The following is a 57,671-nucleotide window of genomic DNA, read 5'->3' as shown; positions in this document are numbered from 1 at the left end:
CCGCCGGCCGGGGCCAGGCCGTGCTCCTGCAGGACCGCGGCCATTCCGGAGGCCCGGTCGCGCGCGGCGCGGTAGGTCTCCTCACCGGTGATGTGGCCGATGCGGCGGCGGCCGAGCGAGACGAGGTGCTCGGCGGCCAGGCGCGCCCCGCCCTCGTCGTCGGCGAGGATCGACAGGTCGTCGGGGGAGTCGGACTCGGCGTAGACGTAGGCGACGGGCACGGGGATGTCGGCGCTCAGTGAGGGGCGGACGTCGTTGCGGTCGCCGAGGACGATCAGCGCGTCGACCTGGCGGGCCACCAGGGTGCTGATGTAGTGCCGGCGCCGGATGGCGTCGCCGCGCGCGTCGCACAGCAGGACCGACATCTGCTCGTCGCCCAGTGCGTTCTCCACCCCCAGCAGGATGGGGATCGCGAAGCGCCCGCCCAGCTCGTCGGTGATCAGGCCGACCATCCGAGTGGTGCCGGAGGTGAGGCCGCGCGCGAGGGCGTTGTGCTGGAAGTCCAGCTCCTCGGCCGCCTTGAGGACGCGGCGGCGGGTGGCGGCGGCGACCTCGCCCCGCGCGTTGAGCGCCTTGGACGCGGTGGCCAGCGAGACGCCGGCGAGCTCGGCGACGTCGCCGAGCGTGGGCGAGGCGGAGCGTTTTCTGCTCACCGAAAACCTTTCGAAATTACCTGGATTCCCGGCGGAGCCCGGAGGCCTGGTGTCATTGCGCAGGTGCCGTGGTCGGGTTGGTCCATCCATTCTACCGCGTGCGCCGGCTCCGTTGACATTCGTGGAGTCCGCTGCCTACGATCCCGAAAGCGCTTTCGGAATGTGGTCGCCATCACATCACCGGCGCGCGTTCGAGCGGGATACACGACGAGGAGCGGAGCGGGTGGTCACCGTGCACGACCCCGGCACAGGACGAACGCGCCGGCGCGCGGCCGCGGCGGCGAGCGCCGCCGCAGCCGCTGTGCTGGCCCTGGCGGGCTGCGGCGGCGCAGAAGGCGGCGGCGGGGCCACCGGCCAGACACTGACGATGTGGACCCGCGCGGCCACCGAGGTGCAGACCCAGCGGTTCATCGACGAGTACAACAAGCTCGGCCGCAACACCGTCGAGCTGCGCGTCATCCCCAACGACACCTACCTTCAGCAGATCGCGACCGCGGCCGGCGGCGGCAACCTGCCCGACATCCTCGGCGCCGACGTGGTCTACGCGCAGCAGTTCATCGACCAGGGGTTCTTCGCCGACATCACCGACCGGGTCGAGGGGCTGGAGTACGCCGACCGGCTCGCCCCCGCCCACGTCGACGTCGCGACCTCCGGCGACGCGGTCTACGGGGTCCCGCACACCCTCGACCTCTCCGTCCTGTTCTACAACCGGGTCCTCTACGAGGAAGCGGGCCTGGACCCCGACGAGCCGCCGGAGTCGCTCGAGGAGCTCGCCGAGCACGCCGCGAGGATCCAGGAGCTCGGCGGCGGGGTCAGCGGCTCCTACTTCGAGGGCCGGTGCCCCGGCTGCATCCTGTTCACCCTCTGGCCCAGTGTCTGGGCCGAGGGCGGCGACGTGCTCAACGACGACGGCACGGCCGCCCGGCTCGACAGTGCCGAGATGGAGGAGGTCTTCGGCGTGTACCGGGGGATGGTCGAGGACGGCCTCATCCCGGAGAGCGCCAAGCAGGAGAACGGCTCGACGTGGATCTCGGCGTTCGAGGACGGCGACATCGGCGTCACCCCGATGCCCTCGACCTTCCTCAGCCGCTTCGAGGAGGGGCCCGACCTCGACATCGGCGTCGCGCCGATCCCCGGCGTCGACGGCGGCGAGTCGACCTTCGTCGGCGGCGACATCGTGGGCCTGTCCAGCACCACCGAGAAGACCGAGGCGGCCTGGGACTTCGTCTCCTGGACGCTGCGCAAGGACACCCAGCTGTCGGTGCTGGGCGGGCACAGCGACGTCATGGCGCGCGTCGACCTCTCCGACGAGGAGGCCGTGGCCGGTGACGAGCGGCTCGCGGTGTTCGACTCCCTGGTCCCCAAGGGCCGCACGCCCAAGTCCGTCGCCTTCGGCCCCACGTTCAACGACCCGCAGGGCCCCTGGCTGACGCTGGCGCGCGGCGCCGTCTACGGGCCGGACCTGCGCGCGGCGCTGGAGACCAACGACCCGAAGGTCGACGAGTCGCTCGGCGGCGGCGCATAGGCCGTGCCCGACAAGGAGCCCCCGATGACCCCCACCGCCCGGAGCCGCGGGCGCTCGCCCGTCCAGGCGCGCACCCGGGAGACCGCCACCGGACTGGTCCTGTCCGCCCCGCTCGCCCTCGTCGTCACCGTGCTGTTCGCAGTACCCCTGGTGCTGGCCCTGTGGATGTCGCTCAACGACTGGCCGCTGCTGGGCGAGCCCGCGTTCACGGGCGGCGACAACTACGCCGCCGCCGTCGACGAGGACCTCTTCACCGGCGCCGTGTGGTTCACCCTGAAGTACACGGCCTTCACCACCGCCATCCTCATCCCCGTCTCCCTGGCGATGGCCCTGCTCGTGCAGCGGCCGCGCCGGCTGACCGGGTTCGTACGCACCGCGTTCTTCCAGCCCGCCGTGGTCGGCCTGGCGGCCGCCAGCCTGCTCTGGTACGTCATCTACAGCAACGAGGTCAGCCCGTTGGGCTCGCTGCTGCGGACCGTCGGAATCGGCGACGGCAGCATCGACTGGCTGGGCACCCCCGGCAGCGCGCTGTGGTCGACGATCCTGATGATCACCTGGCGCTTCGCCGGCTTCTACATGCTCATCCTGCTGACAGGCCTCCAGGCGATCCCCGACGAGGTCTACGAGGCCGCCCGCGTCGACGGCGCCGGGTGGTGGCGCACCCTGCGCAGCGTCACGCTGCCGCTGCTGCGCCCCACCCTCGCGCTGGCACTGGTGCTGTGCGTCACCGGCTCGGTGCTCGCGTTCGAGCAGTTCATGCTGCTCACCAGCGGCGGGCCGAGCAACTCCACCGTCACCGTCGTGATGGCGGTCTACCGCGAGGCGTTCACGCTGCTCGACCTGGGAGTCGCGGCCGCCATGTCGGTGCTGGTCACCGCCGTGCTGGTGGCGGGGAACGTGATCCAGCTGTCCGTGCTGCGCAAGGGGGACGACTGACATGCAGAGTGTGCACCCGCCCCAGGCCCCGACGGCGAGCGGGCCCGCCCCGCCGCGGCAGGGAACCGCGCGTGGGAGGCCGCGGCGCCCGCGCCGGCGCCTCGTCCTGCGGATCCGGACCTCGGCGCAGCAGACGACGATGCTGGCGCTGGCCGTCCTGTTCCTCGCCCCGCTGCTGTGGACCGCATGGGCGTCGGTCTACGGCCCGCAGGCGAGCGGCGGCACCGCCGGGTTCGGCACCGGAAACTACGAGCGGCTGGCCGCCTACGGCTCCGGCCTGGGCCGCTACTCCCTCAACAGTCTCGCCGTCTCGCTGATGACGGTCGCCGGCACCCTGGCGGCCGGCACGCTCGGCGGCTACGCCATGGCACGGTTCCGCTTCCCCGGCCGCGACCTGCTCTTCCTGTTCACCCTGGCGATTCTGATGGTGCCCTACCCGACCATCCTGGTGCCGCTCTACGTGCTGCTGGGCTGGCTGAACCTGCAGAACTCGCTCATCGGGCTCGCCCTGGTCCTGGTGATGTTCCAGCTGCCGTTCGCCCTGTTCATGATGCGCAACGCCGTCGAGGGGGTGCCGCGCCAGCTGGACGAGGCGGCCCGGATCGACGGGTGCGGGCCGCTGCGCACCCTGGTCAGGGTGGTGGTGCCGATGGTCACGCCCGCGATGATCACCGTCGGCCTGTTCGCGTTCCTCGCGTCCTGGAACGAGTTCATCGCCCCCCTGATCCTGCTGTCCGAGGATGCGAAGTTCACGCTGCCCACGGCCCTGGCCGCGATGCGGTCCGGCAACCACGGCGCCATCGACTTCGGCGCGCTGCAGGCCGGGACCCTCGTCTCGGCCGTCCCCTGCATGCTCCTGTTCCTGCTCCTGCAGCGGCACTACGTCCGCGGCTTCACCTCCGGCGCGCTCAAGGGGTGACCGCGGCCCCGACGCCGCGTACCGCACGCCGACCGCTCACCGCGAAGGATCTCATGACCGAATCGACAGACAGCCTCGCCGACACCGACACCGCACCGGCGCTGCCGGACGCCGCCGGCGCCCGGCCGGTCGCACCGACCCGCGGGGCGCTGCGCCCCCTGGGGCTGGGGGAGGTGCGCATCACCGGCGGGTTCTGGCACCGGCGCCAGCAGGTCAACGGCGGGCCGACGATCGAGCACTGCCGCACCTGGATGGGCCGCCTGGGCTGGACCTCCGACTTCACCGACCCCGCCCGCCGGGGCGCCCGCGACGGGCGCGGCCTCCAGTTCGCCGACTCCGAGGTCTACAAGCTGCTGGAAGCCATGTCCTGGGAGTCCGGACGCTCGGTCGGCGGCGCGCGCCGGTGGCGGGACGCCGTCGCCGAGCTGTCCGAGGGCGTCGCCGCCGTCCAGAGCCCCGACGGCTACGTGCACACCGGCTTCGGCGGACCCGGTCGGCCCCGCTACAGCGACCTCGGCTTCGGCCACGAGCTCTACTGCGCCGGCCACCTTCTCCAGGCCGGCGTTGCCGCCGCCCGCACCGGCGCGGACAGCGGGCTCCTGGAGACCGCCCGGCGCGCCGCCGACCACGTGTGCGAGGCGTTCGGACCCGGCGGCATCCACGGCGTGTGCGGCCACCCCGAGATCGAGCCGGCCCTGGTCGAGCTCGCCCGCCTGACCCGCGAACAGCGCTATCTCGACCAGGCCGTCCGCTTCCTCGACCGCCGCGGCCACCGCACGCTGCCCGAGCACGCGGTGGACCGGGCCTACTTCCAGGACGACGTGCCGATCCGCGGTGCGCGCGTTCTGCGCGGCCACGCCGTGCGCGCCCTCTACCTCTCCTGCGGAGCGGTGGACGCGGCCGTGGAGACGGGTGACGAGGAACTGCTGGAGGCCGTGGCGGCCCAGTACGACCGCACCCTCGACCGGCGCACCTACATCACCGGCGGCATGGGCTCCCACTACGCCGGCGAGGCCTTCGGCGACGACTTCGTGCTGCCCGCCGACCGCGCCTACTCCGAGACCTGCGCCGGCGTGGCCTCGGCGATGCTGGCCTGGCGCCTGCTGCTGGCGACCGGCGAACCCCGCTACGCCGACGCCCTGGAGCGCGTCCTCTACAATGTCGTCGCCGCGTCCGTCGCCGACGACGGGCGGTCCTTCTTCTACGCCAACACCCTGCACCAGCGCGTGCCCACCGAGCCGGCGGCCGCCGACCGGGCGACGCGGCGCTTCGGCGGCGGCCCCCGCGCCCCGTGGTTCGAGGTCTCCTGCTGCCTGCCCAATGCCGCCCGGCTGCTGGCCTCCCTCGGCGCCTACCTGGCCACCGCCGACCACGGCGGCCTCCAGCTGCACCAGTACGCCGACGCCGAGGTGCGCACCCGCCTGGGCGACGGCCGCCCCGTCGGAGTGGCGGTGAGCACCCGCTACCCCGACACCGGCACCGTGGCGGTGCGCGTCACCGAGGCCCCCGGCGGCCCGTGGTCGCTCACGCTGCGCGTGCCGCACTGGGCCGAGGGCGCGGTGCTGGCCGAGCCCGGCGGCCCCCGGCGGCCCGTCGCCCCCGGGACAGCCGTCGTGCACCGGGCGTTCGAGGAGGGCGACGAGGTGCGCCTGGAACTGCCCGTCCACCCGAGGTGGACGTTCCCCGACCCGCGCATCGACGCGGTGCGCGGCTGCGCCGCCGCCGAACGGGGGCCCGTCGTCCTCTGCGCCGAGTCCCCCGATCAGGGCGGCGGCGACCTGGAGGATGTGCGCGTGGACACCGGCGCCGAGCTGAAGTACGCCGGCGACGGCGCCGAGGTGGACGGCCGCTTCGAGCCGCCCCTCGACAACGGCCGCCCCTACACGTCCCGAGAGCCCGCGAGAGAGGAGGCCGACACCCGCACCGTCCGCCTCGTGCCCTACCACCGCTGGGCCCGCCGCGGCCCGTCGACCATGCGCGTCTGGCTTCCCCGGCTGGACTGAGCCCGGCCCGGGCGGCGGCCCCCGAGCCCGGCGGCCGTGCGGCCGGGCCGCCGGGGCGCCCGTGCCGCTCCACCCGATCCGCAAGCCCCGGCCGCCTCGCCGGGGCCCTGCAGAAAGGTCCCCCCGATGAAGCGAACGGCACTGCGCTGCACTGCCGCGACCGCGGTACTCACCGTGGCCGCGGCGGGACTCGCCGCCACACCCGCCCACTCCGCCGCGACCCTCGTCGTCGACGCCTCCCGGGCCCTGGGTCCCGTGACCCACGCGGCATCCGGCGGGCTCTACGCGCTCGCCGAGAACGAGCGGCCGGACGACTCCATGCTCCACCCGATCCGGATGCGCAACGTCACCCAGCCCGCACCCGGCAGCCTGCACGAGCCCAACGGGCAGCCGCCCGGCGGCGACTCCCTGCTCGTGGCGCCCCAGGCCGACCGCGCCGGCGCCGGTGTCGTCATCCGGATGCCCGACATCTATCCCGACTTCCCCTACCAGTGGGTGAGCTGGGACGACTGGCTGAACAAGGTCGACACCCAGGTGCGCGACCGCCTCGACGCCTCGACGGTCAGCAACATCGAGGGCTACGAGCTGTGGAACGAGCCCGGCTGGACCTGGGACACCGAGGCCGCCGGGCCCTTCAACGAAGGGTGGGTGCGCACGTTCGAGCGGGTCCGCTCCCAGGATCCGGTGACCCCGGTCATCGGCCCCAGCATCTCCAGCTACCGGGAGGACTTCATGCGGTCCTTCCTCACCCACGCCCGCGACAACGGCGCACTGCCCGACGTGGTGTGCTGGCACGAACTGCAGTCCACTCCCGAGGCGATCGAGCGCAACATCGCCGACTACCGCGCACTCGAACGGGAGCTCGGCATCAGCCCGCGCCCGATCGCGATCAACGAGTACGGCTCGCCCGAGCAGGTGGACCAGCCCGGCCCGGTCGCCAGCTACATCGCCAAGTTCGAGCGCGGCGGCGTGGACTCGGCCAACCGCGCCTTCTGGTACGAGTACGGCACCGTCAACGGGCTGGTGACCGATAACGACCGGCCCACCGGAACGTGGTGGCTGTACAAGTGGTACGGCGACATGACCGGGCGGATGGTGGCCGCGGACCCGCCGGCCTCCACCGGCATCGACGGGTTCGCCGCCTACGATGAGGAGCGCCGCGTGTTCAGCGCGGTCTTCGGTGACCAGGCGGGCGACAACACGGTGCGGGTCACCGGCCTGGAGGGTCTGGGCGATCGGGTCCGCGTGCGCGTCGAGTCGACTCCGGCCTCCGGGCGCTTCACCCACGTTCCCGATCCCGCCTCCGTGCTGGAGGAGACCCGCGCCGTCGAGAACGGCGGGGTCGAGGTCCAGGTGCCCGGGATGACCGCGACCAGCGCCTACCGGCTGGTCGTGGAGCCCGTCGCCGGTGTCGACCACCCGCTGCGCTACGAGGCCGAGAACGCGTCGGTCTTCCGCGCCCAGCGTCTGGAGTCGGCCGGCGCGTCCAACGGCGGCTACGTCGGACGCATCGACAACAGCGGGGACTTTCGCACCGACAGCTACGTCGACTTCACCGTCGAGGTCCCGGAGTCGCGCGAGTACACCATGACGATCGGCTACGCCAACGGCACGGGCGCGGCCGCGACCCACGGGCTGGCCTACAACGGCGGCGCGTGGCGCACCGTCGAGTACCCGGCGACCGGCGGCTGGGGCGAGTTCGGCGACACCGTGACGACCACCGTCGAGCTGCACGCCGGCTACAACACCATCCGCCTGGCCAAGGGCGCCCCGCACTTCGCGGGCGCCACCGGCTACGCCGAGCTGGACTACATCGAGCTCGACTGAGCCGACGGAGCCCGCCCTCCCGTGCGCCGCGCCGGGGCCGCGGGCTCCGCGCGCGGGAGGTACGGGTCCGCGAGGGCGCCGCCGGCGGGGTGCCGTGGGCACGGCCGCCGGCGGCGCGCCGGCCGTTCAGCGGGGGAAGACGGTGCCGTCGAACAGCTTGCGGGCGGTGCGGATGACGGCCGAGCGCCCCACTCTCGGCGGTGAGCAGGTGTGGTCGAGCTCGACCTCGACGGCGAGGACGCCGGAGGGGTGCTCGATCTCCACGGGCGCGCCGGGCGGCGGTGGCGCGAACAGGTCGGCACCCACGGAGCCGTCGAGCATCAGCGCGGTCACCGCGCTGATACCCCCCAGCACGCCGATCGAGGGGTGCGGCCGCACCGGGATGAACGTCCGGGTGCACACGGCGCCGCCGTCGCGCGGGGCGGCCACCAGAGTGGTCTTGGGCACCGGGCTCTCGGCGACGTCGCCCAGGCCCATCAGCTCTGCGGCGCGCATGCGCAGCGACTGGACGCGCTCGGCCAGCGCGGTGTCGGCGGCCAGGTCGGCCACGGGCTCGAAGCCGCGGACACCGAGGTCCTCGGCGCGTACGACCACGACCGGCATGCCGTTGTCGACGCAGGTGACGGCGATCCCGTCGATCTCGTCGCGGATCCGGCCGGTGGGCAGCAGCGCGCCGCACACCGAACCCTCCGTTCCTGCGAAGTCCAGCGAGACCGCGGCGGCGGTACCGGGAACGCCGGAGACAGCGGTGGTGCCGGAGTAGGCGGGGCGGCCGCCGGGAGTGGCAAACGACGCCACCGAGGTACTGCCGGTGTTGACCAGGCGCACTCGCACGCTGGTGCGCTCGGGGCCGGCGGCCGCCAGGCCGCGCTCGACGGCGAACTGGCCGACCCCGGCGAGGAGGTTTCCGCAGGTCTGGCGGTCGGAGACGGTCGGCTCGTCCACGCCGAGCTGCAGGAACAGGTAGTCGACGTCGCGGTCGGGCCCGGCGGCGGGCGAGACGATCGCGACCTTGCTGGTGACCGACTGGGCGCCGCCGATGCCGTCGATCTGGCTCGGGTCGGGCGTGCCCATGATCCGCAGGAGGAGGTCGTCGCGGAGCCGCGGGTCGGCCGGCAGGTCCTCGGCCAGGAAGTAGGCGCCCTTGGACGTGCCGCCGCGCATCAGCATGCAGCGGATCCCGGAGTCGGCGGCCTCCGCGGCGCTCACGGCCGCACCGCCCCGCCGGTCGCCGGGTCCGGTCTTCCGAGGGCGGCCGGGTAGTCCGCTGGCGGCATCGCTTCCCCCTCGTCGCGTTCGTGCTTGGCGTATACGTGGCGGATTCAGCATGCCGACAGTCCACAACATTGTCAACAATTTCGTAGACGGGAATGGGGTGGATGTGCCGGGAGCCGCAGTGCGCTCCAGGGCGGCCGCCCCACGCCGCCACGCGGGCCCGACGCGCGCTCGCGCCGGAGGCGGCCGGTGTCGTCGTTCCGGTGGGTGGTCGCGACCGTGCTGTGGCCCGGGCCGCCCACCGCACCCTCGCGCGCGAGGTGGAGGGCGGACGATGGGCGCCGTGTCCCACATCATCGGCTCGGACGCCGCCGTTGGCCATGGGAGGGCCGCGGCGGCGACGCCCCCGCGGCCCGGTGCAAGGCGTGGAAGGAGTCCGGCGCTCCGGTTCGAGCTGCTCGGCTCCGGTCTGGACGGCGGCCCCGGCGTCCAGGGGTTCCGCCTCGGGCTCGCCGAGCGGGCAGGAGGGGGGATCAGGGCCGGCTCGTCGTCCTCCTCGGGTCCGCGCGGCGGCGCAGCGGGGCGGGGACGGCTCGCAGCGGCTCCGCTCCTGCGAGTGGGGCCGCCGCCCCGGCGGGCGAAGCGGCTCCCGGCGCGGGAGCCGCGACACCCCGGGCGTTCGTCAGACCGCCTTCCCGGAGCGCTGGCGCGGGGCCGGGGGCGGGGCTGTGCTGGCGCGCTCCACAAGGCGGGTGGGCACCAGCGTGGTGCCGGGCTCGGCGGACTCGGTGCGCAGCTGGCGCAGGACGCCCTGCACGAGCCGGCGGCCGACCTCGGCGAAGTCCTGGTGGACGGTGGTCAGCGGCGGCAGGAACGAGCCGGCCTCGGGGATGTCGTCGAACCCGACCACGCTCACCTCCTCCGGTACCGCCCGGCCCTTCTCGTGCAGCGCGCTCAGCAGGCCCAGGGCCATCTGGTCGTTGGCGGCGAAGACGGCGGTACAGTCGGGCTCCTCGGCCAGGCGCAGCCCCGCGCGGTAGCCGGAGTCGGCCGACCAGTCGCCGCGGATCATCGGCGGGACCGGGCGGCCCGCGTCGGTGAGGGCCGCCCGCCAGGTGTCGGCGCGGCGCTGGGCGGCGAAGGACTCCTCGGGGCCGGCCAGGTGCCAGACCGTGCGGTGCCCCAGGTCGAGCAGGTGGCGCACGGCGGTGCCGGCGCCGCCGGCCTGGTCGGTGTCGACGACGCTGTAGCGGTCGCCGGCGTTGGAGTCGGCCACCGCCACCTGCACCCCCGGCGGCAGCGCCACCGTCGCGGCGTCGAGCAGGTGCACCTCCATGATCACGATGAAGGCGTCGACGGCGAGCTCGCCCAGCCGCGTGAAGGCGCCGCGCACCTCGTCGTGGGTGGGCGCGGCCACCGGCAGCAGGGTGATCGCATACCCCTCCTCCGCGGCGGAGGAGGCGATGGCCTCCAGGGTGCGCACGTTGCCGGTTGTCGACAGCGTGAACAGGACGACGCCGATCGTGCGGAACTCGCCGCGCTTCAGAGCGCGGGCCGCGCTGTTGGGCCGGTAGCCCAGTTCGCGCATCGCCTCCAAAACCTGCTCGCGCGTGTCCGGCACGACCCCCGCGTGCCCGTTGGAGACCCGTGAGACGGTCTGGGAGGAGACCCCCGCCAGCCGCGCCACGTCGGCCATGGAGACCCGCTTCACACGGTGCGGCGCCTGTTCGGCGGCCGGCCCTTCGTCCATCTGCGGCTCCTCGCCCCCTTGACCTGGTCCCACGGGGCAGTGTAGACATCTCGAATCATGATGTTTACGTAAACATACCGCACCTCCTCATGCCCCGCTGGGGGATGTTTACGTAAACACCCCCCCATTCGCCGAACGCGAGCGAGGATGATCGATATGACGACGTCGGCCGCGCCCGCGCCGGTGGCCGCGAGGCCGTCCCCGCGGCGGTCGAGACCCCGGCGCTCCTGGACCGGCTGGGCCTTCATCGGACCGTTCATGGCCGTGTTCGCCCTGGTCTTCCTGGCCCCTATCGCGTACTCCGTCTACCTCAGCCTGTTCCAGGACCGGCTGATCGGCGGCAACACGTTCGTGGGCCTCGACAACTACGTGCGGGCGCTGACGGACGCGCAGTTCTGGTCGGGCCTGGGCCGGGTGTCGCTGTTCCTCGTGGTCCAGGTGCCCGTCATGCTCTTCCTCGCGCTGCTGGCCGCTCTGGCCGTCGACAGCGGGCGCCTCTACGGCCGCGACTTCTTCCGCATCTCCATCTTCCTGCCCTATGCGGTGCCCGCGGTCGTGGCCTCCCTCATGTGGGGGTTCATGTACGGCACGCGCTTCGGCCTGGTCGGCAACGTCAACGACGCGCTGGGCGTCTCGCTGCCCGACCCGCTCTCGCCGGACCTGGTGCTCGCCTCCATCGGCAACATCGTCACCTGGGAGTTCGTCGGCTACAACATGCTGATCTTCTACTCGGCGCTGCGCGTGGTGCCCATCTCCCTCTACGAGGCGGCGGAGATCGACGGCGCGGGGCAGCTGCGCACCATCACCGCGATCAAGCTGCCCGCCATCCGCGGAGCCATGGTCATCGCGACGATCTTCTCCATCATCGGCAGCTTCCAGCTCTTCAATGAGCCCAGCATCCTGCAGAAGCTGGCCCCCAACGCGATCACCAGCGACTTCACGCCCAACCTGTTCACCTACTCCCTGGCGTTCGCCGGCCAGCAGCACAACTACGCGGCGACGGTCGCCATCGTCATGGGGCTGATCACGATGGTCGTCGCCTACACCGTGCAGCTGCGCGGAATGCGAAAGGGAGCGTGAGCATGAGCACCTCGGCCCCCGCCTCCACGCCCTCCTCCCGCCCCGGCGCCACGAGCACGCGCACCGCCGGCGCACGGGTGCGCGCACCCAGACGCGCCGGGCGGCGCGCCGGGAGCGGCACCGCGCCGCGCCGCAGCGTCGTCCTGACGCTGCTCACCGGGCTCGTCCTGGTCTACTCGCTGCTCCCGCTGATCTGGCTGGCGATCAACGCGACCAAGACCCAGGCCGACCTGTTCGGCTCCTTCGGCCTCTGGTTCAGCGGCGACTTCGCCCTGTTCACCAACATCGCCGACACGCTGACCTACGACGGCGGCATCTTCGGCCGCTGGCTGCTCAACACCGTGCTCTACGTCGTGCTCGGCGCCGGCGGCGCCACCCTGCTGGCCGTGCTCGGCGGCTACGCCCTGGCCAAGTTCGACTTCCCCGGCAAGCGCGCGGTCTTCGCGGTCGTCATCGGCGCCGTCGCGGTGCCCGGCACCGCGCTGGCCGTGCCGACCTTCCTGATGTTCAGCGAGGTGGGACTGACCAACACCCCGTGGTCGGTGATCATCCCCTCGCTCATCTCGCCGTTCGGCCTCTACCTGATGTGGGTCTTCGCCGTGGACGCGATCCCGGACGAACTCCTGGAGGCCGCGCGCATCGACGGGTCGGGCGAGCTGCGCACCTTCGTCCGCATCGCCCTGCCCCTGCTCGGGCCGGGCACCGTCACCGTCGCGCTGTTCACCATGGTCGCGACCTGGAACAACTACTTTCTGCCGCTGATCATGCTGAAGAACCCCGACTGGTACCCGCTGACGCTGGGCCTGGACGCCTGGAACGACCAGGCGTCCACGGCCGGCGGCGAAGCCGTGTTCGACCTCGTCATCACCGGCTCGCTGCTCAGCATCGTCCCGCTGATCATCGCGTTCCTGCTGCTGCAGCGCTTCTGGCAGTCGGGCCTGGCCGCCGGAAGCGTCAAGGGCTGAACCGGCGCCCTACCGCACACCCGTCCCCCGTCCCACACCCGACACCGGACCGAACCCGAACACCTCCCCCCGGAAAGAAGTGAGACACCATGACTCCAGCTTTGCGCACCCCGATGCGCGGACTCGGCATGGCCGCCGCCCTCCTGCTCGGCGTCACCGCCTGCGGCTCCGGCGGCGGGTCCTCCGCCGGCGACGTCCAGTCCGCCCTTGAGGAGGGCGGCAAAATCACCGTGTGGGCTTGGGAGCCCACGCTCAAGTCCGTCGTCAAGGGCTTCGAGAAGGAGCACCCGAACGTCGACGTCGAGCTCGTCAACGCCGGAACCGGCCCCGACCAGTACTCCGCCCTGCAGAACGCCATCAAGGCCGGCTCGGGCGTGCCCGACCTCGCCCAGATCGAGTACTTCGCGCTGAGCCAGTTCGCCGTCGGCGAGTCGGTGGCCGACCTGTCGTCCATGGGCGCCGCCGACCTCGACGGCACGTTCTCCAAGGGCCCGTGGAGCTCGGTGAACCTTGAGGGCGGCGTCTACGGGATGCCCATGGACTCCGGCCCGATGGCGCTGTTCTACAACAAGGACGTCTTCGACGAGCACGGCATCGAGGTGCCCTCCACCTGGGAGGAGTACGTCGAGGCCGGCCGCAGACTGCACAAGGCCGACTCCGACGCCTACATCACCAGCGACACCGGCGAGGCCGGCCTCGCCACCAGCCTCATCTGGCAGGCGGGCGGGCAGCCGTTCGCCGTCGACGGCACCGACGTGACCGTCGACTTCACCGACGAGGGCTCCACGACCTACGCCGAGACCTGGCAGCAGCTCCTCGACGACGACCTCGTCGCCCCCGTCAACTCCTGGACCGACGAGTGGTTCCAGGGCATGGCCGACGGCACCATCGCCAGCGTCGTCGCGGGCGCCTGGATGCCCGCCAACCTGGAGTCCAGCGTCGCCGACGGCGCCGGTTCCTGGCGCGTGGCCCCGCTGCCGCAGTGGGAGGAGGGCGCGAGCGCCAGCGCGGAGAACGGCGGCAGCTCGCTGGCCGTGCCCGAGGCCGGCCGGAACAAGGAGCTGGCCTACGCCTTCGCCGAGTACGCGACGACCGGCGACGGTGTGGCCACACGGCTCGCCGAGGGCGCCTTCCCCGCCACGACCGCCGACCTGGAGTCCGAGGAGTTCCTCTCCCGCGAGTTCGAGTACTTCGGCGGCCAGCAGGCCAACAAGGTCTTCGCCGAGTCGGCCGGGAACGTGGTCGAGGGCTGGTCCTACCTGCCCTACCAGGTCTACGCCAACGAGGTGTTCAACGACACCGTCGGCAAGGCCTACGTCTCCGACACCACGCTGAAGGAAGGGCTCGCCGCCTGGCAGACGCAGATCGTCGAGTACGGAAAACAGCAGGGCTTCACCGTCAACAAGTGACCGCCCCGCACGCGACGCACGAAAGGAAACCCGGGAACACGATGGCTGCTGCCCGACCCCACCGCTGGCTGCGCTGGCCCGAGAGCACCGCCGGGCGCGGCTCGGGCCGGAGACTGGCCTACGGCGCCGACTACAACCCCGAGCAGTGGCCGCGCGCGGTCTGGGACGAGGACGTCCGGCTGATGCGCGAAGCGGGCGTGAACATCGTCTCGCTGGGCGTCTTCTCCTGGGCCCGCATCCAGCCCGGGCCCGACGAGTGGGACTTCGCGTGGCTGGACGAGGCCATGGACCTGCTGCACGCGAACGGCATCGCCGTGGACCTCGCCACGGCGACCGCTTCCCCGCCGCCGTGGCTGACCACCCTGCACCCCGAGATCCTGCCGGTCACGGCCGCCGGCGAGACCGTCTGGCCGGGGGCGCGCCAGCACTGGCGTCCCACCTCGCCGGTGTTCCGCACCCACGCGCTGCGGCTGGCCGAGACCGTGGCCCGCCGCTACGCCGACCACCCCGCCCTGACCGCCTGGCACATCTCCAACGAGCTGGGCTGCCACAACGTCTACGACTACTCCGACGACGCCGCGGCGGCGTTCCGCACCTGGCTGCGCGACCGCTACGGCACCGTCGAGCGGCTCAACACCGCCTGGGGCACCGCGTTCTGGTCGCAGCGCTACACCGCCTTCGACCAGGTCCTGCCGCCCCGGCTGGCCGCATCCCACCCCAACCCCACTCAGCAGCTGGACTTCAAGCGCTTCTCCTCCGACGCGCTCAAGGAGTACCTGCGGGCCGAACGCGAGGTGCTGGAGTCGGTGACCCCCGACGTCCCGATCACCACCAACTTCATGGTGATGGGGGAGACCCGGGGGATGCACTACGCGGACTGGGCGGGCGAGGTCGACTTCGTCTCCAACGACCACTACGTCCGCCCCGGAGCCCAGGCCCTGGACGAGCTGTCGTTCTCGGCCAACCTCACCGGCAACATCGCCGGCGGGCGCCCGTGGTTCCTGATGGAGCACTCCACCAGCGCCGTCAACTGGCAGCCGGTCAACCGCGCCAAGGCGCCCGGCGAGCTGGCGCGCGACTCGCTGCTGCACGTGGCCCACGGCGCGGACGCGGTGTGCTTCTTCCAGTGGCGCCAGTCCGCCGCGGGAGCCGAGAAGTACCACTCGGCGATGGTGCCCCACGCCGGCCCCGAGAGCGCGGTCTTCCGCGCGGTGGCCGACCTGGGGCGGCGGCTCGACGGGCTCGCGCCGCTGGCCGGGTCGCGCCGCAAGCCCGCACCGGTGGCGATCCTGTTCGACTGGGAGTCGTGGTGGGCCAGCGAGCAGGACTCGCACCCCTCCTCGCTGCTGCGCTACCGCCAGGAGGCGCTGGACTGGTACTCGGCGATGCTCGCGCGCGGCGTGCGCGCCGACGTGGTACCGCTGGGCACCCCGCTGGAGGACTACCAAGTGGTGGTCGCGCCCATCCTGCACATGGTGGGCGAGGACCAGGCCAAGGAGCTCGTCCGCTACACCGAGGGCGGCGGGCACCTGGTCACCACCTACTTCTCCGGCGTCGTCGACGAGAACGACCACGCCTGGCTCGGCGGCTACCCCGGCCCGCTGCGCGAGCTGCTGGGCCTGCGCATCGAGGAGTTCGCGCCGCTGCTGCCCGACGAGCGGGTCCGCCTCGACGACGGCTTGGCAGGCACCCTGTGGAGCGACGACATCACCGTCACCGACCCGCAGGTCGAGGTGCTCGCCTCCTACGCCGACGGCCCGCGTGCGGGACAGGCCGCTATCACCCGCCGCAGCGCCGGCGCGGGCTCGGCCGCCTACGTGTCCACGCGGCTCGGCGCTCAGGGCCTGACCGGCGTCGCGGCCCGCCTGCTCGCCCAGGCCGGTGTCGCCGGCGAGCTGCCGCCGCGGCTGCGCGGGCGCGTCGAGCTGGCGGTGCGCGCCGACGACGCGGCGGAGTACTGGTTCCTCGTCAACCGCACCGCCGAGCCGGTGGACCTGGCCGACCTCGGCGGGGACCCCCTCGACCCCGCCGGCGCGCCGGACGGCGGCGCCCGCCTCCTCCCGCCGCGCGGCGCGGCGGTGCTGCGCCGCCCGGCCGCCTGAGTCGGCGCACCGCGCCGCACCGCCGTCCCCGTCCGTCCCGCCCACCGCCCCGCCGGGGCGGTGGGCGGGACGGTGGGGCGGGCTCAGTGCTCGTGGTCGTGCCCCTCGTGCCCCGGCGGGACCTCCGGGGAGGAAGTGCCGGACGGGTCCGCCGGGGACGGCTCGGCGGAGGAGCCGGCCGAGGATTCGGCCGACGGATCGCCGGACCCGTCGCCGCCGTGGTCGTGGCCCCCGTGGCCGGACTGCGAACCGCCGGATCCGCCGTGGCCCCCGGACCCGCCGTGGCCGTGCTCGTCGGACTCGGCGACGGCGGCCGCGGTGGCGAAGGTGGCGGCCAGCACCGCCGCGGCGGCGACGCCCATGGCCGCCGCACCCGGCTCCGGCCTGGCGGTGCGCCACAGCAGGGCCGCCGCGACCGCCAGGATGAGAACGGCTTCCAGGCCGGCGTTCACCAGGCCGGTGGTCCCCACCGCCTCGGGGGTGCCGGCGTGCGGGCCGAACGGCATGCCGGCGACGCGGCTGAAGCCCCACAGTGCTAGGGCGCCCGCGTTGGCCGCGGCTCCGGCGCCGAGCAGCAGCGGATCGCTCCAGCGGAGCACGGCCACGCCCCACAGCACCTGGAATACGCCCAGCAGAACGAAGAAGACGCCCGATGCGGGCCATTCCGAGGCGTGCACAGGTGCCATGACGACGTGGATCTGGGCGGCGGCGATGGAGGCCGCCGCGGCGATGTAGCGCGCGGTGTGGCTGGCGCGCCGCTTTCGGGCGCGGCGAGACTGGTTCATGGTGGACGAGCTCCCGATCGTTCGTGCGATAGCGGGCCCGTAGGCCCGAAGGACCCGGGCGCGGCCGTGCCGCGCCGGTGATGCCGTGCCGACAGCGGCGCCGGTCCGCAGGGGACGGGCGCCGGGCGGCGGCGGGCATCTAGACCCGCAGAACCGAGAGTTCGGCCAGGCGCAGCCGGGTGCGCCGAAGGCGCCTGCGGCGGCGCCGCCGTCCGCGGACCGCGATCGCCCGCGGCGCTGAGGGCGCCGGGACGCGCGGGCCGACCGAGAGGAAGGCCGGCCACAGGACCATGGCGAACACGCCGGCCGCCGGAGCGACGCCCATGCAGTCGGCGTGCGCGTGCGCCCCGGCGTCCTCAGTCGGCTCGGTGAAGCCGCAATCGGACTCGGAGCCAGAGCCGGGGATGGAGGCGGGGCGGGGGGCGGACTCGCCCTGGGAGGATGCGGCGTGCTGGTGGTGATGTCGGTGCGGGTCGGCGGGCGTCCCGTGACCGGCGTGGTCGGCGTGGTCGGCGCGGCTTCCGCCGACGCCGTGCCTGGCCGACACCGTCAGGTAGTGGACCCCGTGGCCGGTATCGGCATCAGCGCGGGCCGCGGCCGGGGAGGGCCCCGCCGCGGAGTGGGGATGTCCGTGCGTCAGTGCGCCGCCGACCCCGTGGACGGCCGCGACGGGCAGGAGCACCAGGACCAGCACGAGAAGCGGCCGCACTGCGGCGGCCGCCTTCGGGGCGCTGGAACTGAGCGGCATCTATCCTCGGAGCCTCGGGGGGATGCGCGGGACCGTCGACCGCCTCGGTGCCGATCGAGGGGGCGGCCAGGAACTCTACCCGGTCGCGCAGCGCCTGCCTAGATCAGTACAGATCCCTACGAATCCGACATTCTCCCCGTACGCTCCCCGCACGTGCGCTTCCGGCGCCGGAGCTCTCTCCCGAAGGCTTGGGACCCGGCTCGGCGGAACGGGGCGGGTGCCGGGAGCCGCGGATGGGGCCGGAGTCGCGTAGAGCGGGCTCAGCCGCTCGGCGGGGCGCCGGCGAGGCGGTCGAGGAACTCGCCGAGCAGCGCGCGTTCGCCGGCGGTGAACAGGCCCTCCGCCTCGTCGAGCACGGCCTTCAGCCCGGCCGCGCGCTGGGCGTGGTCGGGCGGTCCGGGCGGCGCCGCGCCGGTGATGGCGCCGATCGCCGCTTCGCGCAGCCGCCGCGACAGGGCGGGGTCCCGCTTTTCGGGCGGGGCGCTGATGAGGTGGAGGACGGCTCCGCTGCCGGCGGCGTGGATGGTCTCCGCCCCGGCCTCGACGCTGACCGCCAGCCTGCCCGCCTCGGCGACGCGCCCCACGAGCATGTGCAGCCGCTGCGACGCCCGCTCGGCGGCGGGCGAGCGGCGGCCGGGGTCCGGCTGCCCGTACATCAGCAGGTAGTGGGCCGGGTGGCCCAGACCGAACTCGACGTGCCCGTCCCAGCCCGTGCGCAGGTCCTCGACCGGGTCGTCGGTCAGCTCCTGGTCGTACTTGCGCAGCAGGTAGGTGTCGAACCCGTCGGCGGCCACGGCGTCGAGGAGGCCGGCCATGTCGGTGAAGAGCCGGTAGATGGTGGGCGGCTGGACCCCGGCCGCCGCGCTCACGGCCCGCGTGGTCACCGCGTCGCGCCCCTGCGACTGCAGCAGCTCGGCCGCCGCGTCGAGGATCCGCCGGCGCACCTCGTCCCGTTCGTTCACCGATCGATGGTATCAGCGGATTGGTATCCCTGATCTGCGAAAGTCGGTGGTCTGGGCCTCTTGGCGCTGGTCAGGGGCGGTCGGCCGCCGGGAGGACCGCCGACCGGACGGCGGGGGGCGAGCGCGCCCGCGCCGTCGCGTCAGTCGGCCGCGGTCCGGCCGGCGGTGACCACGACGGTGGTGTAGGGCATCGTGAAGGCGCCGCCGAAGGCGTCGACGGCCGCGCCGACCCCTTCCAGCACACGCTCCAGGTCCTCGGGCGCCAGCCGGGTGTGGCCGCCGGTGGTGGGCACCTGGTCGAGCCACTCCTCGCGGGTGTAGGTGCGCTCCCAGTCGAACCGCCACCGCTCCGGTGCGCCGAACGCGCCGGAATCCCGGATCCCGTCGGCCGCGCGATCGCACATCGCCTCGTACGGCTGGGCGCCGGTCGCCGCCCACTGGGCGCGGGCGAGAAAGTCGGGCATGACCCGGCGGTAGACGGCGTCGAACGCCTCGGCCAGCGCCTGCGGCGGCCGGGCGGCGTTCCAGAACACGGCCAGGCGCCCGCCCGGCCGCAGTATCCCGGCCGCCTTCGCGGCGCCCGCGTCGGGGTCGACCCAGTGCCAGGCCTGGCCCGAGACGACGGCGTCGAACGACCGGCCCGCGGCATCCCAGGACTCGAACTCGGCGACCTCGACCTCGGTGCCGTGCCGCCGCGCCCATTCGGCCATGCGGGCGTCGGGCTCGACACCGAGCACGCGGCAGCCGGCCTCCTGGAACGGGCGGGCCGAGACGCCGGTGCCGCAGCCGGCGTCGAGGACATCGGGGCCGGAAAGCGTGGCGGTGATCGCCCGGACCAGGGCTTCGGGGTAGCGCGGGCGGGCGCGGTCGTAGCGTTCGGGATCCGTGCCGAACGACTCCGCGACCTCGCGCGCCCGGTGGGGCTCCTGGGGCTCCGGCGGCTCGGGGGGAGTGGGTTCCGGCCTTATAATGGGCATGTGCCCACACTAGTGGGCGCGTGCCCACCTGGCAATCGGGTGGGGCGGGGACCAGTGGGGAGGGATGCACCGGTGCCGACCGGGACGGCCATCCGCGACGTGCGCGATCAACTGTTCGGCGCCGCGGAGCGGGTCCTGCTGCGGGACGGGCCGAACGCGCTGACCAGCCGCGCCGTCACGGACGAGGCGGGCTGTGCGAAGGGCGTCCTGCACCGGCACTTCGCCGACTTCGACGCGTTCCTCGCCGAGCTCGTGCGGGACCGGGTTGCCCGGCTCGACGGCCAGGCCGCCGCGCTGCGCGGAGCCGCGGGTACCGGCACCGTCGTCGACAACCTCGCCGGTGCGCTGGCGGAGCTGTTCGATTCGGTGGCCGTGGCGGTCGTCAGCCTGGTGATCTCCCGCGACGGCCTGCGGGCCCGGCTCCGCGAGACCACGCCGACGGGCGTCCCCCTGCTGGTCGAGACCGCGGCCATGCTCGCCGACTACCTCGCGGCGGAGCGCCGACTGGGGCGCATCGCCGCGGAGACCGACGTCGAGGCGCTGGCGCCGGCGCTGCTCGGCTCCGGGCACCTGCTCTTCGCCGACCGCGCGAGCGGGCCCCCGGACACCGCTGCCGTCCGCAAGGCCGTGGCGGCCGCCGTCGCCGGCTGCCTGCCGTAGGCACGCGGACACCGCGCGCGGGGCGCGGCGCGACCGGGCGCGGCAGGGCGCTGGCGAAACTCGGAGCGGGGGCGGAAGGCGAACACGCGGCGGGCGGCCCGCGACGGTGACGAAGGCGCGCTGCGGGGGGCGGCAACGTCGTGCGGCGCGTCGGCGACCCGGTCCACCGGCCGGCCACCGCGGCGGCGCCCGCCCTTCACAGGCTGCTGCGGCACCTCCGCCGCGAGGCCTTCGAGGGCCCCGAGCCACTCGGCTACGACGAGCGGGACACCGAAAAGCCCACCTGCGTCCGCGGCGACGTGCACGGGGCGCTCCCGACCGCTGCGCTCCGGCGCACGGCTGGTATCGGCGGCCGTGCTGCTGCGCCGCCTGCGCGACACCGGCGCCGCCTTCGCGACCGGCGCCCGAGGGCCGGTGGCGGCTGCCGCCCCGGTCGCCGCCGAGGTGACGTGCCACGGCGACGCCGCCCCCTACAACCGCGCCGTCCGCAAGCGGTCGTGATCATCGATCGACCCGCTTCGGCATGGTGGAGGAGCAGGGCCACCGCGCCGCCTTCGCCTTCCGCGCCACCGCACCCGGTCGGCGTCCTGCCTCCTCGAGACTGCGGAGGACGTCTGCGGCGGTTCAGTGCCCGCATGTACGTACGCGCCGCGGAGGGTCTTCCGCCTTCCCCCGCCTTCCGCGCACTCCGCCGAGGGCCACGCCGGCTGCCCTGCTCCCTGCGTCCGCGGCCCGTCTGGGAGTGCGGCGTGCGGAGTCCCTGCGCGTCTTCGCTATGGGCAGGCGCGCACCACCGGCCGTTCGGGGGCGGGGTGGAACCGAGGGGCGCTCGCCGGGACCGTGGCGGGTGGCCCGTAGGATGACCGGACCTACGGTGCCGCGCCTGTTCAGGAGGACCCATGGCCGCCTTGCCACCGCACCGGAACCGCCCGTGAGCGCTGCGCCCCGCGCCGCACCGCGGGACCGCTGGCTGTGGTGGCTGCTGGTCACCGTGGTCGCCTCCCAGACCACGCTCAACCTGTGCCGCCCGCTGATCTCCTACCGGTCCGTCGCACTGGGCGCCGACGCGTTCGCGGTCGGCCTGATCACGGCGGCGTTCGCGATCCTTCCGCTGGTCGTCGCGGTCCCCCTGGGGCGGCTCAGCGACCGCCTCCGGCGCACCGCCTGGATCGTGGCCGCGGGCATCGTGCTGATGGCGCTGGCTCCGCTGCTGCTGGCCGGGTCCCAGCGGTTGGCGACCGTCGCCGCGGGCAGCGCCGTCCTGGGGCTCGGGCACCTCACCTTCATGGTCGCCGCGCAGCGGCTCGTCGCCCAGCGGTCGGCCGAAGCACGGCTCGACCGCAACTTCGGCCTGCTCACGGCGTCGGCGGCTCTCGGCCAGCTGGTGGGGCCGCTCCTCACCAGCCTGCTGCTCGCCGACGCCTCCTCCGACGCCGGCCTGGAGTCCGCCACCCAGCGGGCCCTGCTCGTGGCGGCGCTGACCGCGGCGCTGGGACTGCCGGCGGTCCTCGGACTCTGGTCGGCCACCCGGCCGCGGACCGGGGACGGAGGCTCCGCGCCGCTGCCGATCGCGAACCTGCTGCGCCGGCCCGGCGTGCCCACCGGCCTGTTCACCAGCCTCGCGCTGCTGGCGGCGGTGGACCTGCTGACCGCCTACCTGCCGCTCATCGCCGAACAGCGCGGGATCACCCCGGCGGTCGTCGGAGCCCTCCTGGCGACCCGCGCGGCCGCGTCGATCCTGTCGCGCCTGCTGGTGGACCGGCTGGTACAGCGCTGGTCCCGCCGCCTGCTGATCATGGCCAGCACGCTCGGTTCCGCCGCCGCTCTCAGCGCCGTGGCGCTGCCGGTGTCGGGGACCGCGGCCATGGGGATCGCGCTCGCCCTCGGCGGCTTCCTCCTGGGCCTCGGCCAGCCGCTGACCATGACCATGGTCGTGCGCGCCGTCCCGCCCGAGACGCGCGGCACCGCCCTGTCCCTGCGCCTGTGGGGCAACCGCCTCGGCCAGGTCGCGATCCCCGCGGCCGCGGCCACCGTGGCGGGAGCCGCCGGCGCGGCCGGTGCCCTCTGGTTCGTCAGCGCCGTCCTCCTCGCGGCCACCAAGGCCGTCTACGGCTCCGCCGGCAGGCAACCGTGAGCCGGCCCCCGCCCAGGCGGTGAACACAGCGGCCCCCGCCTCGCCTGAAGACGCCCCGGTAGAATGCCGACCCCCACCCACCCCACCCACCTCACCCACCCCGCCCACCACCCGCCGCAGCCCCACACCCCCGGCCGCGGTGGTCGGGGGACTGGGCGGCACGGGGAGCGGGTGGTGTCGGTGGGGTTCCGGCTGTGCCGCGTGCCGGCAGGTGCCGCTCGGCGGCTCGGGGAGGCGGCGGACCGCTTCACGGCCTCGGCGGGAGTAGCCTCCTTGCCGGTGCCGGAGGAGTCCCGCCGGCGCATCCGCGGCGGACGGCGGCCGCGCTCGTGCGGCGAGCTTCCCGCCGTCCGCGCCGGAGCGCGCGCATCTTGGGGCCGGCCCGGCCCGCCCGCAACCGTCTCCGCGTCTTACCAGGGAGCCCACATGGCCACCGTGTACGGCACCGCCGTGGACATCACCACCGAGGACGGCGTCGCCGACGCCTACCTCGCCCACCCCGACGACGGCGGCACCCATCCCGGCGTCCTGCTCTACATGGACGCGTTCGGGCTGCGCGCTCAGCTCAAGCGGATGGCGACCCGCCTGGCCGCGGCCGGCTACACGGTGCTGGTGCCCAACGTCTACTACCGCCACGGGCGCTCGCCGGTCGTCGAGATTCCGGAGTTCATCGACCCCTCCAACCGCCCGGAGATCTTCGAGAGGCTCGGTCCGATCATGCAGTCGCTCACGCCCGAGCAGGTGGTGCGCGACGCCGGCGCCTACCTGGACCGCCTGGCCGAGGTCCCCCAGGCCACCGCCGGGCCGGCGGGCGTCGTCGGCTACTGCATGGGCGCGATCCTGTCCCTGCGCACGGCCGCCACCCACGCCGATCGAGTGGCCGCGGCGGCCGGATTCCACGGCGCCAATCTGGCCCCCGACGCTCCTGACGGCCCGCACCTGCTTGCCGACCGCATCACGGCCGAGCTGTACTTCGGCCACGCCGACAAGGACCACGCGATGCCGCCCGAGCAGATCGACCGCCTCGACCGGGCCCTGACCGCGGCGGGCGTGCGCTTCACGTCCGAGGTTTACGAGGGCGCGCAGCACGGCTACACCCAGGCCGACACCGCCGCATACGACGAGGCGGCGACCGAGCGCCACTGGAAGGCGCTGCTGGACCTGTTCGGCCGCACCCTCTGAGCGCCCGCTCCCCGCGGCGCCCGCCCCCGGCGGCGCCCGCCCCGGGGCCCCGCGCGCCGAGTAGCCGGCGTGCGTGTGCGTCCCGGGGCGGCCGTGTGCCGTCCGCGGCGTGCCGCGGGAGGGGCCGGCCCCCGCGCGACCGGCCGCCCCGCACCGCCGCATGTTCCGGGTAGGGGGAGTGGAGCAGCCGCCCAGCCCGTCCACCCCGGCTCCGGGGCAGGCCAGAGCGCTTTCCAAAACATTCCGGAAATCGAGCCGCGAAAGTTCTGGAAAGCGGCCGAAATTTTTCATTACCATGGAATCGCTTTCAAGCCTGATTCCGGCCCGTGCAACGCACATCCACCCCTACCGGGAGTCAGCATGCGCCTACACACACCCGGCCGCCGCCCTCGCGGCGGTGCCGCGGGCGGGTCGGAACGGCGTACATCCCCCAATCCGGTGCGAACCGGCGGGTACGCGGCCCGGCGCCCTTGGCCGCCGGGCCGCCGCTCTCGGCTGCGCGCCATCCCATGGAGGTCCGAATGCGCTTCCGCCGATACGGGCCGCGGGCCTGGGCGGGCGCGGCCTGCGTCACCGCCCTGACCCTGGCCGCCACCCTCACGCCCCAGGCCGGCGTCCTCGCCGACGAGGACGACGGCGCCGACTGCCCGGTGCCCGATCCGGGGCAGATGTCCGAGGCCCTGCTGCCCGACCCCTTCACGAAGCTGGACGGCACCCGGATCAGCACCACGTCCGAATGGCGGTGCCGCCGCGCCGAGATCAAGGAGCTGGCGGAGAGCTCCGTCTACGGCCAGAAGCCCGCGCCGCCGGACAGGGTCAGCGGCACCGTCTCCGGCTCCGGCATCACCGTGAACGTGACCGACCAGGGCCGCAGCACCAGCTTCTCGGCCGGCGTCGACCTGCCGAGCGGCTCCGGCCCGTTCCCCGCCGTCGTCGTCCTCGGCGGGCTCGGAGCCGACACCCAGACGATCACGTCTACCGGCGCCGCCGTAATCGACTTCGACCCCTTCGCGGTCGGCGCCGAGGGCACCTCGCGAAACAGCAAGCAGGGCGCGTTCTACGACCTCTACGGCTCCTCCAGCGGCACCGGGCTGCTGATGGCCTGGTCCTGGGGCATCAGCCGGATCATCGACGTCATCGAGCAGTCCGGCGGCAGCGTCCTGCGCGCCGACGGCACCGGTGTCACCGGCTGCTCCCGGTTCGGCAAGGGCGCCTTCGTGGCCGGCGCGTTCGACCAGCGCATCGACCTGACCATGCCCGTAGAGTCGGGCACCGCCGGCGTCCCCGCCTTCCGCTCGGTCGCCCAGGAGGACGGCGCGCAGCCGCTGAGCAGCGCCTACGGTGAGCAGCCCTGGCTGGGCGACGCCTTCAGCTCCTACACCGGCAACCCGGCCGCCCTTCCCGTGGACACGCACGAGATCGTGGGCATGGTCGCGCCGCGGGGCCTGCTCATCATGGAGAACCCGCACGTGGACTGGCTGGGCGCCACGTCCGGCAGCGTGGCCGCCCTGGGCGGGCGCGAGGTCTACCGGGCGCTCGGGGCAGGGGAGAACATCTCCTACATCTCCGACGTCCAGGACGGCACCCACTGCGCCACCAGGTCGCAATGGCAGGGCCCGATGCGGCAGAGCATCGAGCGGTTCCTGCTGGACTCGGGCAGCGCGCCGGGCGCGTTCCGGATCTCGCCCAGCGAGTCCGGCGACCTCTCCGCCTGGCGGAACTGGCAGACGCCGACACTCACCGACGACGGCGGCGACCCCGGCGACGGGGGAGACCCGGGAGACGGGGGAGACGACCCCGGTGACGGCGGCGATCCGGGCGGCAGCGGCACCTGCACCGCCGCCTACCAGACGGTCAACTCCTGGTCCGGCGGCTACCAGGGCGAGGTGACGGTGCGCAACGACACCTCCGGTGCACTCGACGGCTGGAGCGTCGACATGTCCCTGGCGCCCGGGCAGTCCCTCAGCAACATCTGGAACGGCGAGAGCTCCGGCACCAGCGGCGACATCACGGTGACCAACACGCAGTGGAACGGCGCACTCCCCGCCGACGGCAGCGTCACCTTCGGTTTCGTCGCCTCCGGCTCGACCACCGAACCCAGCGGCCTCAGCTGCTCCGGTTCCTGACCGGCTGCGACCGCGACGGCGGAGTCCCGACTCGGCTCCGCACCGGCCGCCGTGGCGGGACCCCGGTTCGCACCCGCCCGCGGCTACCGGGCGGGTGCGAACCGGGCCGCCGACACCCCTGCGACCGCGCCCCAGAACAGCACCGCGACACCGGTGAGCACGGCGGCGACCGCCGGATAGCCGGTGTCCGCCGCCAGCCAGGCGGCGCCGACCGGCCCGGCGAGGCCCACGGCGCCCCATCCGCTGAACACCAGCCCGTAGGCGGCGCCGAACCTGTCGGCGGGCACGGCTTCGGCGACCGCCATCGGCGTGAGGACCGAGACGGCGCCGTACTGGGCGCCCAGGACCCCCAGCGCCGCCAGCGTGCCGCCGGGACCGTCGGCCAGGGCCAGCGTCAGGCACGCCCCGACGAGCACTGCCGCCGCGGCGTGCAGGGCCGGGACATGGCCGATCCGGTCGGCGATCGGCCCCGCGGCCAGCCGCCCGGCGAAGTTGCCCGCGTTGAGCAGGGCCACCGCCGCCACCGCGAGCTCCGGCGCCCCGGCGAATCCGCCCGCGTGCCCGAACGCGACCAGCGCCGGCGCACTGCCCAGCCAGAACATCGCCCACGCCGCGAGGATCGGCCGGCTGTAAGGGCGCAGCGCCGGGGGCCGCGGCGCGCCCGGTGCTCGCGGCGGCGCGGAGCGGGCCGGCGGCACCGCTCCGGGCAGCAGGGCGCTCGCGCACGCCGTCAGGCAGCCGAGCAGCACCGCGAGGGCCGCGAACATCCCGGTGCGCCCCACCGTCTCCAGCAGGACGCCGACGACCGGGGCCAGCACGACCGCGCCGGCGGCGTAGGCGCTGACCACCACCGCCACCGCACTCCCGCGCCTGGTCGCGGAGGTCCCGGCGACGCGGACGGCGGTGGCGTAGCCGAGTCCCGTCGATCCGCCCAGCACGACGCCGAAGCCGAGCACGAGGACCGGCAGCGACACCGCCAGCCCGGCCGTCGCCAAGCCCACGACCACCCCCGCGCCGACGGCCAGGGCGAGCCGCCGCGGCGCCACCGCGTCGGCGGCCCGCCCGCCCGCGAGCACGCCGGCGGTGAAGGACGCCAGGCCGACGGCATAGGCCAGGCTCAGCTGCGGGCCCGGCACGCCCAGCTCGGCGGAGAGCGCGCGGCTGAAGGCGTCCCAGAGGAACAGCGGGCCGACCGCGAAATCGAGCAGCACCGCTCCGGCCAACGCCCGCCGCGCCGGGCTCACCACGTCCCACAACCCATCCGTCGCTCCGGCCCGCCGCTCCCAGTCTCGGAGCCGCCGTCCCCGGCCGCAAGGATGCCGCCGCGCGGCGTCCGGAGAACAGGCCGGCCCCGGCCGAGTCCGGGTGGAGAGGTGAGAGGCCCGCGCCGATGGTCGGCCACCGCCGGCGGCCGGGGTCCGCGGGGCGCCCACCGCGGACCGCCCACCGCGGCGGGCCGGCGCGCGGTCTGGAGACGAAGGACACATTCCCGGGGGGTGCGCGGGCGTTTAGCGCGCGGTCCCCGCTGTCGCGGCGCCCGAGAAGGCGCGGCACGCGGGCCCCGAACCGCTGCGGCCCGCGGCCCCAGGCGACCGCCCGGCGGCCGCCGCTGTGGCGGCCGGTCCGTCCGTTCTGCGCAGGTCGGAGCGGGTGCGGGGTGGTTCCGGGATGCCGGTGCGGGCGGTGCGCCCGGCGCCCGGCGAGAAGGCACCGGTGCCCTTCTGCGGCCGCCGGCCGCTCCGAGCGGCGCCGCCCCTCCGGTGCAGCCCGGACACTCCGGATGCGAAGAACCGCGCGGGGGGAATACCTGATGCTGTAGGTTGTTCTACTGAGCGATCGTGCGTTTTCGTTGTACGAATTTGACTTCGTGTATTGCGCTCGCAGTCTTCAACGCGAGTGATCCTGCAGCCAGGGATGGTGGGTGGGCGCTCTGAAAGCGATCGCGGATCCGGAAAATCGGATTCGACCCGTCGACCTGCCAGGAGGCAGTCATGGCTCAGGGAACAGTCAAGTGGTTCAACGGCGAAAAAGGCTTCGGCTTCATCAGCCAGGATGAGGGCGGCCCGGACGTCTTCGTCCACTACAGCAACATCGACGGCAGCGGCTTCCGCAACCTCGATGAGAACCAGCGCGTCGAGTTCGACGTCACGCAGGGCCCCAAGGGCCCGCAGGCCGAGCGCGTCCGCGCGGTGTAGTGGCGGCGCGGCCCCGGTAGACCGGACGCTCCGCGCCATCCAGCACTGACACTGCCCCCGCCGTCCGCGGCGGGGGCAGTCGTCGTTTCACCGGGCCGCCGGCACCGCTTCGCGCTCTGCGAGGGGGCGGCGGCACGGTCAGCCGGACTCGGGGGCGAACGGCTGGAACAGCTCCACCGCGTTGCCGGCCGGGTCCTCCACGAGGACCTGCGTGCCGCCGCGGCCGGTGACGACGTCGCCGCGAAACCGCACCCCGGCGGAGCGCAGCGTTTCGACCACCGCGGCGAGGTCCTCGACCCGCAGCTGGATGCGGTTCCACCCGCCGGGCCGGGGCGTTCGGCCGTCGGGCATCGGCCGGGCCGCACCGCCCGGACCGGACGCGGCGCTGGCCAGCAGCCGCAGGTCCCCGCGCGCGAGTACCGCGAAGCCGGGCCCCGGCCTGGCCTCCACGGTGAACCCCAGGTGCAGGCGGTAGAACTCGACGGCGGCGTCGACGTCGTCGACGATGTAGCGCACGTGGACCGTCGCCATGGCGACCCCCTCCCACTCGCAGCCGCGGAGCGCGCGACGGTCACGCACCTACCCGGCCTGTGCTCAGGCGAACCGGCGGCGGTGGGTGATCCTCCGCCCGCTCCCGCCCCCTCGCCCGCCTTCCCCGCCGCCCCCGCCCGCGGGAACCGCGGAGGACGCGGCGTGCGACGGCTCCCCTCGTGCATCCGCTGCGGTGCCGCGGGCGCGCACGGGTGCGGGCATTGCGCGGAGCCCCGGTGACGCCTACGCTCATTAGAGGACGGAACGTGCTCTAAGATTCGGCGAGTCCCGGCGGGGCCGCTCGCGGCCACCGGCGCGGTGCTCCCGCCGGGCGAGACCCCTCGCCGAGGTGGCGTCCGCCCCCGCGGGGGAGTTCGGGGCCGCGAGGGCGTCCGAGCCGGACGACCTCCCGACAGAGGAGTGGATGATGACGACCCCGCAGCAGGACCGCGCCACGCAGGGGGGCGAGCCGCGGCGCGCCGCCGGGCAGGCTGCCGGGCAGCAGCAGCGGCCGCGCCCCGCTCCGCGGGACGGCGCGCGCGGCGGGCGCGGTGACGTGCCGGGTGGGGTCCGGCCGCTGAGCGCCTTCGGCGCCGCCGATCTCGACAGCGCCGGCGGCAAGGGGGCCAACCTCGGCGCGCTGCTGCAGGCCGGATACCCGGTGCCCGACGGGTTCGTGGTCACCACCGCCGCCTACGCCCGGGTGCTGGAACGCGGCGGCCTGGCCGACCGCATCGCGGCCCGCCTCGCTGAGGCGCAGACCGCCGACGGGGTGGACGCCGCGGCGGCCGGGGCCGCCGTCCGCGCGGAGATCGCCGCCGCGCAGGTCCCCGCCGAGCTGCGTGCGGCCGTTACCGCCGCCTACTCCGCCCTCGGCGGCGGCCCGGTGGCCGTGCGGTCCAGCGCGACCGCGGAGGACCTGCCCGGCGCCGCATTCGCGGGGCAGCAGGACACCTACCTCAACGTCGCCGGCGCCGACGCGGTCGTCGACGCGGTCCGCGACTGCTGGGCGTCGCTGTGGACCGACCGCGCCATCGCCTACCGGCACCGCCTGGGTGTGGAGTCCGCGCAGGTGCGCATCGCGGTGGTGGTGCAGGCCATGGCCGAGGCCGAGGCCGCCGGGGTCATGTTCACGGCGAACCCGGTCACCGGGTCCCGGGAGGAGCTGGTGGTCGACGCCAGCCCCGGCCTGGGTGAAGCCGTGGTCTCCGGCGCGGTCACCCCCGACCACTACGTCCTGGACCCCGGCGGCGCCGTCCGCACCTTCAGTCCCGGCCGCCGCGAGGTCGTCGTGCGTGCGGCGCAGGGCGGCGGGACCGTCGAGGAAGCCGGGACGGGGGCCGCCGACGGCCGGCGGAGCCTGCCGCAGGAGGCGCTCACCGAGCTCGCCGCCCTGGGGGCCTCGGTGGCCGGCTTCTTCGGCCGCCCGCAGGACACGGAATGGGCCTACGCCGACGGGCGGATCGTGCTCCTGCAGTCGCGGCCGCTCACCGCGCTGCCGCCGGCCCCCGTCCGGATGAACCGCTTCCAGCGCTTCATGGCACCCACCCTCTACGAGATGTTCACCGTGCGCCCCTACCCGCTGGACGTGACAGCCTGGATCCTGCCCGGCCCCGGGCGCATGGTGCAGGAGATGATGACCGAGCTGCCCGGCGCTCGCCTGGACTTCGCGGCCATACTGCCCGAGGTGGACGGCGTGGTCGACCGCTTCGCCCCGCCCGCGCCCCGGCCCACGTGGCGCACGCTCACCGCCCCGGTCCGCCTGGCCTCGCGGATCCGCCGCTACGACCCCGCCGCCTGGCGCGGCGATCCCCGGCTCGCGGAGTTCGAGCGGCGCGTGGCCGACCTGGAGTCCGACCGCCTCGCGGACCTCGCTTGGCGCGACCTGATGCGGATCCCGCACCGCGTGGCCGCCGCGGTGGATCTGGCCACCGCCCTCCGGGTGGACTACCTGCCGGCGGCCGGACTGGCGCTGGTCCGGCTGCGGCTGGCGCTGCGCCGCCTCGGCCTGAGCGCACTCTTCGCCGACCTGGTCGCGGGCGCGCGCACCCGCACGACGGACTGCAACCTCGCGCTGAACGAGCTGGCCCGGCGGGTCGACGCCGATCCCGTGCTGGCCTCGTCGTTCGCCGCCGGAGATCCGCAGGCCCTGGTGGAGCGCGTGCGCGAGGCCCCGGAGCTCGCCGGGTTCCGGGAGGCGCTGGACGGCTTCCTGGCGGAGTACGGCCACCGCGAGACCGCGAGCGCGCTGCTGCTCTCTGCCCCGACCTGGATCGACGCCCCCGCGGTCGTCCTCGGCGCCGTCCAGGGCCTCGTCGGCGGCGGCGCGGACCCGCGCCCCGTCGATCCGCCGCGCCGGGCCGTGGAACAGGTGCTCGACCACCCGCGCCTGCGCGACCGGCCGCGCGCCCGAGCGCGGATGCGGCGGCGCGTGGAGGCCGCCCGCACCGGAACAGCGTTCCGGGAGGACACCCACTTCGAGTTCACCCGGGTGCTGCCCGTGCTGCGGCGCGCGGTGCTGGAGGCGGGCCGGCGCCTGGCCGCGGCGGGGGTCCTGCACGCGCCCGAGGACGTGTGGCATCTGCGCCTGGAGGAGCTGGAGCGGCTGGACGCGCCGGAGCGGGTCGCCGCCGACAGGGCCGGGGCGCTGCGCGAGCGCGTGCGGCTGCGTGCGGCGCGGCGCGCGGAGTACGCCGGGGCGCCCATGATCGCGGCGACCACGCTGTTCCCTGACTCCGCGGACCCCGGCGACGCCCTGGCGGCGGGCACGCCCGGCGGAGGCGGCCGGGCGACCGGCAGGGTCCGGGTCGTCCTCGACGGCGACGCGTTCGGGAGCCTGCAGGCGGGGGAGATCCTGGTCTGCCCCTACACCAACCCGTCATGGACGCCGCTGTTCCAGCGTGCCGGCGGGGTCGTGGTCGACACCGGAGGGCCCGCCTCCCACGCCGCGATCGTGGCCCGGGAGTACGGCATACCGGCGGTACTCGGCACCGGCTCGGGGACCGCGGCGCTGGCCGACGGGCAGGCGGTGGCGGTGGACGGCGACCGCGGCCGCGTGACGGCGGCCGGCGGGCGGGAGTCGCCGTGACGGTGCTCCGGCGCCGGTGCCGCACTCGCCCGGCTGAGCGGCGGGCGCGCGGGTGCGGCGCCGGGGTCGGTCCGCGCGCCGCCGCCCGCGGCGCGCCGCGACGCCGGGGCATGGTGCAGGATGGCGGTGATCCGGGCCCGCACAGGCCGACCGCGCCGTCCCGCACGGAAGGAGCGAGGAGCATGGAGTCCGCGGCCTCCGGCACCGACCACCGCAGGCGCCCGCGGCGCCGCGGCGCCGCGCTGCACGACGCGATCGTCCAGGCGGTCGTGGCCGAACTGGCGGAGGTCGGCTACGCGGGACTCACCATGGAGGGCGTCGCCGAACGGGCCCAGGCGAGCAAGGGCTCGCTGTACCGCCGCTGGCCCGGGAAGCTGCAACTGGTGATGGACACCGCCTACCACCTTCTGCCCGAGCCCGCCGACGTCGCCGACACCGGCACCCTGCGCGGCGACCTGCTCGCGATGCTGCGCCTGGTCAACGACAACCTCGCCGGCCCTGCGGGCCAGGCGATGCGCGGAGTGATCAGTGAGGTGCTCCAGGACGACACCCGCGCGGCGCAGGTGCGCGCCCGCGCCCGCGGCACCAGCATCGCCGCTGTTCGCGAGGTGGTCCGGCGCGCCGACGCCCGCGGCGAGATCGACGGCCGGGCGGTGACGGAGCGCCAGCTGGAGACCGGCCACGCCCTGTTGCGCTACCACTTCCTGTCCCACGGCGGCCCCGTCGCCGACGAGGTCGTCACCGGCATCGTGGACGAGGTCCTGCTCCCCCTGTTCCGGGCCCGGTAGCGTCCGCGCGCCCGCCTGGCAGTTCTCGGCGCCGGTCGGCCACGGCTTCGCGCGAGGGCGGCCGGTGCGGCCCGCATACGCCGCTGCGGGACCCGTGTGCCAGGGGTGCGCCGGAACGACCACGACGGCGGACCGATGAGGACCGGTGCGCATCCGGCGCGGCTTCTCCACGGTGAGCGGCGCGCCGCTCCCGCCGACGGCGGCCACCGCCCCGTGGTGGTGGGGGGCGCGGTTTGTGCTCGTGCCGGGCCTATCACCGGCGCGGGCGCTGCGGGCCCCCCTTTGTGGACGGGCGGGGGCGTCTCGCCTTTCTTCGCTTGTTGGGGGCACTGCTGCGAATTCCCTGCACGGTGGTGGCGGCACGGTTCGCCGGGTCGGCGGTGTCGCCGCGGGGCGGCTGTTCTTCTCTGTGGCGTGTCACCAGGTGACGGGCACCGTGGCGGGGCCGCCGTCGGTCTGGCCGCGGACCCAGACCAGCTCCTCTACCGCGGCTCCCAGCCGGAGGCCGGGCAGGCGCCGGGCGAGGGAGGCCAGCGCCGCCCCCAGCTCAATCCGGGCCGGAGCCGCACCGAGGCAGTGGTGCGGCCCGCGGCCGAAGGACAGGTGCGGGCTCGCGGACCGCCGCTCCGGCAGGAAGCGGTCCGGGTCGGGGAAGTGCGCCGGATCGCGGTTGGCCGCCTCCATCCGCACCAGGACCGCGTCACCCGCCGCGATCGGGACGCCGTCCAGTTCGAGGTCGGTGTGGGCCCAGCGCGGGAACGGCTCGGCGATCACTCCGGCCTCCAGGCGCAGGATTTCCTCCACGACGGCGGCCACCTCCTCGGCGCCGGCATCGGCGAGCCCGGCCAGCAGCCCCTCGGTGAGGAGCTGGATCACGCCGACGGAGACGGCGTTGCGGGTCGTCTGGTAGCCCGCGGCGACGAGCGTGGTGGCCATCGCGGTGAGCTCGTCGCCGCTGAGCCGGCCGTCGTCGGCGTCGCGTACTGAGATCAGGGCGCTGAGCAGGTCGTCTCCGAGAGCCTCGCGTTTGGCGGCGACCAGCCCGGAGGCGTAGCCGGTGAGGTCGTCCCACGCCTTCATCGCCGCGGCCGCCTGCTCCTCGTCGTCCAGGGAGAAGAAGTCCACGGAGCCGGCCGCCTCGGCCAGCGCGCTGAAGCGCTCGCGCTCCCCGATCTCCACGCCGACCAGTTCGCCGATCACCGCCAGCGACAGCGGGGATGCCAGTCCCGCGACGAGGTCCGCGGGCGGGCCGGCGTCGGCGAACGCGTCGACGTGCGCGGCGGCCAGCTCCTCGATGCGCGGACGCACGGCCGCGACGCTGCGGGGCGTGAAGGCCTTGGCGACCAGTCGGCGCAGGCGGGTGTGGGCATCGCCGTCCTGGAACAGCGTGTCGTTTCCGGGTTCGGCGGCGCCGGACGGGGTCATCCCCAGCCGCGGGTCGGCCAGCGCCGCGGCCACGGCCTCGTAGGAGGTGACCAGCCACGCGCGCCGCCCGTCGGGGGCGGTCACCCGCGCGACGGGCTCGCTGCGGCGCAGCTCGGCGTAGGCGGGCGGCGGGTCCAGCGGGCGGGGCCGGTCGAAGGGCAGCCTGCGGTCGGTGTCGGACATGGCAAAAGCCTCTCTGGTGACGGCACGGGTGATGGGCGGGCGCGCTCGGCGATGCCGCGGCACCGACGCACGCGTTGGGGATTCAGGCGCCGGTCCCCGGCGGGGCGCGGCGCACGGGAGGTGGGCCGGCCGGGGCCTGCCGCGAGCGGCGGCGGGAGGCTCCGGCCCGCGCCCCGAGGACCGCAGGAGGCGTCCCGCGCACGGTTCGCGGGATCACACCCGCTCCCGCAGCAGGACCACGACCTGCCGGAACACCTCGGCCTGGGCGGCGGGCAGCTCACGCGAGAGCGCGTCCAGCCACCGGCCGTGCTCGCTGTCGTCGAGGCTCGCGACCATGGCCGAGGCCAGCTCGCCGGGCAGATGGGCGGCCAGGTCGCGGGCGAGCGCGGCGACGCGGGGGTCGTCGGTGTCGGCCTCGGCGATCTCGTCCAGCCGCGTGTAGATCGCACGCGTCCGCTCGGCCGCCTCGGGCTCGGTGAGCAGGCGGAACAGGTCACCGAGCGCGGCCCGGTCGGCGGGGTCGGCGCCGGTGTCGACGACCCCCAGGAACCCGCGGTCGAACTCGGCGAAGTCCGAACCGCTCGCGGGCAGCCCGCGCAGCACCTCCGCCATCCGGGGCGACACCGCGGAGTCCGGACCCAGGTCCGCCTCCTGCAGCAGCTCCGCCAGCCGCTCCCGCTTGGCCGCGATCGCCCGCTGCTGGCGCGCCAGGTCGGCGTCCAGCTCCGCGAGCACCTCCCGCAGCTCACGGCCGCGGTCGTCGGCCAGGACGTCGCGGATCTCGTCCAGGGACAGGCCCAACTCGGTCAGGCGGCGGATGCGGGCGAGGGCGATCGCGTCGCGCAGGCGGTACTCCCGGTAGCCGTTGGACAGCCGCTCGGGCTCGGGAAGGATTCCCTGGTGGTGGTAGTGCCGCACGGTCCGGGTGGACACCCCGACCAGCGCGGCGAGCTCGCCGATTCGCATGCGTCCATTAGAGGCGTTGACGCCGCGTCAAGGTCAACGCGCGACGCGGCCGGGGGAGGGAGGCGGGCGCGCCGCCGCCCCGCGGCGGTCGGCAGCGCCTGCCGGCCGCCGGGCATGAGCTAGGCGGGAGAACCGGATGGACGCCCGCCCGCGGGTGCGGCAGGCTCGGCGGATGGTCTCTCCCGAGGTGCCCGCCCCGTACCGCCGTCTCGACTTCAACGGCCCGCTCTCCGGCGAGCGCGCCGGCCGGTTGATCCGCTCGCTTGGCCCCCTGGCCGGCTGCCGGGTTGTCGACCTCGGCTGCGGGTGGGCGGAGCTGCTGCTGCGTACGCTGGAGGCCGAGCCCGCGGCTACAGGGGCGGGGGTCGACCTCGACACGGACCTCGTCGCACGCGGCCGGGCCGACGCCGCGGCCCGCGGCCTGGCCGACCGCGTCGAGCTGACCGTAGGCGACGCGGCGGTGTGGACCGGCCCGCCGGCGGATGCGGTGTTCAACGTCGGCGCCGCCCACGTGTGGGGCGGCGAGCCCGAGGCCCACACGGGCAACGCGCTCGCCGCGGTCAGCCGACTGCTGCGGCCCGGCGGGCGGCTGCTGTTCGGCGAGTGCTTCTGGCTGCGGGAGCCGACCGCCGCCGAGCTGTCGGCGATGCCGGTCCCGCCGGGCCAGTACCGTACGCTGCCCGACCTGGTGGACCTCGCCCTCGCGCACGGGTTCCGGCTGCTCGCGCTCTGTCAGGCGAGCCTGGACGAGTGGGACGACTTCGAGTCCGGCCATGCGCGCAGGTGGGAGGACTGGCTCGGGGAGAACCCCGCCTCACCCGACGCGAGCGAGGTCCGGGAGAAGGCGGACTCCCACCTCAGGGCCCGGCTGCACGGCATGCGCGAGACGGTGGGGTTCGCCTACCTCACCCTCGTGCGGGTCTAGGTTCTGTTTTTTGAACGGGTGAGGTCGCGCAGCCAGATTCGGATCGTGGCGAGCTGGATCGTGCCGTCATAGAGCGCGGCCCGCTGTCGCACCTGGTCGCCACCGCATAATTCTGCTTGAGCAGGTTGATCGCCCGCTCCACAGTGTTGCGGCCGCGGTAGGCCCGCCGGCCGAAGGCAGGGGGCCTGCCGCCCGCCGAGCCTTTGCGCCTGCGGTGGGCCCGCTGGTCGCGTTGATGATGCGGCGGTGGTCGGCCCATTGGCCGCCTTTGGGCGCATCTGGGGGCATGAGCGGGGCCAGCAGGGCCCACTCGGCATCGGTGAGCTCGAAACGACCGGACGCGGCCATCGAGTGTGCCAGTGCGGGCCCTGCTTCGCCGCCGATTCCGAAGGACAGTGCCTAAGTCGCGGACGGGCCGGGCGCGGAAGGGGTGGTGGCCAGCTCGGCCGATGCCGATGCACGGCCGCCGACCAGAAAATCTACATCGTAAAGGCGATGGTTCCGCACTCGGGTGAACCCAGACGCGATGCGGTCGCGGATCACCCGCACCTGCATTTCGACATCCCCCACCTCCACAAGGCCGTGTCCGATGAACGCCTTGACGAGAGCGCGGTCGGGGTCCGCGCAGAGCACCGGTTTGGCATCGGCTGAAGAGGTCTCCCGTCGGCGGCTCGGGGGCTGATCCGGACTCCGGCCGGGCCGCGACCGCTACGGGGTCAGCACGATCCTGCCGAACACCTCGCCGGCGTCCATCTTCCGATGCGCCGACACGGCCTCCTCCAGCGGCATCAGCTCGTGCACCCAGGTGTGCAGCTCGCCGCGTGCAGCCTCGGCGAACTGCTCGCCGCGCACCGCCTCCCTTTGGGCCGCGGGCACGGTGTCGGCGCTGAAGGTGGCGAACGACATCGACTTGCGGAACGCCGCCATCATCTCCGCGCCGAAGTCCGCCGGCGGCTGCCCGCCGACGATGCCCACGGCCACCAGCCGGCCGTTCGGGTTGAGCCGGGAGAAGAGGGCGGGCATGTCCGCGCCGGCTACGATGTCGAAGACGACGTCGTAGCCCGCGGGTGCGTCCTCGCCGCCTTCGCCGGAGCGGTTCAGCACGTGCGTCGCGCCGAGCTTGCGCAGGCGTTCGCCGCGCTCGGCCGAGGAGGTCGTCACCGCCACTGCGCCGGCTCCGCCGCGCGCCGCCAGTTGGACCGCCATGATCCCGATGCTGCCGGCCGCACCGCGCACCAGTACCGACTCGCCCGCGGCGAAGCGGGCGCGGGCCAGCCCGAAGTGCGCCACCACCCCGGACCCGCCGAGGGCCACCGCGTCGGCGGCCTGCAGCTTCGCGGGCAGGGGAAAAATCCGCTCGACCGGCACGACCGCCCGCTCGACGTAGCCGCCGCCCAGCCCGGTGAACGCCCACACCCGCCGGCCGACCCACGCCGCGTCGACGCCGTCGCCGACCGCCGCCACCGTGCCCGCCACCTCGCTGCCGGGGATGTGGCCTTCGGAGAGCCCGTGGGAAGCCACCGTGCCGCGCCGAACGAGGGCGTCGACTCCGCCGACGCCGATCGCCTCGACGGCGACCAGCACCTCCCCGGCGGCGGCCGCCGGGTCGGGGAGCTCGACGACCGCCAGGCCTTCGGGGGCTCCGAACTCCTGGATCGCGATTGCCTTCAATACCGTCTCCTTGCCCTGGAACCGGAACCGGAACCGGCACCGGCCGCGCGCAGCGCCCGGTGCCGGATTGCGGGGCCGTCGCGCTCCGACGGGCGCACGGCGTCCACGCCCCCGGACGTTAGTGGACGCCCCCGTCCGGTTGGCTAAAATGAGAGCCGTGGCCGACCCTTTGCCTCACAAACTGCGCTCCGACGCCCGGGACAACCGCGAACGCATACTCGACGCGGCCCGCGGACTGTTCGCCGCCGAAGGGCTGGACGTGCCGATGCGCAAGGTCGCCCGGCGTGCCGGGGTCGGCCCCGCAACGCTGTACCGCCGCTTCCCGACCAAGCGGGACCTTGTCGTGGCGGCCTTCGCGGAGCAGATGCGCGCCTGCTACGTCGTCGCCGAGGAAGCACTCGCCGACCCGGACCCCTGGCGCGGCTTCTGCCGCGTGGTCGAGGAGGTCTGCGAGATGCACGCGCACGGCCGGGGCTTCACCGACGCCTTCATGACGGCGTTCCCCGACGCGATGGACTTCGCCGGCGACCGCGAACGCGCGCTGAGGTCGATCGCCGAGCTGGCCCGCCGCGCCAAGGACGCCGGCCTCCTGCGCCGCGACTTCGTGCTGGACGACCTGGTCCTCGTGCTCATGGCCAACCGGGGCGTCCACGCCGCTTCGGCCGCCGGGCGGGTCGCGGCCTCCCGCCGCTTCGCCGCGCTCGCGATCGAGGCGTTCCGCGCCTCCCCTGATCACGCGCCGCTGCCGCCGGCGACCCGGTTGGCGCCCGCGCCGCCCCGCGCGTAGGCCGGTTCGCCAGGTGTCGTCCCGCGATCGCGCGCCCGGATGTCGATCCCGCGGTGTGGGCCGCGGCCCATAGCGCAGGGCGAGCCTGGCGAACCGGATGGCCGGCGTGCGATCGCCCCGGTGCGACTGATCACCGGAGACCTCGCCTGTGCGCGGCCCGTATGCCGGGCAGTCCCCGATCGACCGGGGCTTCTCGGACCGGGCCTCGCCGCAGCCGCCCGGGAGCGTCCGTCGCGCCTCAGGGGAGTGCCGGGTCGGCTCGGCGGGCACTCCGGGTCCGGTCGGCGGGGCGGTCGTTCCTGCGCCGACGCCCTTTGTGCTGTGCGGCCCTATTTCGGTCGTCGTACTCGGGTCGAAAAGAGGGGTTGACGTGGACCGGGTTCAACTTTAGTGTCATATGTCGCGATGCGAATTAGGAATTTCGCAATACGAAATACAGATAATCCCCGATATCTGGTCGCCCTCCATTCGCCGGCCACTTAGCGCTGCCCTGCCTTCGGTCGATTCCCCCATCTCGCCTCCCGGGGCCACGGGGCGCCGTCCCGTCCGCCGGCCCCCGCATTCCCCCGATTTCGGGCTCTGATCCGCGCGCCTAAGACCAGTCAACCGACGCGGTGCTAACACCGCTCGGCTCCCCGAGAGGACTGGACAGTTGGAAGAAGCGATCACGGACCGGCCGGTCGTCGCTCTGGTCGGATTCGTCGCCGTAATCGTCGTTCTGCTTTTCCTTATCGCCCGGTACAAATGGCACGTGTTCGCCGCGCTCCTGGTGCCGATCGTGCTGCTGGGTTTCGCGCCCACCATCGACCGGACCGTCTTCATCGAGGCGTTCGAGAAGGGGTTCGGCAGCACCATCCAGTCGATCGCGGTCGTCATCGTCCTCGGGACCCTGATCGCCGAAGCCCTTCGCAACACCGGCGCCGTCGAGCGCATCACGCGCTCCATGCTGCGCCTGGTGGGCAAGCGCAACATGTCGCTGGCGCTCACCCTCGCCGGCTTCGTCATCGGGCTGGCGGTCTTCTCCGACGTCGGCTACGTCATCCTGAACCCGCTGGTCCACGTGGCCGCGCTGGAGACCGGCGTCACCATGAGCGCCATGGCCACCGGCCTGGTCGGCGCCATGCAGCTGACCCACGCCGTCGTGCCGCCGACGCCGGGGCCGCTGGCCGCGGCGGCGGTGGTCGAGGCCGACATCGGGGTGATCATCCTGTACGGGTCCGTGGTCACCCTCTTCGGCTCGCTCATGGGGTGGCTGTACGCGCGCCTGGTCGGCCCGCGCATCACCTCGCCTCCGTCCGAGGAGTACCGCGGCCGGGGGATCGACGCCGACAGCGAGCGGCGGCTACCCCCGCTCGGCTGGTCCTACGCCCCCATCCTGGTCCCCCTGGCGCTGATCGGCGGGAGCAGCGCCGCCGACTTCGCGCTGTCGGAGGACAACCCGGTCCACGGCCTGGCCGTGTTCCTGGGCTGGCCCGTCTTCGCCCTCGGCGTCGGCGTCGTGCTCGCCTATGTGCTGGCGTGGCGGTCCGGCAACATCGAGGACTCCCGCACGCTGCGCGAGACCTGGGTGGAGAACGCCCTCAAGGGGTCGGCGATGATCATCATGGTCACCGGTCTGGGCGGTGCGCTCAGCGAGCTGCTGCAGGCCACACCGACGGTCGACGTCATCGCCGAGAACACGCTGGACCTCGGTATCCCCTCGATCCTGCTGCCGTTCATCCTGGGCGTCCTCGCCAACGTGATCACCGGCTCGACCACGGTCGGCGTGATCACCGCGTCCTCCCTCACCGCGCCGATGCTGCCCACGCTCGGCCTGTCGCCGGAGGCGGCCATGCTCTCCGCCGCGAGCGGGTCGGTGATCATCAAGTACTTCAACTCCAGCTACTTCTGGGTCTGCACGACGCTGTCGGGCATGTCCCTGCGCGCCGCGCTGCTCTCCTACGGGGGCGTGACCCTGGTCGGAGGGGCCTCGTCCATGGTGGCCGTGGTGATCCTCTGGAGCCTCGGGCTGATCTGAGGCGCCACCGGGCGCCCGGGGCACGGCCTGTGCCCCGGGCGCCCCGCCGGTCGCGCCGGGGCGCTACCCGGAGGTGTCGGCCAGATACTCCGCCGCGGCCGTGACGCCGCCGGGGCGGTGGGCCGTGCCGGTCAGCCGCAGCCCCGCCTCGATCGCGCCCAGCGTGCCGAGCAGCCCCGGCTCGTTGAGGTGGCCCAGGTGGCCGATGCGGAAGACGCGGCCCCGCAGCCTGCCCAGCCCGGCGCCGAGCGAGACGTCGAAGCGCTCCAGGATCGCCGCGCGGAGCTTGTCGGCGTCGTCCCCCTCGGGCATCGCCACCGCGGTGAGGACCGGGCTGTACTCCTCGGGCACCCGGCACACCAGCTCCAGGTCCCACGCCTCGACAGCGGCGCGGGTGGCCGCCGCGAGCCGGCGGTGCCGGGCGAAGACCTGTTCCAGGCCCTCCTCGTGCAGCATCGCCACGGCCTCGCGCAGCCCGTAGAGCAGGTTGGTCGCCGGCGTGTAGGGGAAGTAGCCCCCGGCGTTGGACTCCAGCATCGGCGCCCAGTTCCAGTAGGAGCGGGCGAACCCGGCCGACTCCGACGCCCGCCGGGCCTTGGCGCTGATGCCGTGGAAGGACAGCCCCGGCGGCAGCATCAGGCCCTTCTGCGAGGAGCCGATCGTGACGTCGGCGCCCCACTCGTCGTGCCGGTAGTCCACCGACCCCAGCGAGGAGATGGTGTCGACGAGCAGCAGCGCGGGGTGCCCGGCGCGGTCCATGGCCGCGCGGACCTCGGGGATCCGGCTGACGACCCCGGTGGAGGTCTCGCTGTGGACCACGGCGACGGCCGTGATCCGGTGGCCGGGGTCGGCGCTCAGCCGCTCCTCGACCACCGCCGGGTCGACGCCGCTGCGCCAGTCGCCGGGGACGAACTCGACGTCGAGCCCGAGGTCGCGCGCGAGGTTCGCCCACAGGGTGCCGAACTGGCCGGACTCGAACATCAGGACCCGGTCGCCCGGCGAGAGGGTGTTCACCAGGGCCGCCTCCCACGCCCCCGTGCCGGAGGACGGGTAGATGACGGCGTCGGCCCCGGTTTTCAGCACCGACTTCAGCTTGTCCAGGGCGTCGAGCCCGAGGTCGGCGAACTCCGGGCCGCGGTGGTCGATGGTCGGGTAGCTGATGGCGCGCAGCACCCGGTCGGGGACGTTCGTAGGTCCCGGGATCTGCAGGAAATGACGGCCGCTTGACATGCCCCTCCATTTTTCCGCGTTCCGGAATTTACTTACCGAATTGTGGAATCGTGGTTTTCGCTGTCCGTTCTTCAGGCAACGGAGCTTTCCGAAACCTGGCGTCAGTGTACGTTCGTGGTTTCGCATTACAAACTCTTGATATCGCCATATGGAAGTGCCTAGGGTCGAGGCGCCCCTCTCTCCGGAGCGTGGAAGGTGGAGTGCTGCCGTGGCCGAAACCCCGGAAACGATGACGCCGGAACGCGGAAACAGCGATGATCTCGAAGCGGAACTGCGCCGGGCCGTCAGCGGGGAGGTGCGGTTCGACGCCTACACGCGCCACATGTACGCCACCGACGCCAGCATGTACCAGATCACCCCGGTCGGCGTGGTCGCGCCCCGCGACGCCGACGACGTCGCCGCCGTCGTGGAGACCGCCCGCCGGTTCGCGACACCGGTACTGCCCAGGGGTGCGGGCACCAGCCACTGCGGGCAGACCGTGGGCGAGGCGGTGGTGCTCGACTTCTCCCGCCACATGAACCGGGTCCTGGAGATCAGCCCCGAGCAGCGCCGGGCCCGCGTGCAGCCCGGACTCGTCCAGGACGAGCTGAACGCCGCGGCCGCCCCGCACGGCATGTTCTTCGCCCCCGACACCTCGACCGGCAACCGCGCGACCCTCGGCGGGATGATCGGCAACAACTCCTGCGGGTCCCGCTCCGCCGCCTACGGCATGACGATCGACCACGTGCACACCCTCGACGCGGTCCTGGCCGACGGCGCACGCGTGCGCCTGGGCCCCGCCGCGGCGGGCGTCGTCGAGGCCAAGGCGGCGCAGAGCGACCTCGAAGGACGCATCTACCGCGAGCTTCCCGCACTCGCCGAACGCAGCCGGGCGGCCGTCGACGCCTGCCCGCAGACCTTCTGGCGCCGAGCGGGGGGCTACCGCCTGGACCGGCTGGCCCGCGGGCCCTTCGACCTCGCCGCGTTCACCGCGGGCTCGGAGGGGACGCTCTCGGTGGTCACCGAGGCGGAGGTCGCGCTGACTCCCAAACCCTCCGCAACGGTCATGGTGATCGGGCACTTCGCCTCCACCGCCGAGGCCATCGCGGCCACCGACGACGCCATGGCCGCGGGCGGCGCCGCCATCGAGCTGGTGGACGGCTTCATCCTGGACCTGTCCCGAAGGTCGCCCGAGCACCGCCATCTGGCCGCCCGGCTGGAGGGGGAGCCCGCCGCGCTGCTGTTCGTGGAGTTCTACGCCGACGAGGCCGCCGAAGCCGACGCGGGCGCGGTGCGGCTGGAGACGCTGTGGCGCGCCGGCGGGCACGGCTACGCCGTGGTCCGCGCCGCGACGGCCGAGCAGCAGAAGCCGTTCCGGGCCCTGCGCAAGGCCGGGCTCGGCCTGCTGATGGCGGCCGGCCGGCCCGAGGAGCGCTCAATCGCCTTCGTGGAGGACACGGCGGTGCCCCCGGAGCACCTGGCCGAGTACACCGCCCGCTTCGCCGAGATCCTCGACCGCCACGGGCTGCGCGCGGGCTTCTACGGGCACGCGTCGGCCGGATGCCTGCACGTGCGCCCGTTCATGGACCTCAGCCGGCCCGAGCAGGTGGTCACGATGCGCGCGGTCGCCGAGGAGGTCTGCGACCTGGCCCTGTCCTACGGCGGGGTGAACTCCAGCGAGCACGGCGACGGGCTGGCGCGCAGCGAGTTCAACGAGCGGATCTTCGGTCCCGAGCTCTACCAGGCGATGCGCGAGGCCAAGGCCGCCTTCGACCCCGACCGCCTGCTCAACCCCGGCAAGATCGTGGACGCTCCCGCGATGACGGAGAACCTCCGCACGCCGAACCTGCCCACCGCGGTCGACGTGCCGACGCGCTTCGACTTCAGCGGGCACGGCGGCATGCGCGGCGCGGCCGACCGGTGCATGCGCATCGGGGCCTGCCGCAAGCCCGCCGGGTCGGGCGGCACCATGTGCCCCTCGTTCATGGCCACGCGCGACGAGGAGCACTCGACCCGCGGGCGCGCGAACGCCCTGGTCAAGGCGCTGTCAGAGCCCGACCCCCGCGCCGCGCTGGCCGGCGAGCGCCTCCACGAGGTCCTGGACCTGTGCCTGGAGTGCAAGGCGTGCAAGAACGAGTGCCCGATGTCGGTCGACATGGCCGCGTTCAAGAGCGAGTCGCTGGCTGCTTACCACAGCGAGCACGGGACACCGCTGCGGACGCGGGTCTTCGGCATGATCCGCCGGCTCAACTCCTGGGGCTCCGCGGCCGCCCCGCTGTCGAACCTGCCCGGGCGGATCACGCCCCTGCGTGCGCTCATGCACCGCCTCCTGGGCATCGACCGCCGCCGGCCGCTGCCGGCGTTCCGGCGCGACAACCTTATCCGCTGGTTCCGGCGCCGGGACCAGCGCCGGCCCCGGCGCAGTGCCGCGGCCGTGCGGACCGCCGGCGAGGCGGTCTTCCTCGCCGACTCCTTCACCAGCTTCACCGAGCCGCACATCGGAAAGGCGGCCGTGGAGCTGCTGGAGGCGGCGGGCTGGCGGGTCCGGATGGAGCCGGACCTGTGCTGCGGCCGCGCGCAGATCTCCAAGGGCCTGCTCGACGACGCGAAGAGGACGGCGGCCGGCCTCGTCGACCGGCTCGCCGGCGACGCCGGTCGGGGCGCCGTCGTCGTCGGCTGCGAGCCCTCGTGCGTGGCCACCCTCCACGACGAGCACGGCCGGCTCGTGGGAGGAGGCCGCGCCGCCGCCGTCGGCGCCCAGGCACGCCTGGTGGAGGACCTGCTCGCCGACGCGCTCGACGACGGGCGCCTGCGGATAAGTGAGGCGAAGGGCGACGGAGGCGACGGGGCGCCCGCTGAGCTGCTGTTCCACGGGCACTGCCACCAGAAGGCGGCGTTCGGCACCGACGCGAGCATGCGCCTGCTGCGGCACCTGCCCGGCGCGGCGGTGCGCGAACTCGACGCCGGCTGCTGCGGAATGGCGGGGTCCTTCGGGTTCGAGGCCGAGCACTACGACCTGTCCATGTCCATCGGCGCACAGCGCCTCTTCCCGGCTATCGACGCCGCTCCCCGGGCGGAGGTCTGCGCGACCGGGGTCTCCTGCCGCCAGCAGATCGCCCACGGCACCGGCCGCCGGGCGCGCCACCCGGTGGAGCTGCTGCACGAGGCGGTCTTCGGGCCGCGCACCGGCGCAGCCCGCGAGGCGGGTGCGGAGAGGTGACGCGGGCGCACCGCCGGAGCCCGCTCGGCCTTCGCCGGCCCGCATGAGGCCCGCCGCGCGCACAGCCGGGGGCGCCGCGGCCGGGACGGGGCGGCGGCCGGGTTGGCGGCCGAGGCGGGCCCTGGCACTATGGGGAAACGGAACCTGACTCCGAGAATGGCCGGGGGAGTCGTTCCGGGTGTCGTGTTCGGCCGAGGCGGGAGCGGCGCGGTGAACGACAGCGACCAGGGCGCGGTGCGCGCCGCGCGGCCCAAGCGGGCCGACGCCCGGCGCAACGAGAAGACGCTGCTCGACGCGGCCGCCGCGGTCTTCGTCGCCTCGGGCGTGGACGCCCCGGTCCGCGACATCGCGGCCAAGGCCGGTGTCGGGGTCGGCACGATCTACCGGCACTTCCCGACCCGCGCGGACCTCATCATCGCCGTCTACCGGCACCAGGTCGAGGCCTGCGCCGAGGCGGGGCCGACGCTGCTGGAGACGAGCGCGACGCCCTACGAGGCGCTCCGGCGGTGGATCGACCTCTTCGTCGACTTCCTGGTCACCAAGCACGGACTGGCCGCCGTCCTGCAGTCCGACGACGCGGGATTCGACGCGCTGCACTCCTATTTCCTCGACCGCCTCGTGCCGGTGTGCGGCCGGCTGCTCGACGCCGCCGCGGAATCCGGCGAGATCCGGCCCGACCTGGAGGCCTACGGGCTCATGCGGGGCGTCGGCAACCTCTGCATCGGCGCCGACCACGACCCCCGCTACGACGCGCGCCGCCTCGTGGGACTCCTCGTCGAGGGACTGCGCCGACCGGACTGACCGCTCCGGGGCCCGGCCGCGCGCCGCACCGGGCGCTTCGCGTCCGGTCCCGGCCTGCGCGGGGGCCGAGCGCCCGCCGGGCGGTGCCCGGTGCGACCCCCGGGCTGCGCCCGGCCGCGCCACCCGGCGACGCGACCGCCGCCATCGGGGCGCGGGTGCGCCCTGCGCTGATCGCGCCGCGCCTCCGGTGAACGGCTCGGGGGCGCTCGACGGGCCCGTGCGCGCCGGGGCCGTGCTCCGCTGCCGCGCCCGACGGCCGCCGCGCCTGCTCTGCCTGCTCTCCGAGACGGTGAGCGGGCTGAACGCGCAAGAACGGAAGCCATGCTCAGCCCCGGTCGCGAGCGTGCGCGCCGCACGGCACGGACGTGCCCTGCGACTCGCGGGAGCCGCCGGCGCGAGAGCGCCCGTGGCGGACGGGGGAGCGCGGGCGGCGCCGTGCAGGCCGCACCGCTTAACCCGCCGCGGTCCGCCCGCCGCCCGCGTCCCTAGACCCGTTCAGCAGCGCCGGTCCGCGGCGGCCGCGCCGCGGGGTTGGACGCCGGGATGCCGCAATCGCTAGCATCGGAGGCGCCGCCGCACTGACGATCAATGTTCAAAGTGTCAGTGCGTGCAGGACGTCAGGGTGTGGCGACGGCCGACCGCCGCGATCCGCACCGACCCGCTCGCCGGAGGAAGCACACCATGTCGGAGATCCTCTTCGTGATGACCGGAGTCGACCACTGGACGCTGGCCGACGGGACCCGCCACCCCACCGGCTTCTGGGCCGAGGAGGCCGTCGCCCCGTACGAGGCCTTCACGGCGGCCGGGCACCGGATCACCGTCGCCACCCCGGGCGGGGTCGTCCCGACCGTGGACCGGGGCAGCCTCGCACCCGGGGCCAACGGCGGCCAGGAGGGCGCCGACCGAATGAGCGCCGCCCTTGAGGCCATGACCGAGCTCCGGCACCCGATCAAGCTGGAGGAAGCGGACCTCGCCGACTACGACGCGGTCTACTACCCCGGCGGCCACGGCCCGATGGAGGACCTGGCGGTCGACGCCGACTCCGGTGCGCTGCTCACGCACGCGCTGGAGAGCGGCAAGCCGCTCGGCGTGGTCTGCCACGGCCCCGCCGCGCTGCTCGCCGCGACGGGGGCCGACGGCTCCAACGCCTTCGCCGGCTACGAGGTCGCCGCGTTCACCGACGAGGAGGAGCGCCAAGGCGGCCTCGCCGACAAGGCCCGGTGGCTCCTGCAGGACCGGCTGACCCGGGCCGGTGTGCGGGTGCGCGAGGGCGAGCCCTGGGCGCCGAACGTGGTGGTCGACCGCACGCTGGTGACCGGCCAGAACCCGGCCTCCTCGGCTCCGCTCGCCCGAGAGATGCTCGACAGGCTGGCCTGAGCCGATGGGCACCGACCGGCTCGACGAGGTCCTCGACGCCGCCTACACCTGTCTGACCAGGTACGGCGCGCGGCGCACCACGATGGACGACATCGCCTCGCAGATGGGCGTGTCCCGGTCGGCGGTCTACCAGTACGTCCGGGGCAAGGACGAGGCCTTCCGGCTGCTGGCCGAACGCCTCCATCAGGAGGCGCTCGGCCGGGCCCGGGACGCGGCGGCCGACGCCGGCGCGCCGGCGGCCGAGCGCATCCGGGGCGTGCTGGCCGCCAAGCTCGACCTGGCGTTCCGGGTCGGCGGGGCCTCGCCGCACACCGCCGAACTGCTGGACGAGCGGAACCGGCTGTTCGGAGGGATCTGCGGCACGTTCTCCGCCTCGCTGCACGACCTGCTCACCGACCTGTTCACGCGCGCCGGCACCGTCGAGGGGGTCCCGCCAGATCAGGCGGCCCGGATGTGCCTGGCGCTGGCCGCCGGCCTGGAGACCGCGCGCGAGGGCGAGGCCCTGGTGGGGCCGGCGACCGCCGCCCTCGTCGGCGGCCTGCTCGACGAGCGCCGCGCGCCGCGCTGAGCCCTCTCCGCGCCGAGGCCCCTCAGCCGCCCTCCGCCTCGCGGCGGATGCGCTCGAACTGCGCGCCCATGGCCTCGGCCAGCGCCTGTGCCCCCGACAGCGGGCGGACCATGACCCTGAGGTCGTCGATCCGGCCGTCCTCGTCGACGTGCAGGAAGTCGCAGCCCTCGACCCTCGTGTCGCCGACCCTGGCGGTGAACAGCAGGGCGAGGTCGCGGCCGTCGGCGTCCGCGATCTCGCGCACGTAGCGGAAGTCCTCGAACACGCGCGCCGCACCGCGCAGAATCGCGGCGGTGATCGCCCTGCCCGAGTAGGGCTTGAAGGCGACCGGACTGGTGAAGACGACGTCCTCGGCCAGCATCGCCTCGATCGCCTGGTGGTCGTCGGCCTCGACGGCCCTGCGGAACGCGTGCATGCCGCCTCCGTTGTGCGTGGTCGGACAGGTGCGGGGGATTCGGCCGCTTCGGAACGGCGGTAGCCGGCCGGCGTTCAGCGGCCGCCGTCGGCGGGCAGCGGCAGCAGGCCGGGACGTTTTGCGCTGCGGCCGTCGCCCGACGAGCGCCCGCGCAGCCGGCGCAGCAGCCAGGGGCCGAGGAAGGCCGCCGCCCAGGCCGCTTCGGCCCCGGCGCGCCGCCACGGCTCCAGGGCGGGCAGCGGCGGCAGCGGATCGGCCCAGGAGCCGTCGCTGCCCGGGACGCCGAGCGCGTGCGCGGTCGCCGCCGCGATACGGGCGTGGCCCAGCGGCGCGGCGTGGATGCGGTCGGCGCTCCACAGCCGCGGGTCGGTGGTGACCGGGTAGGGGAAGGTGTCGACCAGCACGGCGCCGCGGCGGTCGGCCATGGTGCGGAGGCGGTCGTTGAAGTCCAGCACGCGGGGACGCAGGTGCCGCACCAGAGGGGCGAGGCTGCTGACGTCGGGGAAGGTGAAGGTGACCGCGGTCGCGCCCGAGTCGGTGAACGCGGCCAGCATCGCGTCCAGCTCCGCGGCGGTGGCGGCCGCGTCGTAGCCCGGCCGGACCAGGTCGTTCATGCCCGCCATGACCGTGACCAGGTCTGGCGCGAGCGCGAGCGCGGGAGCGGTCTGCTCGGCCCGGACGCCTGCGGCCCGCCGCCCGCGGACGGCGAGGTTGGCGTAGGTGAACCCGGGTTCCTGCGCGGCGAGCGCTTCGGCGAGGCGGTCGGCCCAGCCCCGGTAGCCGGTCGTCTCGTCGCCGTCGTTGAGGCCCTCGGTCTGGCTGTCGCCGACCGCGACGTATCTGCGGTATCCGCGGTATCCCATCCGGGCAGCCCCTCAGTCCTGCTCGGCGCGGGTGCCGGCGGTGGAGGGGGTGCGGCGCCCGAGCACGTCCAGCACCCGTTCGCCCCAGCGCGGGTACTCCCGCTCGAACTCCGGGCCCCGCCGGAGAGTCAGGTGGGGGCCCACGCGCTCGGCGCGGGCCAGGTGGTCCTCCTCGCTGCGGCCGCCCGGAAGCCGGATGCGCAGCCGCTCGTAGCGGGTGATCTTCCCCCGTGCCCACACCATGCGCTCGGCGGCCGCCTCCCGTACGGCCCCGACGTCGCCGGTGTCCACCGCCGGCACCTGGACCAGGAGCTCCTCGCGGACGGCGCCGGGACGCGGCGGGGCGGAGGTGAACGCGTACAGGGCGCGCCGCCCGGATGCGGTGAGGGAGAACAGCCGCTTGTCGGGACGCTTCTCCTGCTCGACCGTGCGCGCCTGGAGCAGGCCCTCGGCAGCCATCCGCTCCAGTTCCCGACAGAGCCGCTGGGGCGTGGCCATCCAGAAGTCGGCCACCGAGGCGTCGAAGCTCCTGGCCAGGTCGTAGCCGGACGCCTCCCCCTCGAGCAGGGCGGCCATCGCCGCGTTGCGAAGTGCCATGGGCCGATACTAAACGGGTTGGTTAGTCACATGCGCGAGTACTTCCCCCTGCATCGCGCGCCGAGGGGCGGCCCCGTCCCCGAAGGAGTGTTCAGGGCCGTTCCCCGGGGGCCTCGGGCGCGGGGCGGGCCGGGCGGGCGGGGCGGCGTGCCGACGTCGCGTGGTCGAACAGGGCGGCCAGTTCGTCGGCGTAGCCGGAGAGGTCGAGGTCGGGCTCGGACTGCAGCAGGAACGGGATGCCGTCGACGGCGCGCTGCACCGTCGCGGCCATGACGAAGGTGTCGAACTCCCGGAACAGGCCGGCCCGCTGGCCGCGGCCGAGCATGTCCTCGATGGCGCCGAGCACGCCGCGCTCGGTGCCGGCGTTGTAGGTGCGTTCGGCGCCGGGGTCGTCCTGGAGGTGGATGAGCAGCAGCGCCCGCATCTCGGTCCGGTGGGCGTCGACGAACTCCACGACCGCGCGGATGTAGGTGAGCAGTTCGCCGCGCGGGTCGGCGGCGCCGGCTATGCGGTCGGCGACGTGGGCCCCGATCATCCCGTGGACGTGCAGGACCGCGGCCCGCAGCAGCTCCCGCCGGTGCGCGAAGTGGTACGAGATCAGCCGCGTACTGCTGAGCCCGCCCCGCTCGGCGATCCGGGCGAAGGTGGCCTGCTGGAGTCCCAGCGCGGCGATGGTCTCGATCGTCGCCGCGACGATCTGGCGGCGGCGCTCCTCAGGCGGCAGCCGCCGGTTCGCACGCTCGGGCATCTCCCCCCCACTTCCCTCGGCGGCGCGGTCGCCGAAGTATCCTCCCAGCGGCTCAGCGGGTACATTGGCGTCCCACGCTTATTACTTAGTTGAGTAACAACTGTACGGAGGAGAGCCGTGGAGAACACGGGGGACCCGCCGGACGCCGACCGCAGCCCCGGTCGCGGCAGGCTCAAGGCGGCATGGGCACTGGTGGTCCTGGCGCCGCTCAGCGCGGAGGTGACCTTCAGCGGCGTCGGCATGCCCCTGCTCTGGGTCATCCTTCCGCTGCTGGTGCCGATGTACGGCGCGGGCGTGCTGCTGATCCGGGAGCTGGTGGCGCGCGCGGGCGCCGGCTGGCCCGGCCTGCTGGTGATGGGCGCGGCCTACGAACTGGTGGAGGACGGGATCGGCCTTCAGGCGCTGACCAGCCCGAACCTCTACAACGCCGCGGAATGGGGCCCGCGGGTGCTCGGCTTCAACACGACGTACTGGGAGAGCCAGCTCGGCTACCACATGGTCTTCAGCGTCCTCGTCCCCGTCGTGCTGACCGACCTGCTGTTCCCGCGGTTCGCGGGCCGGCCGCTGCTGCGCCGGGGCGGGCTGATCGGCGCCGGGGCCGCGGCGGTCGCCGGGGTCGCGCTGCTGCGCCTCCTCATCGCCGGGGTGGAGGACCCGGGATACCAGGTACCGCTGCCGGTGCTCGCCGGACTGCTGCTCGCCGTGGCCGCCCTCGCGGTGATCGCACTGCGCATCGTCCCGCGCTTGGGGCGGGGGCGTCCCGGCACGGTGCCGCCGACCGAGACGGGCCCTGCGCGTGCCCCCGGCCTCGTCGCGGCGTGCCTGCTGCCGGGTGCGGCCGTACTCGTCTTCCTCGGGTTGCTGGTGCCGCCGGGGCATCCGCCGACCGGCCCGGCCGTCGGCGGCGGGTGGGTGGTGGCGGCCATGGCCGGCGCCGCCGCTCTGGCGGTCGCCGCGGCTTGGCGTATCGCCACCTGGACGGGGACTGCGGGCTTCACCCATCGGCACCGGGTGGCCGTGATCGGCGGCGCACTGGTGGGCCACACGCTGTTCGTCGTCCTCAGCGCCCTGGTTTTCGAGGAGGGCACCGGCGCGGTGTTCCCCGCCGCCGTCGGGACGGCGGTGATGGCCGCGACCGCAGCCGCACTCATCTGGCTCGCCCGCCACCCCCGCCACCTTCGCCACCGCGCCGAAGCGGCCTGAAGCGCCGCGCGCCGCGACCGAGGCGGGCCGCCCCTCTGCTTCGGGGCGTCGGCTGCGCCTGCCGGTTGCGCGGGGACGGCGTCCGGACCGCGTATGGCGCCGAGACGGCGGTCGGCGGGCTCGATCCGGGCGCCGGCGCCCCCTCAGGGCGCCGCGTCGGAGGGGGCGCCGGCGCGGTGGTCGGAGGTGTCGCCGTACTCCTGCTGCAGGGCTTCGAGCCTGGCGGTCAGCTCTGCCGCGACACCGGCGTAGGCCGGTTCGGCGTAGCGGTTGCGCAGCTCGTCGGGGTCCTCCTCCAGGTCGAACAGCTCCCACTCGGGTTCGCGGCGCTCCTCGGCGGCGCCCGGCCGGCCCGAGCCGTGGCCGGGATAGTGGATCAGCTTGTGCGTGCGGGTGCGGACCCCATAGCACGCCGCGACGTTGTGGTTCACGTCCAGGTGCTCGAAGTAGCGGTAGTAGACGGCGTCGCGCCAGTCGCCGGGCCGCTCTCCGCGCAGCAGCGGGGCCAGGCTGCGGCCCTGCATCCGCGGGTGCGGTCCGACTCCGGCCAGGTCCAGGATCGTGGGGGCGTAGTCGACGTTGGCGACCAGGTCGCCGCGGCTGCTGCCCGCGGGGGTGACGCCCGGGTGGCGCACGACCAGCGGGATCCGCAGCGCGGGCTCGTACATGAACCGCTTGTCGAACCATCCGTGCTCACCCAGGAAGAAGCCGTGGTCGGAGGTGTAGACGACCACGGTGTCCTCGGCGAGCCCGGCGACGTCCAGGTAGTGCAGGACCCGCCCGACGTTCTCGTCCAGGGCGGCGACCACGCGCAGGTAGTCCTTGATGTAGCGCTGGTAGCGCCACTCGAACTCCGCGTCCTCGGTGAGCCCTTCGGGGACCGGCGCCTTGAGGTCCTCCGCGGTGAGGTCGGACATGCGCATGCGCGCCTCGCGGGCGGCCGAGGCCCGGCCGGAGAGGTCGTCGTGCAGGGTCTCCGGAGCGGGGATGTCCACGTCCGCGTAGAGGCGGCGGTGTCGATCGGCCGGTTCGAACGCCCGGTGGGGCGCCTTGTGCTGGACCAGCAGGCAGAAGGGGCGGTCGGCCTCGCGCCGGTCGAGCCAGGTCAGGTCGAGGTCGGTGATGATGTCGGTGACGTAGCCGGAGTAGGTCCGCTCGCCCGCGGCGGTGAGGAAGGCCGGGTCGCGGTAGCGGCCGTGCTCGGGCAGGACCTCCCAGTAGTCGAAGCCGCGGGGGTCGTGCCCGGGCCCGTGGCCCAGGTGCCACTTGCCGACGATGGCGGTCTGGTAGCCGGCCTGCTGCAGCATCTCGGGAAAGGCGGGCTGGTCGGCGCGGAATCTCTGCCCGGGCTGCTCCAGCGTGGTCATGCCGTGGACGTGGCTGTAGGTGCCGGTGAGCAGCGTCGCCCGTGCGGGCGAGCAGATCGCGTTGGTGCAGAAGGCGTTGTCGAAGCGCATGCCCTCGGCGGCGAGGCGGTCGACGGCGGGTGTCCGGTTGATCGCGCTGCCGTAGGCGCCGATCGCCGGGGCCGCGTGGTCGTCGGTCATGATCACCAGGATGTTGGGGCGTCCGTTCGGCACGCGGTGCTTCCTTCCGGGCGGGGCGAGCCGCGGCGGGTCGGGGGTGGGCGTGGCGCCGGGGGCGCCGCGCGGGGCGCGGGCGCGCAGGTCAAGCCTCTCAAGGGCTTCCGGCCGCGCCCCCGGCGGGCCCGGGCCGCGGGGCCGCGGGCCACCGGACGCCGCGCCGCTGAGCAGCTGAAAGGGCAGTCAGGTATATTTCGCCATAACCGGACATGCGGCCCCGGACCGGGGCCGCGCCGGTGAGGGCCGTGGCCGACGAGCGCCGGATCCGGTGCTCGGGGGCGCCTCCCCTCCGGCTGTCGTAGGAAGGTCGTGTGGAGCGCAAGCACCTCGAGTACTTTCTCGCCATCGCGAGCCACGGGAGTTTCACCGGCGCCGCGAACGCGCTGCGGATCGCGCAGCCGTCGCTGTCCTATGCCATAGGCGTCCTGGAGCGCGAGGTGGGGGCTCCGCTGTTCCGCCGCATCGGCCGGGGCGTGGTGCTGACCCCCGTGGGCGAGGCCCTGCTCAGCCCCGCCCGGCAGGTGCTGCACGACTTCATGCGCGTGCAGACCGCGGCGCAGCGGGTCTCGGGCCTGGTGTCCGGCCGCCTCGACATCGCCGCGGTCACCACCCTGGCCGTCGACCCGCTGGCGGCGTTCGTCGGCGAGTTCCGGAGCCGGCACCCCGGAGTGGAGTTCCGCATCCTGGATGCGGAGAACGCCGCCGCGATCGTCGACTCCGTGCGGCGCGGGCGGTGCGAGGTGGGGCTCACCGCACACGGTGTCGCGACCGCGGGAATGCGGGTGCTCGACCTTCCCCAGCAGGAGGTCCTGGCCGTGCTCCCGCCCTCGGCGGACCGCCCCACGGACCCGATGCCGCTGCAGAAGCTCGCCGAGCTCGACCTCGTCACGACGCCCAGCGGCACCACCACGAGAAGCGCGCTGGACAGCGCGCTGGCGCTGAGCGGGACCCCGCCCCGCATCGCGGTCGAGACCACGCACCGCGCCGCGATCGTCCCCCTGGTGCTGGCGGGCGCCGGCGCGACCCTGCTGCCGCACCGGCTCGCGATGGAGGCGGCCCGCGGCGGTGCCGTGGTCGTCAGCGTCGCACCGCCGCTGGCGCGCCGGGGCCATCTCGTCTGGCCGCCCGAACCCCTCTCGCCCGCCGCGCAGGCCTTCGTCGACCTCGTCTCGGGTTGGGAGCCCGGCGGCGACGAGGGCCCGGGACCGATGGAGGGCGCCCTTCCCGGCTGAGGCGGGCGCCGCGCGGCACGCGCCCTTCCGGCACGGGCCGCGCGGCGCCGCGGCGCCCGTCAGTCGTGGGCCGCCCGGAACCTCTCGCGTCCGCTCTCGCTGTCGACGTCGCTGCACTGGTCGTCGCCGAGGTCGAGGCGCACCCGGTCCAACCGCCCGGTGAACTCGTTGTCGAGGGTCGGGTAGTCGTCCGTCACGGGCGAGGCGCGGTCGACGCCGAGGTCGAAGGTCTCGTCGAAGGCGAAGTAGTAGGGGATCGTGGCGTCCACCCGGCCTTCGGCGGCCTTCTCCCCGTCGACCAGCAGAGTCACGGACCCGCCGCGGCCGACGCCCCCGCCGTCGTAGTCGAACTCCATGCGCACCTCGTGCTCGCCGTGGGAGAGCCGCTCCTGCGCCGACACGGTGTGCACCTGCAGCCCGAAGTAGTTGTAGGCGTAGCGCAGGCATCCCTCGTGGACGTACAGCGACCATCCGCCGAAGCGCCCGCCCTGCGCGACGATCACGCCCTCGCCCCCGCCGGGCGGTGCCTCGACGACCGCCGTGATGGTGTGCGACCGGTTCTTCACGTTGGGCGCGGTCTCCTCCGTGAGCCGCAGCCCCGCGCCCGAGAACGTGACCGTGCTGCGGTCGCCGAACAGGTCGAGCCGGCCCGCCTCGCGCGGGTTCTCCCGTTCCGTCATCCGGTCGTCCAGCGGGAACACGTTGAACCGAGCGGCTTCGACGAGGAACAGCTGCTGCAGCTCGCGCAGCTTGCCGGGGTGCTCCGCCGAGATGTCGCGGGCCTGGGTCCAGTCGACGTTGGTGTCGTAGAGCTCCCACACGTCGTCGTCGAAGTAGCGGCGACCGGACTGCACCATCTCCCACGGCGTGCCGTGCCGGGTGACCGCCATCCACCCGTCGCGGTAGATGCCGCGGTTGCCGACCATCTCGAAGTACTGGATGCGGTGCCGGTCGGGCGCCTGGGCGTCGTTGAAGGTGTAGAGCATGCTGGTGCCCTCGATCGGCTGCTGGCCGATCCCGTCGACCGTGGCGGGGTGCGGGATCCCGGCCGCCTCGAGGACGGTCGGCAGCACGTCGATCACGTGGTGGAACTGGTTGCGCAGCCCGCCGCGCTCGCTGATCCCGTTCGGCCAGTGCACGATCATGCCGTCGCGCGTCCCGCCGAAGTGCGAGGCGACCTGCTTGGTCCACTGGTAGGGGGTGTTCATCGCCAGCGCCCATCCGACGGGGTAGTGGGCGTGCGTCGTCTCGTCGCCGAGCGCGTCGGCGTGGGCGTTGATGAACTCCGCGCTGTCAGGGATCCCGCTGGCGAAGCGGTGCTCGTTGAGCGTGCCGCCCAGGCCGCCCTCGGCCGAGGCCCCGTTGTCGCCGAGGATGTAGATGAACAGCGTGTCGTCCAGGACGCCCTGCTCCTCCAGGGCGTCCATCAGGCGCCCGACCTGGACGTCGGTGTGCTCGGCGAAGCCGGCGTAGAGCTCCATCAGCGAGGCCGCGGACCGGCGCTCCTCGTCGGACAGCTCGTCCCAGTGCGGCACGCCCTCGGCCCACGGCGCCAGTTCGGCGTCCTGGGGCACCACGCCCAGCTCCTTCTGGCGCTGCAGCGTGATCTCGCGCTGGCGGTCCCAGCCGTGGTCGAACCGGCCCCGGTACTTGTCGCGGTACTGCCTGGGCACGTGGTAGGGCGCGTGCGTGGCGCCGAACGGCAGGTAGGTGAAGAACGGGACGTCGGGATTGAGGCTGCGCTGCGTGCCGATCCACTCGATCGCCTGGTCGACGAGGTCCTCGGAGAGGTGGTAGCCGTCCTCCGGCCGCTTCGACGGCTCGATCGGCGAGGTCCCGTCGAAGAGGACCGGGTACCAGTGGTTCATCTCGGCGCACACGAACCCGTAGAACTTCTCGAAGCCCTCGCCGGTGGGCCAGCGGTCGAACGGCCCGGCCGGGCTCACGTCGCGCGCCGGGGTCTGGTGCCACTTGCCGAAGGCACCGGTGTTGTAGCCGTTGGCCCGCAGGGTCTGCGCGATCGTCGCGGCGCTGCGCGGGCGGATGCCGCTGTAGCCCGGCGCCGCGCTGGCCATCTCGGTGGTGACTCCCATGCCGACCGAATGGTGGTTGCGCCCGGTCAGCAGCGCCTGGCGGGTCGGCGAGCAGATCGCGGTGACGTGGAACCGGTTGTAGCGCAGGCCGTTCTCCGCGAGCCGGTCCGCGGTCGGGGTCTCACACGGGCCGCCGAAGGCGCTGGGCGCTCCGAAGCCCATGTCGTCGACGAGGACGAGCACCACGTTGGGCGCTCCGCGGGGCGGGCGCAGCGGTTGGGCCGGCTGGAAGGACGGGTCCTGGTCGCGGGCATCGAGCGAGGTGGCCGGAGCGTGCCGCCCGTCCGCGATCGGCAGGTTGTACCGCTCGGGCTGCGAGCTGCTCATGGGTGTCTCCTTCACGTATCCGCAGGGGATGGTGCGTACCGGTGCTTCGGGCGGTGCGGAGCGCTGAATCGGTTCCTATCCCGCGCATCCGTTCCAGGAGCGAAGAAGTCGCGCACGTGGACGCTTCATGCCATTCCCTGGCGGACGCGGTTCCGGTTTCCACCTCGTTTCCGGGAGCGAAGTGCCGCGCCCCCGTTCTGCCGTCGACGCACGCCTGGCCGGGTTTCCGTGTTGAATGATGGTCGACCCGCGGAGCCGAGTCAACGGGCGGCAGGAAACGAGCGATACCGATAACTGCTCGTACGTATAGAATGATTCTATCTGCGGAGCCGAAACAGCGCGCGGAGCGCACGGCGCCGGGGCGTCGCGGCGCTCCCCGGCGGGCGCCACGCCGACGCCCCCACGCGCCGCCGCCGGCGCGTCGCAACCCGGTGAGCTGCTTCGATGTTCTGCCATCCGCGCCTGTCGAACACCTCGCGCGGGGGTTCGCGGCCCGCTTCCGGCGGCCGGCGCATGCGGCGCCGGAACGCGCCGAACACCGGCGCCTATACCCGCCGCATGGGATTCCCCATCTCCGGACGGCTTGATCCGCCGCACTTCCGCTGGTTGTATACATATTCGGCCGGTGCCGGAGAAAGCAGAAAAAGGCAAGGTTTCGCGGCCGCTTTTCGGGATCCGGGCGCCTGCCGGGCCGGAAGGCCGCGGGCCCCTCCGGGAAAGCCCCGGTCGCGACCGGAAACGGCGGCCGTCCGCCCGCAACCGCTTCCCGCACGCCTGCGGGCGCGACGAGGACGAGACGGGCACAACGCCCGAAAGGAGCTCCACGTGTCTTCAGCGGATTCCGTTTACGACTATGTGGTCGTGGGCGGCGGGACCGCGGGCTCGGTGATCGCCAACCGCC

General features: G+C 74.1%; 45 protein-coding genes (1 of these 45 running past the window's edge). 26 read left to right on the top strand and 19 right to left on the bottom strand.

Annotation, left to right across the window (positions count from 1 at the left end; translation table 11 throughout):
- Positions 1 to 653: the 5' portion of a LacI family DNA-binding transcriptional regulator gene (locus tag ABEA15_RS18230; protein WP_344144292.1), read on the bottom strand. 382 nt of this gene lie to the left of the window's left edge; the window shows 653 of its 1,035 coding nt (coding positions 1-653); its start codon is at positions 651 to 653; the stop codon falls past the left edge of the window.
- 223 nt (positions 654 to 876) lie between these two features.
- On the opposite strand from ABEA15_RS18230, the gene ABEA15_RS18225 reads away from it, so the two are divergent.
- The 5 genes from ABEA15_RS18225 to ABEA15_RS18205 all read left to right on the top strand — a co-directional run bounded on the left by ABEA15_RS18225 (position 877) and on the right by ABEA15_RS18205 (position 7,863).
- Positions 877 to 2,178 carry an ABC transporter substrate-binding protein gene (locus ABEA15_RS18225; RefSeq protein WP_344144295.1) on the top strand — a complete coding sequence of 434 codons (1,302 nt, stop codon included), beginning with the start codon at positions 877 to 879 and terminating at the stop codon, positions 2,176 to 2,178.
- Positions 2,179 to 2,202: 24 nt separating this feature from the next.
- Positions 2,203 to 3,114: a carbohydrate ABC transporter permease gene (locus tag ABEA15_RS18220; RefSeq protein WP_345557783.1), complete on the top strand. Its 912-nt coding sequence runs from the start codon at positions 2,203 to 2,205 to the stop codon at positions 3,112 to 3,114.
- Positions 3,115 to 3,253: 139 nt separating this feature from the next.
- Positions 3,254 to 4,033 (top strand): carbohydrate ABC transporter permease, encoded by a 780-nt coding sequence (locus tag ABEA15_RS18215; RefSeq protein ID WP_344144301.1) that lies wholly within the window; start codon positions 3,254 to 3,256, stop codon positions 4,031 to 4,033.
- A gap of 53 nt (positions 4,034 to 4,086) precedes the next feature.
- Complete coding sequence (locus ABEA15_RS18210) at positions 4,087 to 6,036, top strand: glycoside hydrolase family 127 protein (protein WP_345557781.1); 1,950 nt, start codon at positions 4,087 to 4,089, stop codon at positions 6,034 to 6,036.
- Between the two features lie 126 nt (positions 6,037 to 6,162).
- Positions 6,163 to 7,863 carry a CBM35 domain-containing protein gene (locus ABEA15_RS18205; RefSeq protein WP_345557779.1) on the top strand — a complete coding sequence of 567 codons (1,701 nt, stop codon included), beginning with the start codon at positions 6,163 to 6,165 and terminating at the stop codon, positions 7,861 to 7,863.
- A gap of 126 nt (positions 7,864 to 7,989) precedes the next feature.
- Here the strand turns inward: ABEA15_RS18205 and ABEA15_RS18200 are convergent, their stop codons facing one another.
- Positions 7,990 to 9,072 carry a 4-oxalomesaconate tautomerase gene (locus tag ABEA15_RS18200; protein WP_345557777.1) on the bottom strand — a complete coding sequence of 361 codons (1,083 nt, stop codon included), beginning with the start codon at positions 9,070 to 9,072 and terminating at the stop codon, positions 7,990 to 7,992.
- Positions 9,073 to 9,760: 688 nt separating this feature from the next.
- Entirely contained in the window at positions 9,761 to 10,828 is a 1,068-nt protein-coding gene (locus ABEA15_RS18195) for a LacI family DNA-binding transcriptional regulator (protein ID WP_345557775.1), read from the bottom strand.
- Between the two features lie 156 nt (positions 10,829 to 10,984).
- Here ABEA15_RS18195 and ABEA15_RS18190 point away from each other — a divergent pair, with 156 nt between their 5' ends.
- The 4 genes from ABEA15_RS18190 (at position 10,985) to ABEA15_RS18175 (ending at position 16,384) form a co-directional block, all read left to right on the top strand.
- A complete protein-coding gene (locus ABEA15_RS18190) occupies positions 10,985 to 11,908 on the top strand; it encodes a carbohydrate ABC transporter permease (protein ID WP_345557773.1) in 924 nt (307 codons plus the stop codon).
- Between the two features lie 2 nt (positions 11,909 to 11,910).
- Entirely contained in the window at positions 11,911 to 12,873 is a 963-nt protein-coding gene (locus tag ABEA15_RS18185) for a carbohydrate ABC transporter permease (RefSeq protein ID WP_344144320.1), read from the top strand.
- An 89-nt stretch (positions 12,874 to 12,962) separates the two neighbouring features.
- Entirely contained in the window at positions 12,963 to 14,282 is a 1,320-nt protein-coding gene (locus ABEA15_RS18180; protein WP_345557771.1) for an ABC transporter substrate-binding protein, read from the top strand.
- Between the two features lie 41 nt (positions 14,283 to 14,323).
- Positions 14,324 to 16,384: a beta-galactosidase gene (locus tag ABEA15_RS18175; protein WP_345557769.1), complete on the top strand. Its 2,061-nt coding sequence runs from the start codon at positions 14,324 to 14,326 to the stop codon at positions 16,382 to 16,384.
- Between the two features lie 83 nt (positions 16,385 to 16,467).
- Here the strand turns inward: ABEA15_RS18175 and ABEA15_RS18170 are convergent, their stop codons facing one another.
- The 4 genes from ABEA15_RS18170 to ABEA15_RS18155 all read right to left on the bottom strand — a co-directional run bounded on the left by ABEA15_RS18170 (position 16,468) and on the right by ABEA15_RS18155 (position 19,856).
- Positions 16,468 to 17,169, bottom strand: coding sequence for a hypothetical protein (locus ABEA15_RS18170; RefSeq protein WP_345557767.1), 702 nt, complete (start codon positions 17,167 to 17,169; stop codon positions 16,468 to 16,470).
- A gap of 139 nt (positions 17,170 to 17,308) precedes the next feature.
- Positions 17,309 to 17,917, bottom strand: a complete 609-nt coding sequence (locus ABEA15_RS18165; protein WP_345557765.1) for a hypothetical protein — start codon at positions 17,915 to 17,917, stop codon at positions 17,309 to 17,311.
- Positions 17,918 to 18,177: 260 nt separating this feature from the next.
- On the bottom strand, positions 18,178 to 18,879 hold the full coding sequence (locus ABEA15_RS18160) for a TetR/AcrR family transcriptional regulator (RefSeq protein WP_345557763.1): 702 nt from the start codon (positions 18,877 to 18,879) through the stop codon (positions 18,178 to 18,180).
- Positions 18,880 to 19,019: 140 nt separating this feature from the next.
- The gene (locus tag ABEA15_RS18155; RefSeq protein ID WP_345557761.1) at positions 19,020 to 19,856 is read right to left on the bottom strand and encodes a class I SAM-dependent methyltransferase; all 837 of its coding nucleotides are present in this window, start codon (positions 19,854 to 19,856) and stop codon (positions 19,020 to 19,022) included.
- 72 nt (positions 19,857 to 19,928) lie between these two features.
- Here ABEA15_RS18155 and ABEA15_RS18150 point away from each other — a divergent pair, with 72 nt between their 5' ends.
- From ABEA15_RS18150 to ABEA15_RS18130, 5 genes are all read left to right on the top strand, one after another.
- Positions 19,929 to 20,516 carry a TetR/AcrR family transcriptional regulator gene (locus tag ABEA15_RS18150; RefSeq protein WP_345557759.1) on the top strand — a complete coding sequence of 196 codons (588 nt, stop codon included), beginning with the start codon at positions 19,929 to 19,931 and terminating at the stop codon, positions 20,514 to 20,516.
- Between the two features lie 354 nt (positions 20,517 to 20,870).
- Positions 20,871 to 21,017 carry a hypothetical protein gene (locus tag ABEA15_RS18145; RefSeq protein WP_345557757.1) on the top strand — a complete coding sequence of 49 codons (147 nt, stop codon included), beginning with the start codon at positions 20,871 to 20,873 and terminating at the stop codon, positions 21,015 to 21,017.
- A 430-nt stretch (positions 21,018 to 21,447) separates the two neighbouring features.
- Complete coding sequence (locus ABEA15_RS18140) at positions 21,448 to 22,650, top strand: MFS transporter (protein ID WP_345557755.1); 1,203 nt, start codon at positions 21,448 to 21,450, stop codon at positions 22,648 to 22,650.
- Positions 22,651 to 23,076: 426 nt separating this feature from the next.
- Entirely contained in the window at positions 23,077 to 23,832 is a 756-nt protein-coding gene (locus tag ABEA15_RS18135) for a dienelactone hydrolase family protein (RefSeq protein WP_345557753.1), read from the top strand.
- Positions 23,833 to 24,353: 521 nt separating this feature from the next.
- The gene (locus ABEA15_RS18130) at positions 24,354 to 25,958 is read left to right on the top strand and encodes a glucuronyl esterase domain-containing protein (protein WP_345557751.1); all 1,605 of its coding nucleotides are present in this window, start codon (positions 24,354 to 24,356) and stop codon (positions 25,956 to 25,958) included.
- Between the two features lie 83 nt (positions 25,959 to 26,041).
- On the opposite strand, the gene ABEA15_RS18125 is transcribed toward ABEA15_RS18130, so the two are convergent.
- Entirely contained in the window at positions 26,042 to 27,169 is a 1,128-nt protein-coding gene (locus tag ABEA15_RS18125; protein WP_345557749.1) for an MFS transporter, read from the bottom strand.
- 780 nt (positions 27,170 to 27,949) lie between these two features.
- Here ABEA15_RS18125 and ABEA15_RS18120 point away from each other — a divergent pair.
- The gene (locus ABEA15_RS18120) at positions 27,950 to 28,153 is read left to right on the top strand and encodes a cold-shock protein (protein ID WP_311547695.1); all 204 of its coding nucleotides are present in this window, start codon (positions 27,950 to 27,952) and stop codon (positions 28,151 to 28,153) included.
- Positions 28,154 to 28,291: 138 nt separating this feature from the next.
- Here ABEA15_RS18120 and ABEA15_RS18115 read toward each other — a convergent pair whose 3' ends face one another.
- Entirely contained in the window at positions 28,292 to 28,684 is a 393-nt protein-coding gene (locus tag ABEA15_RS18115; RefSeq protein ID WP_345557747.1) for a VOC family protein, read from the bottom strand.
- Between the two features lie 427 nt (positions 28,685 to 29,111).
- Here ABEA15_RS18115 and ABEA15_RS18110 point away from each other — a divergent pair, with 427 nt between their 5' ends.
- Both ABEA15_RS18110 and ABEA15_RS18105 read left to right on the top strand, forming a co-directional pair.
- Positions 29,112 to 31,772, top strand: a complete 2,661-nt coding sequence (locus ABEA15_RS18110; protein WP_345557745.1) for a PEP/pyruvate-binding domain-containing protein — start codon at positions 29,112 to 29,114, stop codon at positions 31,770 to 31,772.
- 182 nt (positions 31,773 to 31,954) lie between these two features.
- Positions 31,955 to 32,560 carry a TetR/AcrR family transcriptional regulator gene (locus ABEA15_RS18105; RefSeq protein WP_345557743.1) on the top strand — a complete coding sequence of 202 codons (606 nt, stop codon included), beginning with the start codon at positions 31,955 to 31,957 and terminating at the stop codon, positions 32,558 to 32,560.
- Positions 32,561 to 32,977: 417 nt separating this feature from the next.
- Here ABEA15_RS18105 and ABEA15_RS18100 read toward each other — a convergent pair whose 3' ends face one another.
- Positions 32,978 to 34,168 carry a cytochrome P450 gene (locus ABEA15_RS18100; RefSeq protein ID WP_345557741.1) on the bottom strand — a complete coding sequence of 397 codons (1,191 nt, stop codon included), beginning with the start codon at positions 34,166 to 34,168 and terminating at the stop codon, positions 32,978 to 32,980.
- 213 nt (positions 34,169 to 34,381) lie between these two features.
- Positions 34,382 to 35,134, bottom strand: coding sequence for a MerR family transcriptional regulator (locus ABEA15_RS18095; protein ID WP_345557739.1), 753 nt, complete (start codon positions 35,132 to 35,134; stop codon positions 34,382 to 34,384).
- A 172-nt stretch (positions 35,135 to 35,306) separates the two neighbouring features.
- Between ABEA15_RS18095 and ABEA15_RS18090 the strand changes: the two genes are divergently transcribed.
- Positions 35,307 to 36,059 (top strand): SAM-dependent methyltransferase, encoded by a 753-nt coding sequence (locus ABEA15_RS18090; RefSeq protein WP_345557738.1) that lies wholly within the window; start codon positions 35,307 to 35,309, stop codon positions 36,057 to 36,059.
- Positions 36,060 to 36,767: 708 nt separating this feature from the next.
- Here the strand turns inward: ABEA15_RS18090 and ABEA15_RS18080 are convergent.
- Positions 36,768 to 37,730 (bottom strand): zinc-binding dehydrogenase, encoded by a 963-nt coding sequence (locus tag ABEA15_RS18080; RefSeq protein WP_345557736.1) that lies wholly within the window; start codon positions 37,728 to 37,730, stop codon positions 36,768 to 36,770.
- 157 nt (positions 37,731 to 37,887) lie between these two features.
- Here ABEA15_RS18080 and ABEA15_RS18075 point away from each other — a divergent pair, with 157 nt between their 5' ends.
- Together ABEA15_RS18075 and ABEA15_RS18070 are read left to right on the top strand one after the other, a co-directional pair.
- Positions 37,888 to 38,517, top strand: a complete 630-nt coding sequence (locus tag ABEA15_RS18075) for a TetR/AcrR family transcriptional regulator (RefSeq protein WP_345557734.1) — start codon at positions 37,888 to 37,890, stop codon at positions 38,515 to 38,517.
- A 652-nt stretch (positions 38,518 to 39,169) separates the two neighbouring features.
- Entirely contained in the window at positions 39,170 to 40,534 is a 1,365-nt protein-coding gene (locus ABEA15_RS18070) for a GntP family permease (protein ID WP_345557733.1), read from the top strand.
- Positions 40,535 to 40,597: 63 nt separating this feature from the next.
- Here ABEA15_RS18070 and ABEA15_RS18065 read toward each other — a convergent pair whose 3' ends face one another.
- On the bottom strand, positions 40,598 to 41,764 hold the full coding sequence (locus tag ABEA15_RS18065) for a pyridoxal-phosphate-dependent aminotransferase family protein (RefSeq protein ID WP_344148747.1): 1,167 nt from the start codon (positions 41,762 to 41,764) through the stop codon (positions 40,598 to 40,600).
- Between the two features lie 208 nt (positions 41,765 to 41,972).
- On the opposite strand from ABEA15_RS18065, the gene ABEA15_RS18060 reads away from it, so the two are divergent.
- From ABEA15_RS18060 to ABEA15_RS18045, 4 genes are all read left to right on the top strand, one after another.
- Positions 41,973 to 44,963 (top strand): FAD-binding and (Fe-S)-binding domain-containing protein, encoded by a 2,991-nt coding sequence (locus ABEA15_RS18060; RefSeq protein WP_345557731.1) that lies wholly within the window; start codon positions 41,973 to 41,975, stop codon positions 44,961 to 44,963.
- 156 nt (positions 44,964 to 45,119) lie between these two features.
- Complete coding sequence (locus ABEA15_RS18055) at positions 45,120 to 45,764, top strand: TetR/AcrR family transcriptional regulator (RefSeq protein ID WP_386699008.1); 645 nt, start codon at positions 45,120 to 45,122, stop codon at positions 45,762 to 45,764.
- A 681-nt stretch (positions 45,765 to 46,445) separates the two neighbouring features.
- Positions 46,446 to 47,141: a type 1 glutamine amidotransferase domain-containing protein gene (locus ABEA15_RS18050; protein ID WP_345557729.1), complete on the top strand. Its 696-nt coding sequence runs from the start codon at positions 46,446 to 46,448 to the stop codon at positions 47,139 to 47,141.
- A 4-nt stretch (positions 47,142 to 47,145) separates the two neighbouring features.
- Positions 47,146 to 47,709 (top strand): TetR/AcrR family transcriptional regulator, encoded by a 564-nt coding sequence (locus tag ABEA15_RS18045; RefSeq protein WP_344148735.1) that lies wholly within the window; start codon positions 47,146 to 47,148, stop codon positions 47,707 to 47,709.
- A 22-nt stretch (positions 47,710 to 47,731) separates the two neighbouring features.
- Here the strand turns inward: ABEA15_RS18045 and ABEA15_RS18040 are convergent, their stop codons facing one another.
- The 4 genes from ABEA15_RS18040 to ABEA15_RS18025 all read right to left on the bottom strand — a co-directional run bounded on the left by ABEA15_RS18040 (position 47,732) and on the right by ABEA15_RS18025 (position 50,332).
- Positions 47,732 to 48,124: a nuclear transport factor 2 family protein gene (locus ABEA15_RS18040; protein WP_345557727.1), complete on the bottom strand. Its 393-nt coding sequence runs from the start codon at positions 48,122 to 48,124 to the stop codon at positions 47,732 to 47,734.
- 74 nt (positions 48,125 to 48,198) lie between these two features.
- On the bottom strand, positions 48,199 to 48,987 hold the full coding sequence (locus ABEA15_RS18035; protein ID WP_345557725.1) for an SGNH/GDSL hydrolase family protein: 789 nt from the start codon (positions 48,985 to 48,987) through the stop codon (positions 48,199 to 48,201).
- 12 nt (positions 48,988 to 48,999) lie between these two features.
- A complete protein-coding gene (locus ABEA15_RS18030) occupies positions 49,000 to 49,584 on the bottom strand; it encodes a PadR family transcriptional regulator (RefSeq protein ID WP_345557723.1) in 585 nt (194 codons plus the stop codon).
- A gap of 91 nt (positions 49,585 to 49,675) precedes the next feature.
- On the bottom strand, positions 49,676 to 50,332 hold the full coding sequence (locus ABEA15_RS18025) for a TetR/AcrR family transcriptional regulator (protein WP_345557721.1): 657 nt from the start codon (positions 50,330 to 50,332) through the stop codon (positions 49,676 to 49,678).
- A 117-nt stretch (positions 50,333 to 50,449) separates the two neighbouring features.
- On the opposite strand from ABEA15_RS18025, the gene ABEA15_RS18020 reads away from it, so the two are divergent.
- The gene (locus ABEA15_RS18020; RefSeq protein ID WP_345557719.1) at positions 50,450 to 51,535 is read left to right on the top strand and encodes a hypothetical protein; all 1,086 of its coding nucleotides are present in this window, start codon (positions 50,450 to 50,452) and stop codon (positions 51,533 to 51,535) included.
- 143 nt (positions 51,536 to 51,678) lie between these two features.
- Here ABEA15_RS18020 and ABEA15_RS18015 read toward each other — a convergent pair whose 3' ends face one another.
- Entirely contained in the window at positions 51,679 to 53,115 is a 1,437-nt protein-coding gene (locus ABEA15_RS18015; protein WP_345557717.1) for a sulfatase family protein, read from the bottom strand.
- Between the two features lie 314 nt (positions 53,116 to 53,429).
- On the opposite strand from ABEA15_RS18015, the gene ABEA15_RS18010 reads away from it, so the two are divergent.
- Positions 53,430 to 54,350 carry a LysR family transcriptional regulator gene (locus tag ABEA15_RS18010; protein ID WP_345557715.1) on the top strand — a complete coding sequence of 307 codons (921 nt, stop codon included), beginning with the start codon at positions 53,430 to 53,432 and terminating at the stop codon, positions 54,348 to 54,350.
- Positions 54,351 to 54,409: 59 nt separating this feature from the next.
- Here the strand turns inward: ABEA15_RS18010 and ABEA15_RS18005 are convergent, their stop codons facing one another.
- Positions 54,410 to 56,770: an arylsulfatase gene (locus ABEA15_RS18005; protein ID WP_345557713.1), complete on the bottom strand. Its 2,361-nt coding sequence runs from the start codon at positions 56,768 to 56,770 to the stop codon at positions 54,410 to 54,412.
- Positions 56,771 to 57,671 lie beyond the last annotated feature (901 nt).

The sequence above is a fragment of the Streptomonospora halophila genome, from assembly GCF_039542725.1.
GTDB lineage: Bacteria > Actinomycetota > Actinomycetes > Streptosporangiales > Streptosporangiaceae > Streptomonospora > Streptomonospora halophila.
This window is presented reverse-complemented; position numbering and strand designations above follow the sequence as displayed.

Bases quoted from the DNA above. Each gene is read 5' to 3' on its own strand.
- ABEA15_RS18170 (WP_345557767.1), bottom strand. From the start codon at position 17,169: ATGAACCAGTCTCGCCGCGCCCGAAAGCGGCGCGCCAGCCACACCGCG.
- ABEA15_RS18215 (WP_344144301.1), top strand. From the start codon at position 3,254: ATGCTGGCGCTGGCCGTCCTGTTCCTCGCCCCGCTGCTGTGGACCGCA.
- ABEA15_RS18190 (WP_345557773.1), top strand. From the start codon at position 10,985: ATGACGACGTCGGCCGCGCCCGCGCCGGTGGCCGCGAGGCCGTCCCCG.
- ABEA15_RS18165 (WP_345557765.1), bottom strand. From the start codon at position 17,917: ATGCCGCTCAGTTCCAGCGCCCCGAAGGCGGCCGCCGCAGTGCGGCCG.
- ABEA15_RS18040 (WP_345557727.1), bottom strand. From the start codon at position 48,124: ATGCACGCGTTCCGCAGGGCCGTCGAGGCCGACGACCACCAGGCGATC.
- ABEA15_RS18050 (WP_345557729.1), top strand. From the start codon at position 46,446: ATGTCGGAGATCCTCTTCGTGATGACCGGAGTCGACCACTGGACGCTG.
- ABEA15_RS18175 (WP_345557769.1), top strand. From the start codon at position 14,324: ATGGCTGCTGCCCGACCCCACCGCTGGCTGCGCTGGCCCGAGAGCACC.
- ABEA15_RS18035 (WP_345557725.1), bottom strand. From the start codon at position 48,987: ATGGGATACCGCGGATACCGCAGATACGTCGCGGTCGGCGACAGCCAG.
- ABEA15_RS18095 (WP_345557739.1), bottom strand. From the start codon at position 35,134: ATGCGAATCGGCGAGCTCGCCGCGCTGGTCGGGGTGTCCACCCGGACC.
- ABEA15_RS18155 (WP_345557761.1), bottom strand. From the start codon at position 19,856: ATGCCCATTATAAGGCCGGAACCCACTCCCCCCGAGCCGCCGGAGCCC.
- ABEA15_RS18045 (WP_344148735.1), top strand. From the start codon at position 47,146: ATGGGCACCGACCGGCTCGACGAGGTCCTCGACGCCGCCTACACCTGT.
- ABEA15_RS18105 (WP_345557743.1), top strand. From the start codon at position 31,955: ATGGAGTCCGCGGCCTCCGGCACCGACCACCGCAGGCGCCCGCGGCGC.
- ABEA15_RS18210 (WP_345557781.1), top strand. From the start codon at position 4,087: ATGACCGAATCGACAGACAGCCTCGCCGACACCGACACCGCACCGGCG.
- ABEA15_RS18130 (WP_345557751.1), top strand. From the start codon at position 24,354: ATGCGCTTCCGCCGATACGGGCCGCGGGCCTGGGCGGGCGCGGCCTGC.
- ABEA15_RS18205 (WP_345557779.1), top strand. From the start codon at position 6,163: ATGAAGCGAACGGCACTGCGCTGCACTGCCGCGACCGCGGTACTCACC.
- ABEA15_RS18065 (WP_344148747.1), bottom strand. From the start codon at position 41,764: ATGTCAAGCGGCCGTCATTTCCTGCAGATCCCGGGACCTACGAACGTC.
- ABEA15_RS18120 (WP_311547695.1), top strand. From the start codon at position 27,950: ATGGCTCAGGGAACAGTCAAGTGGTTCAACGGCGAAAAAGGCTTCGGC.
- ABEA15_RS18180 (WP_345557771.1), top strand. From the start codon at position 12,963: ATGACTCCAGCTTTGCGCACCCCGATGCGCGGACTCGGCATGGCCGCC.
- ABEA15_RS18030 (WP_345557723.1), bottom strand. From the start codon at position 49,584: ATGGCACTTCGCAACGCGGCGATGGCCGCCCTGCTCGAGGGGGAGGCG.
- ABEA15_RS18090 (WP_345557738.1), top strand. From the start codon at position 35,307: ATGGTCTCTCCCGAGGTGCCCGCCCCGTACCGCCGTCTCGACTTCAAC.
- ABEA15_RS18185 (WP_344144320.1), top strand. From the start codon at position 11,911: ATGAGCACCTCGGCCCCCGCCTCCACGCCCTCCTCCCGCCCCGGCGCC.
- ABEA15_RS18100 (WP_345557741.1), bottom strand. From the start codon at position 34,168: ATGTCCGACACCGACCGCAGGCTGCCCTTCGACCGGCCCCGCCCGCTG.
- ABEA15_RS18055 (WP_386699008.1), top strand. From the start codon at position 45,120: ATGGCCGGGGGAGTCGTTCCGGGTGTCGTGTTCGGCCGAGGCGGGAGC.
- ABEA15_RS18115 (WP_345557747.1), bottom strand. From the start codon at position 28,684: ATGGCGACGGTCCACGTGCGCTACATCGTCGACGACGTCGACGCCGCC.
- ABEA15_RS18025 (WP_345557721.1), bottom strand. From the start codon at position 50,332: ATGCCCGAGCGTGCGAACCGGCGGCTGCCGCCTGAGGAGCGCCGCCGC.
- ABEA15_RS18135 (WP_345557753.1), top strand. From the start codon at position 23,077: ATGGCCACCGTGTACGGCACCGCCGTGGACATCACCACCGAGGACGGC.
- ABEA15_RS18110 (WP_345557745.1), top strand. From the start codon at position 29,112: ATGACGACCCCGCAGCAGGACCGCGCCACGCAGGGGGGCGAGCCGCGG.
- ABEA15_RS18220 (WP_345557783.1), top strand. From the start codon at position 2,203: ATGACCCCCACCGCCCGGAGCCGCGGGCGCTCGCCCGTCCAGGCGCGC.
- ABEA15_RS18005 (WP_345557713.1), bottom strand. From the start codon at position 56,770: ATGAGCAGCTCGCAGCCCGAGCGGTACAACCTGCCGATCGCGGACGGG.
- ABEA15_RS18195 (WP_345557775.1), bottom strand. From the start codon at position 10,828: ATGGACGAAGGGCCGGCCGCCGAACAGGCGCCGCACCGTGTGAAGCGG.